This is a genomic window from Spongiactinospora sp. 9N601, from assembly GCF_044326295.1.
Taxonomy (GTDB): Bacteria; Actinomycetota; Actinomycetes; order Streptosporangiales; family Streptosporangiaceae; genus Spongiactinospora; species Spongiactinospora gelatinilytica.
Genome location: NZ_JBIRBB010000024.1, coordinates 113,231 through 158,581, shown reverse-complemented (window position 1 = coordinate 158,581; position 45,351 = coordinate 113,231). Strand labels below are relative to the sequence as shown.

The following is a 45,351-nucleotide window of genomic DNA, read 5'->3' as shown; positions in this document are numbered from 1 at the left end:
CCGAGGCGCTCATCCGCTGGGCCGCCATCGCGGGCATGGCCCGCCGCATCACCCGGGGCGGACCCGCACGACGCCAACCCCGCTACCTCTGCCCCTGACCCAGAAACGATCTTCTCAAACACGCACTTAGGGATGGGGGCTCCTGAGGACGAGTACGACCCTGAAGTGCGTGATCTCACCGCTCTGGTGTGCGGCGAGGAAGAGATCACAGCCGAGGCCGTCGGCGCGGTTCGGATATTTCCCGCAAGATGACGGCCACCAGCTCGATCACCTCCATGGTGCCCGCGGGCGTGCCGACATTGTTGTCGCTTTGGCCGGTTGGCCGATGAGCCATCGTGATGGCTAAGCAGTGCCGAGCATGTGTCCAAACCACGACGGATCACTACTCGATTTATCATCTTCATGCCACTGCATCAGGCCGGACACGATGAAGCTGAACGGCCTGCTACCGAGCACGTACATGTGCGATTCAGGCGGAATGTTGCCAATCAGGTCTAGGATCAGCTTGACATCCTGCGGATCAGGAAAGCGAACGATTAACCCGTCATAGTAGGGCTGGAGCAGCATCGCAGAAACTCCGCCGAAGTGTACATCTATGCGGGTGTTCGGTGGCCGATCGCGAGTACTCCTTAGAAGCAGTCGCCGCTTACTAACGGTGTACTGCCATACTTTGAAGTATCTAGGCGATTCATAGACAACATTCATATGCCTTCTTTCGTAGCTCCACAGAGCGAGGCTCCTGTCAAACGAACAACGTGGCCTGCCCTAAACGACGCCAAAGGCAGGGCCGACGTCATCTGGCACCCCGGATGGATGCTTGGCGGTGGCGACTCGCCAGCCCATTGATCACTGCGACGACTAGTCTACTTCTGTCTTTCCTGCCTTTGGCTGGGCCGTGCTGAAGAGCCTGCTGGGCCGCGGTCAACCCGACCCGGCCCGCCGGCGTCCGCGAACAGACCACCCGTGAGCGCCGGCGGCGGCGATGGCGATCCGGGCCTGGTCGGTGCGGCCGTCCGCCAGCCGTACCCGGGCGCCGGGCGCGAGGTTCTCATGCCCGATGACCGTCGCGTCGGTGACCAGATCGACGCCCGCGCGGTGGCAGGCGCGCAGGAAGATGGCGTGCAGGTCGCTACGGTGGATGACCATGTAGGGCAAGCCGTACCTGCGTTCCAGGTCGGTCAGATCCAGGCGGGTCGGCTCCGCGCCGTCCACGGCGTCGCGCATCACCATGCTCTTCGGCAGCACGCCGAGGCTCCTGGCCTCGTCGAGCAGGCCGTTACTCGCGCAGGATCCGGGTGCAGTTGGGGGCGAGCTGAAGGCCCGCGCCGACCTCGCCGAACTCGCGGGCCTGCTCCAGCACGCGCACCCGTACGCCCTCGTGGGCCAGTGCGAAGGCGGTGCTCAGGCCGCCGATGCCGCCCCCGACGACCAGTACGTCCATCACAGCCAGGCCGGGAGTTGCGGGGCCGGGGAGCCGCCGGCCGTGGTCAGGGTGTGTGGACGGCCGGCGAGGTAGGCCACGATCTCCGCGAGCGGGCCGGTGACCCGGGTGACGGCGCCGTCGCCGGGCAGTTCCCAGCGGTCGCCGGTGCCGGCGGCGTCGAGCACGACCGCGGGCCCGGAAGCGTCGCCGCGCCTGACCACGATGTCGTCGGCCAGGGCCGCCAGGAAGGCGATGGGAAGGTCGGCGAAGGAGACATCGGCGGCGAGGTCCACGGCGTGTACGCAGACCTCGCGCGAACGCAGCCACAGGATCTCGGTCGCCGGGACCGTGCGGCCCTGGGCGGTGACCACCGTGGCATTCCACTGTGCGGGGCCGAGGCCCGCGGTCCCGGCGGCGAGGCGGTCCGCGGACTCGCGCAGCCAGGCGGCCAGTTCTGCGGCGGGCTTCCTGGAACCGGCCGTGATCTCGGCGGCACGCTGTCCGGCCGAGGAGTACATCGGGGTCTCCTCGCCGGTCGCGGCCCAGCGGACCAGGTTGCCCAGCGCGTCGGCGTTCGCCGCCACGTGCGCCACCAGGTGCTTGCGGGTCCAGCCGGGGAGCGAGGACGGGGCGCGGTACTGTTCCTCGCCCCATCCGGCGACGGCCTCGGAGAACAGCCGGGTGCCCGTCGCGCTCCAGACGAGCGCGTCCTCGAACGTGCGGCGCATCAGGCGGCACGCTCCCCCGCGACGGTGTTCTCCACCCGCCCCACGCCCCGGATCTCGGCGACGACGCGCGCGTCGCCGGTCAGGTAGCGCTTGGGGTCGCGCGCGTGGCCGACACTGCCGGGGGTGCCGGTGGCGATGATGTCGCCGGGGTCGAGCCGCACCACGGTCGAGACGTACTCCACCAGCGCGACCGGGTCGAAGAGCAGATCGCCGGTGTTGTCGCGCTGCATGACCTCGCCGTCCACACCGAGCGCGACCTCAAGCCGCGGGCGTACGCCGCCGGGCGGCTCGGCCGGCGTGACGACGTACGGCCCGACCGGTGTGGAGGAGTCCCACATCTTGCCCTGGAGCCACTCGCGGGTGCGGAACCGCCAGTCCCGGCAGGTGATGTCGTTGAGCACGGTGAACCCGGCGATTGCCTTCTCCGCCGCGCGGCCCCTGGCCCGGCGGACCGGCGCGCCGATCACCGCGGCCGGCTCCACCTCCCAGTCGAACTCTCCGGTCTCGGCGGGGCGGGCGATCTCGTCGGTCGCGCCGATGAGGCTGCCGGCGAACTTCGCGAACAAGGTGGGGTACCGCGGAAGATCGCGGCCCATCTCCTGAATGTGGTTCTTGTAGTTGAGTCCCACGCAGACGACCTTCGAGGGGCGCGGGACGACCGGCGCGAAGGCCGCGCCCTCGCCGAGGTCGGCCGCGCCGAGGTCGATCAGCCGGTCACCGTCGAGCCGCACCGCACGGGTCGAGCCGTTGACGCGGAGGGTGGCGAGCTTCATCCGGTGGTCCCTTCGGTACGGATGCGGTCGAGCCGGAGGGCCTCGAAGATCGGGGAGTCGCTGAACCGGAACAGGTCCAGCGCGCCGGAGTCGGAGTCGGTGGAACCGGCCTCGGACCGGGCGGAGAAGGGCTCCCAGGAAGGCACCACGAACAGGTCGCCGCGGATGACCGACCAGGTCCGCTCGCCGACGGTGACCGTGCCGGAGCCGTCGAAGACCTGGTAGATCGACGATCCCGTGGTGCGGACCGGGGCGGTCTCCGCGCCGCGGGCGACGCGGTGCGTCTCGACCCGGATCGTGGGCAGGACATCGCCGCCGGTGGCCGGATCGGTGTAGCGTACGGCGGCGTGGCCGGGCTCGACGGTGCCGCCGAAGCCCTCCGACTCAAGGGCGAGCTGGTCGGCCAGGGCGCGGTCGGTGAACTCCCACTTGTAGGACAGCAGCGGGGTGCCGGGGGCGAGTTCGCCGGCCGACAGCGGACGCAGCCCGGGGTGGGCCCACAGCCGCTCGGAGCGGGAGCGCTCGGGCGTGATCCGCTCGGCGTCGCCGATCTCGTCGCGGCCCGGCTCGAAGAACTGCGCCTCGGAGGTGTACTGGAACGGGATGTCGAGGCCGTCGATCCAGGCCATCGGCCGGTCGGTCGCGTTGTGGTGGGCGTGCCAGTTCCAGCCGGCCTGCGGCAGAAAGTCGCCGCGGCGCATCGGCACAGCGTCGCCGTTCACGACCGTCCACACCCCCTCGCCCTCGACGACGAAGCGGAAGGCGTGCTGGGTGTGCCGGTGCTCGGGGGCGTCCTCGCCGGGCATCAGGTACTGGATGGCGGCCCACAGCGTGGGGGTCGCGAACGGACGGCCCCCCAGACCCGGATTGGCCAGGGCGATGGCCCGCCGTTCCCCGCCACGGCCGACCGGGACGAGGTCTCCGGCCTGCTCGGCGAGCCCACGCAGGCTCTCCCAGCGCCACAGGTGCGGTACGGCGCGCGAACGCGGATGGGCCGGCATCAGGTCGCCGATCTCCGTCCACAGCGGCACCAGCAGCTCCCGCTCGAAACCGCGGTAGAGCTCTTCCAGCGCGGGGGTGACGTCCGGCTGGCCCGGCGCGTCGGTCGCCCGGAGCCGCACCGGGGAATCCGGCCTGGTCGCTTGGGTGGTCATAGCGGTAATGTCACACTGTCACGTTCTGCGGAACAGCTAATTCTGCTGTGCAGAATCGGAGGGCCATGGACAAGCCGCTGAAGAACCCGCCGACCTACGTGATCAACAGTGTTGATCATGCGTTGCGGATCGCCACGATGCTCCAGATGGAGGGCGAGCTGACCGTCTCCGAGGTCGCCGACCGGCTGGGCGTGGCCCGCTCGACCGCGCATCGGCTGCTCACGATGCTGGTGTACCGGGACTTCGCGGTCCAGGACGATCGGCGCCGCTACCGGGCGGGCCCGGTCCTGGAGCTCGCCGCGCACTCGCCCTCGGCCGCGTCCCGGCTGCGGACGACGGCCCTGCCGTACATGCGCCGGCTGGCCGGCGTGCTCGACGAGTCCATCCACCTGGCGGTCCGCACGGCGGACACCGTCCGGTTCATCGCCGGCGCGGAGTGCGCGCAAAGCCTCCGGGTGACCTCCCGTGAGGGCATGGTGTTCCCGGCCCACCGCACCACGGCCGGACTGCTGCTACTGGCCGAACTGACCGATGAGGACCTTGCGGCGGTCTATCCGGCCGAACGGTACGCCGACCGCCCCGCGGACCGCCCTGACCTCGCGCGGCTGCGGACCGAACTGGCCCTGGTGCGGCGCAACGGTTTCGTGCTGAACCAGGACCGCTCAGAGCGCGGTGTGACGGCGCTCGGCGTGCCGCTCCGCGCGCCCGGCGGGGAGGCCCTCGCCGGCCTGTCGGTGTCGATGCCGAGCGGACGCTACGAACCGCACCGGTTGCCTTCGCTGGTGGACGCCCTCTCCCGGGCCGCGCTCGCCATCGCGGCCGATCTCACCCCGGGCACCTTGTGAGGCTCAGCGCCGGGCGATCAGCGCCTCGCCCAGCGTCGCAATGGCGTCGGTCAGCTTCAGCATCGAGTATTGGGAGGCGAAGACGCTGGACAAGCTGAACAGCCGGGGTCATCGGCCCCCTGGAGGTCGTCGCCGAACTGTACGCCGCCGCGCTCGCGTCCCACGATGAGGCCGGCCGATGACCCTCGACGCCACCGGCATCGCGCGCACCGTACAGAACGCGAACTGGAAACTGCGCTACTACGAGGCGGGCGCCGGTCATCCGCTCGTCCTGCTGCACGGCAGCGGGCCGGGCCCCACCGGGTGGAGCAACTTCGCCGGCGACATCGAGGCGCTGGTCGCGCGCTGCCACGTGTACGCCATGGACATGCCCGGTGGGGCGACTCGGGCCCCGCGACCGTCGATCGCCTCGACCACGTGGCGGCGGCGATCGAGTTGCTGGACGCCGTCGGCATCGCGCGGCCCGCGTTCGTCGGCAACTCGATGGGCGGTCAGGCCTCCCTGCGGCCGGCCACCGAGCACCCCGGCCGCATCTCGCACCTGGTCACCGTGGGCCCCCGCCGGTCGGCCGGACGCCGACGCTCTTCGGCCCCGGCGACGGCCCGTCGGAGGGCCTGAAGGTGCTCGTGCAGGCGTACCGCGACCCGAGTCCCGCGAACATGCGCAGGCTCGTCGAGACCATGGTCTATGGCAAGGCCCGCTTCGCCACCCCCGAGCTGTGCCAGGCCCGCTCTGACGCGGCCCTGGCCCGTCCTGAACACCTGCGCGACTACCTGGAGGGACCGCCCAAGGGCGCGCCGCTCCCGAAGTGGGTCAGAACAGACCTGCTGCCCTCGATCCAGGCCCCGACCCTCCTCATCCACGGCCGCGACGACCGCGTCGTCTCGTACGAGACCTCGCTGTACCTGCCGGCGAACATCCCGGACAGCCGCCTGGTCCCGCTCAACCGCTGCAGCCACTGGGCGATGATCGAGCACGCCGACGAGTTCAACCGGCCGGTCACCGACTTCGTCGCCAACAACTGACCCATTCCAGCCGGGCCCGGCCCCCCGGCGGCACGCCTGGTCATGCGGCTACGGCACCTCGCTCACCGAAGCCGACGGCCATCGCGCCGGCACCCTAAGAGTGGGGGATGGAGATATGGACCTCTTCGAGGCCGGTGGGCGGCTCTCCGGGGAAGGTGTCGGTCAACATGGCTGCGACCGTATACAGATTCCACGCCAATGCGGGCTGAGTAACCGACGGGCCATCGAAGAGGCGCTTCAGTTCGTCAGGGCGGACAACGCCGGCGAGAGCGTCCGCTCGGCCGATCACGTATTCGCCGAGGATCTGCGACAGGACGGGCCCTGGACTCGTTCGCCAGTTCCAACCGCTCTGCTTTTTGCTCGGAGTGGCCGTGGAGGCTGCTTTGGCCGCCGGCCGCAGCCGTGACCAGATCGAGGGGGAACGGTCAGCCGCGAATCGCCATGGGGCGCCTTCAAGGGGGATGGCGTGCAGCGCCGGAGCGAATTGACGGACGAGGCCGTGAACGACCTCCTCCGAGTATCGCCATTGCTGGTCCAGGAAGAGCGCCTCGGACACCACTCGATTATCCAGAAACGGCTGGATGGGATTGCCCCGGCGTAGCGACCCCACCCGTGCGCCGGCATGCCATCGTCCCACGCGATAAGTGACGTACATGTGATCGAGCACTTCCCATGGGTTCTCCTGCGCCCGCGCCTCCCAGGGTGCCGCAAGAGTCTCGGCATGGTGGTTGGCCGCTGCGGTGAAGAGGTTTTCGTTCTTGAGGAAGAAGTCTTTGATCCGGCGCAGCATGGCCTTTTCGCCAGGGTTGTTCTGGCTGTAGAGAAATCCACCTCTCAGGATCTCTCCACTCTGCCCGGACATGGTGGGCCTTGCACTATATGGCAGGTATTCAACGATGCTTTCATACGCAGAGGTCATTCCCTCGCACGTTTTGAGAACATCATAGGTGCGTCGTTGAGGGTGGGGTATGACGATGGCGTCCTTCGCCGCCGTTTGGGCCGGGGGGATGACAGTGTGCTGAATGCGCAGCTTCGCGGCGATCTGCCGGGCGATCATCACGTCAGGGTGATCGTCGAGGCCGTTCGTCGTCGCGCGGAAAGGGATCTTCGCGGCATGGAGGAGTGCCGCCATCAGCCGGCTGTCTCGTCCGCCGGTCAAGGCCAGGTTGACCGGCTCCGGCGCGGAACGTAGCGGCGTGACGGCGTCGATGAGCGCGTGACCGAGCTTTGCAATGGCCGCGCGCTTCGCCCGAGATGAACTCGGCACCGGCTGGGCTTGCGGAAGGGGCGTGGCGGTGATGGCTCGGCGCGCGCCGCGGATGACGATCGATGAAGACGGGCCCAGGGCCTGCACCCCGAGATAGGGGGTTTCGTCGGAGAGAAAGTAGCCCTGGCGAATCATCGACTGCAGGGCGGTTTCATCCCAGCGGATCGATCCTCCGGTCGCGACGAGGTGGACGTGCAGTGCCCGGTTGCCCACGATGTGCAACTCCGATGTCTCCGCATAGAAGACAGGGCAGGCACGGGTGCTGACCGTTACGGCCTGAATCTCTCCCTGAGCTATTTTGAAGGCGGCGAAGCATCCCCCCATCGAGGCGGCCGCCTCCCCCAATGAGTCGCTTTTCGCGAGCTTGGCGCTGTCCTCATCCGCCGTCAGGTGGCCGCTGATGCCCACGGCATGGCGATGGCCCCTGGCGATCAGTGGGGGACGCCCGGCCACTGATTCCTCGTTCGACCAGGCCAGAAGAGCAGCTCCCTCGTCATCCCACTCGTCGGCTTTGATCGTTTCAGGTGGCACGGGGAAGACGTCTTTGATCGCTGAGCGTGCGATCGAGGTAGCACCGGCCACGGTGGACCTCGGATTCTTCGGAACCACTGCTAGAAATACTCGCAAGTTCATTCCAATCAGGAGCGGTATCTGCTTTGTCCGGCGAGTGGCGGATGGTTCGCGGCCGGATCGCAGCGTACAGCGCCATATGCGTGAAAGCTCAACTTCGCGCCACAATATGGGCGGGCACACACACCAGGTCCTTGGGGCCGTCCGCTCTTCGGGCGATTCGGTCGTTGCTCAGTCTCGCGACCTCAACGCACTCGCCGCCGGTGGCCGCGTACACCTCCTGGTAGAGCCGGGGGGCAGATCGTCCTGGGCGGGGGCGGCCCACTCGCTCACGTAGAGCAGGATCAGTGAGCAGTCCCGATGGTGGCGGGGCCGGTTCCAGCGGTCGCCGACCCCGTGGTGGTACCGGCCGCCTTGGGGGACGTGTTGCCGAGGCGGGGTGATTCGTTGTTGGTGGCTCACGGCGATGCCGGGCGCTATGTGCCGGCGTTGACCGGCGTGCAGGGGGCGCGGGGTGGTTTTGTGGACGCGGTTGGCCCCGGAGGGCTTGCGGGGGGGTACTGCGCAGCCGGGTGGACGCAGATGGGGTGCTGCCGGCCTGGACGAACTGGTGGCCGGGGGACGATGTCGCCGGACTGTTCCCGGACACCGGTGGAGGCGGAGCAGCGGCAGGTGCAAATCGATCGCCTGACTGCCCGGGTCGGTGGGATCGGGTTCTTGCGGCGTATTTGGCATTCGGTAGTACTTGTGCCGAGGAACTGGCGGATGCACAAGGACGTGGCCGGCCGCGGGGTTCCGGCCTTGATATCCCAAGTTGTCAAGGCGGGCGCGATGAGGGGGCAGGACGACCATGGGTGAACATGCGGAGGGCCGCAGCGATCTTGAGCTGCTCGAAGTCGAGATGGGAGTGCTGTGGCAACGCGATCATCGTGGGCGCCTGCATGGTGCTGAAGAACTGGTGCTCGCCGTGGCAGACGACGGCGTCACCGCGGCAGTGGCCCGTACCGTGCCCGACGACCTGGCCGGGGACCTGCTCGACAGGGTCGCGCGCAGCACCCCGTCGCCCCCTGGACGGCCACCGAACGTGCTGAAGGAATGCCAGGCACTCCTGGATCAGGCCATGCGCGGCAGTTCCACAGTGGTCGGCGGGCCGAGCTATCTGGCGTCCCCGTCTGTGCGGTTCGGTCCGGGCATGCCGGTGCTTCGGTCGGACAGGCCGGGTGATGTCCGGCGTGTTCGTGGCCTGCGGCCTGGGAATTGGCAGCCCGGGGAATGGGAGGAGCTCGTCGGGGGTGGCGCGGGGGCGCCGTGGGCGATGATCGTCGATGGTGGTGAGGTGGTCTCGATCTGCCACACTCCCCGCAGGACGGCCGCCGGTGCGGAGGCGGGGACGTGGACCGCGCCGTCGTACCGGGGGCGTGGGTACGCCGCCGCGACCACGGCGGTCTGGACAGATCTGTTGTCGCCGCATTGCCCGTACCTGTTCTACAGCACCAGCGCTGATAACCGTTCCTCGCAGCGCGTGGCCGAACGGCTCGGGCTTCGTCGCATCGGGTGGCTCTGGAAACTCACCCGAGCCCCGGGGAGCGATTCCAGTCCCGGGCGAGGAGGCCGAGTATGACCTCATCCATGAACTCGCCCATCACCCAGGCGGAGGAGCGCAGCAGGCCCTCGCGGACGAAGCCGTTGCGTTCGGCGGAGCGCAGCATCGCGGCGTTGTCGGACAGCGTCTCGATCTGGAGCCGGTGCAGGCCGCGTACGACGAAACCGTAGTGGCACAGGACCGCGACGACGTCGGTGCCGTAGCCCTTGCCGCGGGCCGATGGCAGCAGGCCCAGGCCGATGTGGGCGGATCGGTTGTGGGTGTCGATGCCCCACAGTGTCGCGGTGCCGACCAGCGTGCCGCCGTCCAGTGCCACGACGGAGAACGGGACGTGCCCTTGCTCGTCGTCGTTCACCACGAGCCGCGGATCCTTCGAGCCCGGCGTGATCGGCCGCCACGGCCGGCCTTCGGCCCGCGCGGAGTTGACCACGTCGTCGTAGAGCTCGGTCCGCAGGATCGGGATGTCGTCCTCGTACCGGGCCCTGAGCCCTACTTTGTCACCTCTCAGCACGCAAGCTTCTTATCCGACCGGGGTGTCCATCGGCAAACCCGGCCGGGCGATACTCGAAGGCGCAGAAGCGGCTCATCGATGAGGTGTCGGACTGGCCAGGCCCGCCGTTCTTCTGGGAAACACCCCCGCCCCGGCCGTGTCACCGGCCGGGGCGGGGGCGTCGAGAGGACAGGGTCAAGAGGTTCTGGGTTTGGGCAGGGCGGGCTTCATGTGGGGGTCGGGTTTGCGGCCTTCACGAGGACCGGCCGGTGGAGCGGCCGGTGGGGGTGCCGTGGTGGTGGTGGGCCGGTTCGGGGTTTGCCGGAGGGTGGCCGCGCCCGGGGCGGGGCCGAGTTTCTTCCAGGCGCCGCCCTTGCCGGGTTCGTCGGTGGCGGTGGTCCACCAGTTGGCCCGCCAGTAGAAGCCGTTCCAGATGACGGTGCTCGCGGTGGTGCCGTCGAGATCACCGGCGACGACCTCGGTGCCCGGCCGGTTGCCGCTGTTCTTGCCCTCGGCGACGTACGCGGGCTCGTAGGAGTCGTCGGCGAACGACACCAACTGGTAACCGGTTCCGGCGGCGGGGGTGCCGGTGGTGATGATGTCGTCCTCACCCGGCCGCATGGTGCGCAGTTGCCACCACTGGTGCGGCTCGTCGTCGCAGTCGTGCACGCTGAGCGACTTGAGGACCCCGTCCGCCTGGAGGCATTTGCCGCGGCTCTTGATGCGGTACCAGCCCGAGCCGCCGTCCTCGTCGACGCTCCACAACTGGTTCTCGTTGCCCGGCTGGTTGTCCACCAGGTGGGGGGTGTCCCAGGATTCGGGGTGGTCCAGGACGTTGCTGCCGACCCAGTCCACGATTCGCCAGTCGTCGCCGTCCTTCTCAAAGGCGAAGGTGCCGCGCGGGTTGTAGGGGTGCGGCTCCCACTCCTCGGCCTGGCAGTCCACCCCGTCGGCCATCTCCGGGGTGACGGTGGTGGCGTCCTTCTGGTCGTTCTGGGTGGAACCGTAGGTGCGGGGGCCGGTCTTGAGGGTGACGTTGGCCGGGCCGGTGAGCGGCAGATAGTGGCGCAGCACGATGTCGTGGCTCGCGCCGGGCGCGATGTCCTCGCAGTAGCCGAGTTTCACGGTCACGCGATGGAAGTCGGCCTTCAATCCGCCGATGTTGCTGCCTTCCCGCCCCTTGTCGATGACGACGTTCTTTCCGAATTCCTGGTAGTTGCCGTCGCGCAGGATCGGCGGCGCCGAGGTGGGGATGTCGAAGGCGATCTCGGTGCCCGACGGCAGCGCGACGTCGGTGTCGTTGGTGATGCGCAGCTTGGGACGCATCGGGTAGAAGGGGTCGTCGTTCGGGAACTCCGGGTCCTTTCCTGTGGGATAGTCCACCAGCTCGGCCTTCACGTCGACGACGTGGTTCGGCAGCGTGGTCTCGCCCGCGCGGGTGGTCTGATAACCGCCGGAGCCGCGCAGTCCCTCGTCGAGGCGGGTGGTCATGTCATAGCCCATGCCGTAGTCGCCGCCGCCGAGTTCGGTGTAGTCGCCGGCGAGTTCCCACATCATCACGCCGCCGAGCTTCTGCTCCTTGACGTAATCGATTTTGGCGTCGAGCGAGGCGTTGTTCTCCGTGGACAGGAACACCTTCTTGTCGGCGTTCCACAGCCAGGGGGCCTTGAGCGTGTCGTCGTACTTCTCCTCGTAGGTTCCCTTCAGCTGGCCCTCCTCCCTGCCCGCGTCGGTGTAGGCGCGTAGGTAGTTCGGCGCCCTGCCCTTCTGGAGGTTCTTGGCGTGCCACATCGGATTGGAACCGGACGCCACCTCCTGCCCGGCCCCGCCCAGGTCGTGCCAGAGGTTGTCGATGCCGACCGCGCCGTTTCCGCAGGCCACGGGGGTGGACGAACCGGAACCTGGCCCTGTGCCGGGCTGGCACTGCCCCTGGTCCGGCAGGGCCGCGGTGCCCCACAGACCGTCGGTGCCGCCGGCGACGTTCCGCCAGCCGCGGGTGTAGTACGGAATGCCGATGTTGATCCGGCCCGGCGGCAGCGCGCCGCGGTAGTAGTGGTAGGCCCAGTCGACGTTGAAGTAGCCGGTCTTGTCGTACTCCTTCGTCGTGTAGAAGTCGGCGTCCTCCAGCTCGTTGTCCTTCCCGTCGTCGTACAACGGGGCCTGCGGGCCGACGAAGTGGTTCCACGAGCCGTGCATGTCGTAGGTCATCAGATTGACGAAGTCCTGGTACCGCAGCGCCTCGCCCGCGTCGAAGCCGCGGACCAGGTAGCCCGAGGCCGAGGCCGCGGAGGTGAGCAGGTAGTAGCGGCCCCGATCGGCGCCGGCCCGGTCCAGTTTTTCGCGCAGCGTCTTCATCAGCGCGTTGTAGCCCTTTTGCAGGCCCTTGCGGCGGGGGTCGGACAGCTCCCAGTCGGCGGGGTTGCCGGCCTTGGGCAGCGCGCTGGGATATTCATAGTCGATGTCCACGCCGTCGAACGCCGCTTTGTAGCGGTCGAGGAATTCGACGACCGAGTCGGCGAACGTGTCGATGCCGGACTGGTTCACGCTGCCGTCGGCGTTGGTGGCCATCGCGTAGAAGTTCCGCGTGTCGGCCCAGCCGCCCACCGAGATCAGCGTCTTGACCTGTGGGTGCCGTTTTCTGAATTTCGCCAGCAGGTTGAAGTGTCCCTTGTACGACAGGCCGGGATCGGGACGGGCGTCCACGGCGTCCGGCCACGTCATGCCGGTGGCCGGGTTGTTCGGGTCGGTGGTGTCGCCGACCGAGATCTTGTTGCCGTCGACCTTCGCGAACGCGTAGTTGATGTGGGTCAGCTTCGACCACGGGATGTTCGGCACCAGATACCGCGGCTGGTTGTTCGCGCCGGTCCGCCAGCCGGTGAAGTAGCCGACCACCCGCTTGTCGCGTCCGCCGCCGCCCAGCCATTCCCGGCCGTCGGCGTCGTAGGCCAGGCAGTACGGGGTGTCCACGCCGCGGGTCGCGGTCAGGCCCTCGGGGCGGCACTGGGAGTGCGGGCCGGGCACCACGGCCTTGTTCTGGCGTCCGTCCTCGCCATTGTCGTAGGGGACGCCCGCGGCGATCTTCAGGTCCTGCCGGTTCGGCCGTACCCCGCCGGTCCAGTCGAAGATGCTGCCGCGCAGGCTCGGCCACATGACCGTGAGGTCCACGACGCTCGTCTCAAGCCTGCTCTGCCGCAGATCGGAGAGCATCACCAGCACCGACACCACCTGGTTGCCGGAGATGAGATCGACCCACATCGCCGTCGGCCGCTGGTGCCGGATCAGCGCCGCGTCCACCCGCTTGGCGAACGGGGTGAACGCCAGCGCCGGGATCGCCTCGGCGATGGGGGTCGGCTCCACGAGCCAACTGTCCTTGTTGGCGTCGATGGTGACCTGCAACACGCCCATCATGTTGTCCCGGAAGACCAGCGCCCGGTTCTCCTGGTCACCGACCGCGGCGTCCACGCCGGACTCGAAGACGGTGCCCCGGAACGGGTGGAAGAAGTCCCTGATGGGCCCGGGGCCCTTGACACGCTTGTCGTTGCCGGTCTCGGGGTCCAGCTCGACCCGCACGTACTGGTCGCCGCGGAACAGCATCAGCTCCTTGTCGTACCGGGTACGCGCCTCGAAGACGGCGTCGATGCCCTCGGAGAAGTCGGTGCCGCGCAGGCTCGGCCAGTTGTCGCCGGTGTCCTTCACCGCACCGAGCCAGCCGTCCGACTTACCGATCGGTACGTCACCGGGATGGATCGTGCCGTCGATGTCGGCGTCCGGGTTGAACCGGGCGTAGACGCCGTCCTGGAACAGGTAGTGGTCGGCGAGCCGGAAGCCCTCGCCGCGCCACGGATCGACGGTCTCCACGGCGTCGTCGATCGGCGACCTGGTCAGCCTCGAATCACCGGGACGGTCGCCCGGCCGCCCGACGCACGGGAAGTACTTCTGCCCCGACTCCCCGATCTTCTGGACGGCGTCCGACAGGCAGGCGCTGAGGGCGACCTGGCCGTGTGCGTTCGGGTGGATGGCCTCCGCCAGCTCGCCCGGCGTGGTGAACCCCTGGATGAACCGGACCCACTCGGACTCGTCCGCCGGCATCGGATCGGACAGCGATTCGCCGGACTTCGCCTGCCGGGCCGAGCTCGCGCACAGCTCGTGCCCGGCGAACGCGTCCTTCAGGTCGAGGAAGGCCACGCCGGCGCCGTTGGCCGCCCTCCGCAGCATGTCGCCGATCCCTTTGATGGCCCCTTCGCGCGTCCACGTCAGGTCTTCGTCGTAGAAGGGGCAGCCGCCCTGGGTGTACCGGTCGTAGTGGTCGCCCGGGTACCGCATGTACTCGGTGGGGGGCAGCGGGGACGGGTATGACTGGAGGACGAGCCGGTAGCTGCCCTCGTCCTGCCCGGCGTCGCTCATGGTGGCGCGGATGGTGGAAAGGACCTTGGAGACGTCCTTGCCCACGTCGCCGAGCCGTTCCTTGAGCATCTCGTCGGCACCGTCGCGGCAGGCCGGGCCGTTGACCATGAACGTCTGCACGCACCCCTTCACGATGTCGGAGAACCCGAGGTCGTTGCCGCCGATGGACACCGCGATCGTGTGCACCTCGAACTCCGCGGCAAGCTCGGCGAGCTGCTCGATCTGCGGCTTTTCTCCCTTGAAGGAGTCCGAGAGCAGGTGCTTGGTCTCGGCGCCCGAGCACGCGATGTTGAACCTGCGTTCGCGCGGGACCCCGGGGATCTCGGCGCCCTTGATCTCCGCGACGTCGGAGCGGTGACAGGCGTCGCTGCCGTCGCCGTTCTTCTCATAGACCTGTCTGCCGTCGGCGGACCGGTCGGTGCCCCAGGAGTCGCCCCCGGAGGAGGTGTTGGCGTTGCCCTGCCAGCGCCCGCCCTCACCGGAGATGTAGCTGTCCCCCATCGAGACGGCCGCGAGCTGGAGGTTCTCGATGGGACAGGCTTCCTCGGCGGCGGCGCGCGGCGCGTTCGCCGGCGTCGGTGACGTGCCGCCCGTGCAGGTGCCGGTACCGGCGGCCCCGAAGAACACCGGCCAGTGGTCGGAACCGTACCTCGACACCGCCCGGCTGGCGTTGTAGCCGTTACCCGCGCCCTTGGCCACCATGAAATCCAGTTCGGCACCGTGATCGTGGGTTCGCGAGCCTTGCGAAATGATGCGCTCACCGGGGTCGAGATCCGTGATGCTGCTCAACGCGGCCTGATTCTCCGCGAAGTTGAGCTTCGCGGCACCGGTGAGCCTGTTCCGCGAAGCCCGCCATGCCTCCGTGTCCTCGGTGGGGAACCTGTTCCAGTCGCCCATCGCGGCCCAGTCGCTGGTGAAACCGGCCACCTGGTGCAGGCTGGAGATGTCCTCGACCAGCGTGTCCGCGTTGTTGTTGGCGCGTTTCGGCGCCGTGGTGGCGTGGATGGAGTAGTACCAGGCGCCGTCCACCTTCACACCGAGAGCGGGAAAAGCGCTGTTCCCATCCCAGTCATCCCGTACATTGACCACGTGCACGTCCGTGGCCACGTTGGCGACGTCCAGGGTGGTGACGATCGCGATACCCCGGTTGTTGGAATTGGTCCGGATCACAAAGGCGGTTCCGCCGTCGCCGGAAAGTGTGTACTCCTCGACACGCCAGCGCAGCGGGGACGAGGTCGTACCGTCCGTGTTGAGGTGGCGCACATCGTGATTCGTGGCGGTGAGGCCCAGGAACGGTCCGTTGACCACTTCCTGGAGGGCGGCGACCTTGACATCGTGGTCACGCATCAGATCGGCCACCTTGCCCGCGGTCTGCCCGCTTCCGTGCAGGTTCCAGGTCATCGCGACCTGCGCGACGGCCGCCTGGGCGGACGGTGGCTGCGGTACGACGACGAGGAGCCCGGCGACCAGCGTCAAGGCCAGCAGGTCGGCCGCCCGGCGCCTCCATCCACGACCTAATAATCGAGACATTTGTCCCTTCCCAGTACGCGTTATGACAGCGTGCTTCTGGACTGGCGACGGCGACGGCGGGGATGACGAAAGGCGGAAGCGGGCACAGAGCAGATAGGCGGTTGGTACGGTGGTGGTCCGCCTCTCGGTGACCTTGAGGCGGACGGCAGGCTCCCGTGCTGCAAATGGTCCGCCCGGGTGCCCCGTCGTGGTGTCGCCGGCGGCCGGAAAGTGCGCGATCACCCTGCCGCTGAGCGCAGCGTAGTTCGGCAGGTGTCCACTCGACAGTCCACTTTTTATCCATTCGGCGCCGAAGTCATGGGCCGTCATGAAAGGTTGTTCGATTCGGCCCGCCCGGCGACCGGAAAAGTGGCTCCCTATTTCGTGCGGTGATCTCCGGATCGCCGTGGCACCTCATATCAATCGGCACCTGTCACGCCGCTATATGGAATCCGCCATAACTCCGATGTTATAGATTTCTGTAGGGTACTCAGGGTAAATACGTGGTGCCAGCTTCGGGTGTAGCGGCCGGGGCTTACAAGCACACGAGCCGCACGGTAAACCCCCCAGAAAACCAAGGAGATCACTGTGGACGCCGAGCACACCGGTGCCCCAAGAGAGCCGGAATCCGGAAGGGGCGGCAAGGTCATTTCGCGGAAGACCCTGCTGAAGGCCGCCGTCATGGCCGCGCCGATCCCCATCCTGGTCCCCCAGATTCCCGCGCTCGCCCGCAGCGTGGCCCCCGGGCAGACCCTGGAGCCCACGCCGTACTGCCAGGAGCCCGAGGACCGCACGCCCGCCCAGACCGAGGGCCCGTACTTCAAGCCGAACTCCCCGCAGCGCGACACCCTGACCGGAGCCGGCACCCGCCTCGTCGTCAGCGGCTACGTCTTCAACCTGGCGTGCCAGCCGATCGCCAACGCCCTGCTGGACTTCTGGCAGGCCGACAACAACGGCAACTACGACAACGTCGGCTACAACTTCCGCGGGCACCAGTTCACCAACGCCCAGGGCCAGTACCGGCTCACCACGATCGTCCCCGGCCTGTACCCGGGCCGCACCCGGCACATCCACGTCAAGGTCCAGGCCCCCGGCCGGCCGGTGCTGACGACGCAGCTCTACTTCCCGGGTGAGCCGCGCAACAACACCGACACGATCTACGACCCCCGCCTGCTGATGACGATCAGCTCATCCGGCGGGCAGCGCCAGGGCGCGTTCGACTTCGTGCTGAACATCGCCGGCGGCCCGACCGGCGGCCCCACCGGCACGGCCCAGCCGACGACCTGGCGGCCGGGCGTTCAGTACCAGGTGGGCCAGACGGTCGTCTACCAGAACGTGACCTACCGCTGCGCGCTCACCCACACCTCGCGCACCGGCTGGGAGCCGCCCAGGGTCCCCACCCTCTGGACCCGTGTGGGCTAGCCCCGCAGTGCTCCGGCGCCGCTCCCGTGCGAGCGGCGCCGGATTCCGGTCAGCGAAACCAGTAGTCGAGGTTCCCGGCCTCGATGTCCGCCTGGTGGCGCCGGATCACCGACCGGTCCACCCACATGGTGGCGGACCAGAGCACCGCCGCCGACAGCGCCAGCCAGCCGTAGGAGTATCCGCCGAGGAAGGACAGGATGGCGCCGAGCCACCCTGCCAGCGCGCCCGACCACCGAGGCATGGCGATCAGGTAGTCCGGGTCGCGCCGCCACCACCACCAGGCGTGCAGGCTCCTGGTCAACGCGACCACCGCCACCCAGGTGAAGATGAACGCGGCGATCACCCATCGCCGGTCGCCCGTGCCGACGGCCATCACCAGCAGCACCGCCCCGGCCGGAGTGCCGCAGCCGCCGAGCCCGAGCCCGGCCAGCCACCGTGACGGGAGCCGGTCCCCGGAGATCACTCTCCCCATGACCTTCACGGTAACGCGTGACCGTCGCGGTAACGCGCCGGAAAACGTGCGGACGTCGCTTCGCCGATGCCATAGCCTGCCTGCGGGGTGACGGGCGCATATGACGGAGCTGATGGGCGTGGTGGGCCCGATGGCGCACGGGCTGGCCATCGACGATGACGATCCGAAGGTCATCGGTGTGTACATCGCCGACCCTGTGGACGTCTGCGGCCTGCACGGGCCCGCCGTGCTGACGCGTACCTACGTGGGTCCCGACCATGGCGCCCTCACGATGCACGAGCTGTACAAGTTCGCCACCCTCGCGCTCCAAGCCGATCCCGCGGCGAGCGAACTTCTCTGGCTCGACTCCCACTCGGTGCGGACCGAGGCGGGAGACGCGCTCGTCGAGAACCGCACGGCGTTCCTGTCGGCACTGAACGTGCGCGAAGCGTACAGGAAGGCCGCACGGCACATCTTCCGCCGGTTCGGGGTCCCGCCGCACGGGATCGTGGACGACCTGTCGGCCGACGAGATCGCCGAGCTCACCAGAGAGCAGGCACGGGACTGCGTACGGCTGCTACGGCAGGCGCGTACGCTGCTGAAGACCGGCCAACTGGTGATCGACATGTCGGCACAGCGCGAGGACGTCTTCGCGGCGGGCGAACTCGCCACCCGCAACCCCAAGGCGTTCTCCGCCTTCGTCACCAGGACACTGGCGGACCTGGAGTCGATCGACTCGGTGCTACCGGACACCCCCGACACCGCCCGGGTGGACGCCCTGCTGGTGGAGTTGAGGATGGCCGCCCTCCGGCCGGGCGGCGCCGCCCGCTGAGAGCGGCGCCGGCGCCTTCACCGCCGGGGATCCGGGAACCCCAGGCGCGCCCGATAGGAGTGCATCCGATCCAGCAGGGCCGCCCGATCGGCCGGCTCGTCGTCGAGCAGCACCAGGGGCGGATCGCCGGTGGCGCATATCCCGTATATCTGGTCGGCCACGCTCTCGGTGAGGATGTGGTCGAAATGAAAAGAGCCCTCGAATGCCAGCCAGGCCACCGAGCCGGAATGCTCGCATGCCGTACGCAGGCATGCTTCCAGCCGCTGCCTGAGGTCCTCGGGCAATACCTCGAAGACGAAGTCGTATTCATAGACCAGCGGCAGCCGGGGAAAGCCGCGATCGTCTTCCAGACGGTAGGTGTTCGTCCGCCTCGGACCGTGTCGTCCCCACGCGCCGGCGAAGTCCGGCGCGGATGAGGCCGGGGAGATCAGGAAGAGGCTGACCACCGGAGTGATCCCGTCCCAGCGGATCGCGTCCAGCACACCGTTCACTGAAGACCCCACTTCACCATGTTCTGCGGGCTGGGCACCAGCGCCGAGATCACATTGCCCTGGTAGTCCCCTTCCTTTGCGACGAACACTACGACAGTGCGGCCGTCGACCTTTCCGGCGAAGGCGCGGGCCTGCGTTCCGCCCATCTTCCAGTTGAAGGACTTGCTCGGATTTCGCAGCACCGGCGACACCTTCTCCTGGAAGATACCGGCCTTATGGGCGACGCTACCTTGATTCGGAATGATTCCTTCATCGACCAGGTGTCGCATCGCGTGGCCTCCGCCACCACGCATGTTCGCGAAAGCGGAGCCGACGGTGTCGTCTGTGAAGCCGATCGCTGGAGGCGGGGCGTTCGGGGCGGTCCCGGGCTTCGCCGCCTGTGCGCCCCCCGGCTTGGCCGCCGTCCCGCCGCCCCCCGATTTGCCGCCCGTCCCGCCGCCGCGGCCGAGGGCGTTCTTGACCTTGCCTGCGGCCTTGCCCGCCGCCGCGGCGACGGTGCGGCCGGTCGCGGTGGTGGCGAGTTTGCCGAGTACCGCGCCCGCGCCCTTGCCGATGACGCCGCCCGCCGCGCCGGTGATGGCTCCGACGGCGGCGGCCTTGACCGCGCCTCCCGCGCTCCATTCGTCGCGGGGGGTGGAGACCAGGTAGCCGGCCATGCTGCCGGCGGCCCCACCGGCGGCGGCGCAGCCCACGCTGCCGGCGCCTCCCGTGGCCGCCAGGCAGCCGCCCGTGACGACGACCGCCACCGTGACGCTGACGATGGTGGCCTTGTGCTCTTTCCAGATGTTCTTGGCCTTGCAGCCGAAGCTCCAGCGTCCGCAGGAGGGCGGGTTGCCCGGCGGGGGCGGCGGCGGGTACGAGACGAAGTGGATGCCACCGCCGCTGCCACCGGGGTTTTTGATGGGGGTCACACGGCAGGACGGGCACGGTTGCGCGCCGCCGTCGTACATCAGGCCGGTGGCGTCGGAGCCGGTGACCGGGTTGTTGTCGGCGTAGGCGTAGCCGTTCCAGCTCTGTGGGTCGCTGACGTCGAGGACGGGGTCGATGGAGATGAAGCGGCCGATCTCGGCGTCGTACTCGCGGGCGCCGAGGTGGGTCAGGGCGGTGGCCTCGTCGATGGTGCCGCCGACGAAGCCCTTCTGGCCCGGCCAGAAGGACGGCGGGAGGCCGCGCTGCCGCCCGAAGGGGGTGAAGCGGCGGCGGTTGGTCGCCTGGGCCGCAGTGTCCTCGACGGAGCTGTCGGCGGTGCCGTGGTGGTCGGCGCCCAGCCAGGTCACGCCCCTGCCGGTACGGGTGGCGATGGTCTGCCCGGCGAAGTCGTAGTAGCGGGTGGTGTTCTTGGCGCCGGTCCTGGTGTCCAGCCGGATCTCCATACCGGCGAGGTAGAGGGTGGTGGAGGTGGGGTCGCGGCGGATGAGCCGGTCGCCGCCCGCGTCGTAGACGTACGTGCTGACGCCGGAGGGGTCGGTGGACTTGGCCAGGTGGCCTTCGACGTCCCATTCCAGGGTGCGGCCCGAGCCGCGTGCGGTGGTGTTGCCGACCTGGTCGTAGGCGTAGGCGTCGGTCTGGCCGTCGCGCGCGCCGCCCTCGTGCCCGACCGAGGTCAGCGTGTGCGGCTGCGGCTTGCCCGCCCCGGCGTACGTGTAGGTCTTGGTGATGTCGCCGGTGGCCCGGTGGTCGATCTCCTTGGTGCGGTTGCCGGCGACGTCGTAGGCGAAGGACTGCCAGTAGGGCGCGGGCCCGCCGACGACGCTCTGCGTGGGGTCGGCGGCGCAGTCGCCGGTCGAGGTGGTCCAGGCGTCGGTCAGGCGTTGCAGGTGGTCCTGGCGGAAGCACTGGACGTCGGGCGTCTGGCCGGACGGCGTGTCCGCGATCTTGGTGATGTTGCCCGAAGGGTCATAGGTGTAGTTGGTGTCGGCGATCGAGATGGGGGCGGTCTCCCGCTCGAACACCGAGCGGGTGAGCCGGCCGGTGCCCTCCTCGTAGAAGTTGGTCTCCTTGACCCGCTTCAGGCCGGTGCTCATCGTCAGGTCGAGGACCTGGCCGAGCTTGGAGTAGGTCGTCGAGGTGACGTAGTTGGTCAGGCCCCGCATCGTGACCGGGTTGCCGAGGTCGTCGTAGTCGTACAGCAGGGTCTCGCCGAGCAGGTCGCCCGCTGCGGGTAGCACGGTCCGGTGGACGGTGCCGTCCGGGTTGTAGTCGGTGGCGGTCTTGTACGTGCCCGCGAGCGCGCCTTCGGCGGCCGGGATGACGGTCTGCGTCCCGGTGGCCCGGTAGGCGTTGTCGAACCCGGTCACGGCGCTGCTGTAGGCGTCCGTCGCGCCGGTGGCGGCGTTCTTGACGTACCGGGTGGCGCCGGTCGGCTGGCCCTTGACCACGGTGCCGTCGGGCAGCTTGTCGAACGTCCACTCGGCGAGCTTGGTCCCCGCGGCGGAGGTGCCCGCGTACTCGGCGATCTTGCGGCCGAGGGCGTCGTAGGCGAAGAACAGGCTGGTGCCGCGCGCGTCGGTGACCGTCGTGAGCAGGTCGTTCTTGTCGTCGTAGGTAAGCTTGGTGGTGCCCTCGCCGGGGTCGTCCACCTGGATCATGCGACCGCGCAGGTCATACCGGTAGGTCCGGGTGTTGCCCGCCGCGTCGGTGATGCTGGCCGGCTGCCCGGCGCGGGTGTAGGTGAACTTGACGGCGTCGTGGTCGCCGGTCGGGGCGTCGCCCTTGTACTGGCGGACCTCGACCGTCTCGCCCTGCCCGTTGGTGATCGTGGTGGTCGGGGTGGCCCCGGGGGGCGGATCGACGCTGACGCGGTCGCCGCCGTAGGTGGTCGTGGTGCGCCACTGCTCGGTGCCGCGCTTGCGGAAGATCTCCGCGGTCGGCCACTCCATGCCGTTGTAGACGGTGACGTTCTGGCCGGGTACGTCGTCGTCGCTGCCCGGCACCCACAGCGTGCCGCCGGGGGCGCCTTCGGCGTAGTAGTCGGCATTGGTCTTGTGGACCAGGCCACGAGTGTCGTACAGGGTGTCGTTGACCAGGCGGCCACCGCCGGGGGCGGGCTGCTGGGTCTGGCGGGCGCGTAACAGCCCGTCGTACAGGGCGTAGCCGGTGGTGTAGGTGGCGTTGTCGGCGCGCAGGGTCGAGGTCGTGACGGTGGTCGGGCCGTTGGCGCGGACGTCGTAGCCGAACTTCATGTTCGGGGTCGATGCGTACCCGGCCTTGGGGTGGCCGGGCAGCCACACGCCGGTCAGCCGCCCGAGCGGGTCGTAGGCCAGGTCGGCGCGCTTGCCGTTGGCGTCGGTCGTCGCGGTGGCCAGGCCCCAGGCGGGCTCGATCTCGGTGGTGGTGACGTGGCCGAGCGCGTTGGTCTCCTGCTGGGCGGTGACCGGGCCGGTGGCCGGGGTGTAGACCGTCTTGGTGGTGGTGCCGTTGGGGTCGGTGACCACGAGGGGGCGGCCGTAGACGTCGAAGGTGGTGGAACCTGCGGTGACGTACCGCGGCCCGCCGTCCCACGAGCCCAGCTTCTCGGTCCTGGTGACGTCCCCCTTGACCGGCGCGACCCCGAACGCCTTGCCGTCGTAGTACTTGCGCACGTCGGAGACCACGTCGCCGGGACGTTCGGGGGTGGCGGTACACGCCTTGGTGACGGTCTCCACGCGGACCGCGTAGGAGACCAGCCAGCGGGCGGTGTCGCGAGCGTAGGTGGTGCTGATGCACTGGTCGTCGTCGGTGGTGGCGTCGTCGCCGAGGTCGTTGACCTCGGTGGGCAGGCCGTCTGCGTTGTAGGCGGTGTCGGTGGTGGCATGCCGCCAGCCGCCCGCGGCCAGCGCGGTACGCTCGCGGGTCCTGCCGGTGCGGACCATGTGCGCGGTGGTCGTCGCCCAGGGACGGACGCGTTTGGCGGTCTGCTTGGTCCAGTAGCCGGTGATGGTGCCGGTCATCGCGGGCCCCGAGGGGCCGTCGTAGCGGATCTCCTCGCGGACCTTGCCCTGCAAGGGCTCGGCGTCGGTGACGGCGGTGCCCGTGGAGTCGGTGACCTTGACGTCCCGCCTGCCGCCGCCGGACAGCTCGTCGCCGTCCATGCCGCGGAAGTAGGTGAACTCGGCCTTGGAGCGCTGCTCGCCGGGCGCGCCGCGCAGCACCCGCACCTTGCCGTACCCGCGCCACTGCGACCAGGTCTTGTACTTCTCCTTGGTCAGCCCGTCGTCGTCATCGCGGTGCCAGGCGCCGCCGCCGAGGTACTCGTAGGTCTCCAGCACGTCGGGCGCGCCGCCGGTCCGGTCGATCTGCTGGACCTGCGTGACGACGTACTTGTGGAACCAGTCCGGCTTGGGCGAGGTGGCGCCCTCCGGGGTCCAGTACTGCGGGTAGCAGCGGCGGGTGTTGGCGTCGGGCTCGGGGGTGTGCCCGGCGACGCAGTCCTCGTCGGAGTAGGTGATCGACAGCGCGCCGCCGGTCTCGTTGTCGATCGCCGAGACGCGCCACTTGGTCAGCGGCGGGCGTCCCTCCAGGGCGTCCACCCGGTTGGGGCGCTGCACCCCGGCGAACCGCACCTGCGGCAGCGAGGCCGTCCCGCCGACCTTCCCGGTGTGCTGGATCCCGGCCAGCCACAGCGCCGCCGCGGTGCCGTCGCCGGGCGCGCGCATCTGCTGGTCGAGGGTCCAGGTGTCGACGTCCTTGTACGCGCCGCCCGACGCGACCTGCGTGGTGACGGCGGCCAGCCGCTTGCGCGTCCAGAACGTCGGCGAGTACCGGTCGATGCACTTGTCGCCCGCGTCGCAGTTCTGGTCGAAGGGGACCTCGGGCCAGTACTTGGCGTTGTCCTTGGTGAACTTGCCCTCGGCGCAGTCGAAGGCGGCGGACGGGATGCACCGCTCCCTGACGTCGAAGACGACCCGGGCCGGCGCCGGGGAGGTGAAGATCGCGTCCGCGCGCTGGCCGTAGTCGATGCGCTTGAGGTGGCCGCCCCGGTCGTAGGAGGTGGGGGTGCCGTTCGGGACGCCGTCGGTCAGGGTGGTGACGTCGCGGCGGTAGTGGTTGGTCTCGCGGCCGTACCAGAAGGTGCTGACCGTGCCGTGCGGGTCCACGACGTAGTCGAGGTTCCACCGCCATGCCTGCCGGCACCAGGACTCGGAGAAGGTGTCCTTGTGGCAGGGTTCGCCTTCGTCGTCCCCGAACACCGGGACGGTCCAGGTGGACTGCGTCTCGGCCTTGCCCTCCGACCAGCGCGGCAGGTGACCGAGGCCGAAGTAGTACTGGGTGCCGTCGGGGGTGGTGACGCGCCAGTGCTCGCCCTCGTTCGCGCCGTTGTCGGCGCCGGACAGTTTCTCGATCTTGGAGCCGTCGTCCTCGCGCGGCTGCCAGGTGCCGGTGTCGTCGTCCCGGATCAGTTCGGTGGCCTGGCCGTTCAGCGAGAGGGTGGCGTTCTGGTTGCCCCAGCACTGGTCGTTGCGCTTGGGGGTGACGCCGTCGTCGGCGCACGCCTTGTACCGGCGCTCGATGAACCCGGGCCAGTAGTCGAAGCCCTCGCCGATCCAGGACGCCTGGTTGTTGGTGGCGACCGTGCGGCCGTCCACGCTCCCTGAGGAGTAGACGAAGTCGATGTTGGGAGTGGGGCCGCCCGGAGTCGGCGGCAGCCGCAGCGGATAGTTCCAGGAGAACGCGCCGCTCTGGTTGCTGACGCTCCAGGTGGCCGACGGCGACAACGACGTCGCCTCGTACGTGCCCGCCGGGCCGGACGGACCGGCCTCGGCGGCCAGCGTCGCCGGGCCGGTGTCGGCGAGGCCGATCTCGGCGGTCAGGCGGCCGGTCTTGATGTCGTTGCGGGTGGGCAGCGGCGTTCTGGCCTGGCATCGCGGCTGGTCGGGGGTGGTGGCCGCGCAGGCGGGCAACCGGACCAGGCGCAGCCGGGAGGCCCAGTCGCCGCCGTAGGCGTACCGGAAGCCCGAGTAGTCCACCTCGACCGTCACGCGGGTCCCGCGCGGGGGGCGGGCCTGCGGGGTGAGCCGGATGCCGAGACCGGTGATGCCGGATCTGCCGGCGGTGGCGGCGTCCATCGTTCGTACCTGGACGCTGTCGAAGCCGTTCTTCACAGCGGCTTTCAGGCTCACCGCCGCCGTCCAGGAGACCGGCGGGGCCCCCTTCAGGGCGTACGCCGCGCCCGGGTCCGTCAAGGGCCCGCGCGCCCGGGCCGCGTGGCCGGGCACCGGGCGTTGCTCCTGGGCCTTCTGCCAGGGCGGATCGCCGCTGGTGGCCCGTGCGTTCGTCGGGGCGGCCAGCGTGGCCGGTACCACGACGGCCAGGATGGCGGCGACCTTGCTCCAGCCTCGCTTGGAACCGAGCACGGCTTCCTCCGGGGGTGGGTGAGCGTGAGCGGACGTCGGAGACCCGGAGGTCTAGGAGTCGATGGGGAGGTTCATCGCGATGTTGAGGACCTGGCGGTCGGTCAGGGTGCCGGTGTAGGCGCGGACGTCGTCGATGTCGCCGCCGAAGTGGTCCACGGCGGCGCCGTTGTATCTGGCCCGGCCGATCTGCATCGCCCCGGCCGGCCAGCCGCCGGTGACCGTCCGCTGGTCGTTGAGCTGGCCGTTGACGTACAGGCGGATCTGCTTGGCCTGCTCGTCGTACACCCCGGCCAGGTGGGTCCAGGTGTTGAGCGCCGAACAGTCGATGGGCTCGGCGGAGGAGGCGTGCGTGAGCGCGCCGACGGCGGGGTCCGGGGTCGTGGAGAACGACCAGCGCGGTACCCGCACGCCGTTCTCGCCGAAGATCCGGTGGCTGAGGTAGAAGGAGCTGTAGGTGGCCCCGTCCTGGGCGAGGACCGTCATGTTCCGGCCCGGTAGCGTGCAGGTGTCGTCGCCGGCCAGGCGCACCCACGCCGTCACCGCGAAGCTGTGGTCGGTGCGCAGCGGCGCCGACGGGGTGGCCGCGTAGCCGGTGGTGCCGTTGAGGGCGAGCACGCCGCCGCCGTCGAAGCCGTCGTCGGACCAGGCCGCGCCGCCGCCGAGCGTCGCGGGCCAGCGGCTGTCGATGGTGTTGGCGGCGGTGGTACCGGTGCCCTCCTCGAAGGCCCACAGGCCGCGCTGGATGGGCGGCTGCTTGGCCATGGCGGCGATCTCGTTGCCGAGCGCGGGGTCGTTGACGGTACGCGGGTCGTCGGAGAGCTCCCGCTTCCAGACCTTCACGTCGTCGATGTCGCCGGCGAAGTTCTCGATGTAGGTGCCGTGCCACTTGACCCGCCCGATCTGGAGCGGGCCGGTCGCGTCGAAGGGCGTGTAGGGGTAGTTCCCCGTGGCCGCCAGGAGGCCGTTGACGTACAGGCGCAGTTGCTTGCGCGGCGCGTCGTACACGCCGGTCAGATGGGTCCAGATGCCGGTCATCGCCTCGGTGTCGCTGATCGCGTAGACGATGGTCTTGTCATCGACGTCGGCGTCGAACTTGTTGAAGACCCAGCGTTTGGAGTAGGAGGCGTAGTAGAGCTGGAAGCCCGAGCCGCGGACGGCGTCCTGGCTGGCCACGGTGTAGTTCTTGCTCTTGTCGTTCAGCAGCACCCAGGCCGAGACGCTCATGCTCCGGTCGGTGTGCACCACCGGGCCGTCCGTGCTGGCGTACCCCGTGCCGCCGTCCAGGCGCAGGCCGCCGGCCACGCGGGCGCCGGCCCAGCTCGCGCCGCCGGTGATCGTCGCCGGGTGCGTCGTGGCCCCCGAGTCGGCCGCCGTGGTGCCCGAGGTCTCGTCCAGCTTCCAGTGGCCTTCCGGGCCGAACCCGGCGTTGACGTAGAAGCTGTAGACGGCGGGGGTCTTGCCGACATTGCCCGCCCGGTCCACCGGGAAGACGTACAGGGCGTTCAGCCAGTCGTGGCGGGGTGCCAGGCGTACGTTGACGGAGGTCTGCCCGGCCGGGATCGCCACCTGGGTGGCGGCGGTGGCCAGCGCCGGGTCGTCCAGCGCCCAGCGGAAGGCCGTCACGTCGGTCTCACCCTCGGCGGGGGCCAGCGTGAACGCGCCTGCCCAGCCCACGCTGCCCTGCCAGGCGTCCGGGGTGTCGGCCGGGTAGTCCGCCGAGGTCACCTTGGGCAGGGTGGCGGGGTCGATCGTGTCCACGGTGAACTCGCACCACTTGCTCCAGGCGCTGGAGTCGGTGCCGTCGTACGCCTTGACCTTGTAGGAGTAGCTGTGCCCGGTGAGCAGCCCGGCCAGTTTGACCGCGTGGTCGGTGGCCGCGGTGGTGTACTTGTAGGCGGTCTTGCCGCCGCCCGGCATGGTCGAGGTGACGTCGTCCCAGACGCCGGTCGCGGCGTTGTAGTGGTGCAGGACGAACTCGGCCCGCACGCCGTCGTTGGCCTTGTCCGGGTCGTAGATCTTGGCCTTGAGCTGGAGCGGGTTCGCGGCGTCGCCCGCGTTGACCATGGGCCTGGCCTCGCCGGTGACACACGGGGTGGCCGGGTACGTGCCGATGCCCGACGGGGCCGCGGGCGGGGTGTTGTAGTCGATGACCAGCTTGGGCGCGGAGCTGAAGCCCTTCCAGCCCCACACGCCGCTGCTGGTGTCGTTGCTGTCCTTCAGCCCGAAGGTGGTGTTCGGCCAGCCGTTCTTGGCGGCCTGGACGATCGCGGGGGTCGCGTTGAACTCGATGCCCTTGTCCGGGCAGGAGGAGCTGTAACCGGCGTCGGAGGCGACGCTGCCCTGATGCTGGCTCCAGGTCGGCTGGTGGCTCCAGTTCGTGGACTTGGAGATGCCGCCGGTGAGCCAGAGCTGTACGGCCTGCGGGTCCGCGGTGCAGCCCCACGACTTGACCTGGGTGATGCGGAACGTCGCCTTCAGGATGTGCTTGCCGTTGACGTTGTCGGAGTCCATCCGGAAGTAGGAGCGTTTGAGGCCGCTGCCGTAGTTGCCCGCTTCCGGCATGTGGCTGGAGTTCCAGTACTCCTGGGCGGGGTACGCCTTGTCCACGTACGTCCAGGCGAGCTTCGACCCGGACCACTGGGGGTCGATGTAGACGGGGTACGTCGTGCCGGGAGAGGTCAGCAGGCTCTCGTCCGGCTTGATCATCAGACGGTCCCGGGTCAGTTCCACGCCCATGACCGCCTGCTTGGCGTCGGCCGCCGCCGCTTTGAGCGTGGAGTTCGCGCCCGAGGAGTCCCACATGCGGGGCGCGGGCGCGTGGAACACCTCGGTCCCCGACTCGGTGACCGCGCTCAGGCCGCCGGCCGCCGTCTCGCGTACGCGCAGCCCGGTCGCGCGCAGGCCGAAGGCGAGTTCGCGCAGCGCCGGGTCGGCGGCGGCCTTCCTGGACTTGACCACCAGCACCTCGGAGAAGCCGAGCACCGACGCGGTCACCTTCAGGTCCACCCCCGGCAGCACCTCGGCGTACGTCGCGGTGTCCCCCGCGAGCACCGGCTTGGGCAGGCTGCGCGGCCAGGTCATCGCGACCGAACGGCCGCCGTCGCCGATGGCGGCCAGCGGGGCCGTCCCGCCGCCGGAGAAGGTGAGGTCCAGCGGGGTGGCCACGGTCCGCACGCTGCCGTCGGCGGCGAAGACCAGGCGCGGATCGACGTCGGCCCAGCCGCCGCCGCGCCGTACCCGCTCGGGCAGCGCCGAGGTCTCGGAGGTGAACGACCCGTCGGGGTTGGCGAACACCTGGCGGGTCTCGGTCCGCTGGGACAGCACCTCGACCGGCCGCTTGCCGCTGCGCGCCTGTGCCAGGGCCTGCCGCTCGGTCTGTGCGGGCGGCTGTACCGTCGCGGCCTGCGCGGGTGGTGCGGCGGGTGGGACACCGACCACCGTCAGGGAACCGGCCAGCAGCGACATGGCCACGATCAGAAGACCGCGGGGGGTGCGGCGCATTACGCCTCCAGACAATCCGCTTGTTGCCTGCGATTTTGAGGAAGGGCACTTCGTTTCGCCGCGCGCAATCCACGCACCGGCCGTTGCCGCTCTGAAAGAGCGAGGTAGAAGACTTACTGCGGGCACTCGGCCGGTTCGGCCGCGGTTCGCGCCGGGCCGTTATGAACGGGCGAAACCGGCGTGGTCGATCGGGCACCCTGCGTTGTGGTGACCGTCGTTCACCGGTACGGAGGTACTCGCTCCTGCGTGATTCGTGGCCTGGTCAGGGCCGGGACGGATATGGAGGCGAGGGTCACGAGGGCGAGTGGGATGCGTGCCGGGCGCATGGTTACCTGCCGTTCGAAATGCGAGCCGAGAGTGGACCGCTCGGCTACGGCGTTCCTTCGCACGGGCCATCACACCCCCCGAAAAGATCCCCTGTCACCGCTGGGCGGCTCGGTCATATTGACACTTCGTGAGTTGACCGGCAATCCCCGCTGCGACTTTTCGACGAGCGGGCTCCGCCTGGCATGAGACGCCGCGCATATGCCGCCGTATCGAGAATCCGCTCGACACGCACGGGCGGTCCCCGGGCGGGGCGCCGGCCGACCGGGGCGGCCGGGCGGCCGGCTCGGGGCGATATGAAGAACGAATTAGCGAGAACCTGGTACCTGAATCCCGCTGCCGTGGGCCATAATGGCCAGAGATCGACACGGAGGTGCGAGGTTGGCCGAGGACAGGCAGGTGGGAGTCAATCTCCGGACCAACGTGCCCCACTCGGCACGCGTCTATGACTACTTCCTGGGCGGCAAGGACAATTTCGAGGCCGACCGCACGGCGGCCGAGGACGTCATCAAGATCGCCCCGTACATGCCGACCTCCGTGCGCGCCAACCGCGACTTCATGATCAGGGTGATCCGGCACCTGGCGGCCGAGCGCGGCGTCGACCAGTTCATCGACATCGGCACCGGCCTGCCCACCTCGCCCAACCTGCACGAGGTGGCCCAGGGGGCCGATCCGGCCGCGCGGGTCATCTACGTGGACAACGACCCGCTCGTCCTCGTCCACGCCCGCGCCCTGCTCACCAGCACCCCGCAGGGCAGGACCCGCTACATCCAGGCCGACCTGAACGACCCGGACGCCATCATCGGCTCGCCCGAGGTCCGCGAGACCTTCGACTTCACCCGTCCCGTCGCGCTGTGCCTGATCGCGGTCGTCCACTTCATTCACGACGATGACACGGTGCGCTCGATCATCGATCGCCTGATGGAGGCGCTGCCCGCGGGCAGCTTCCTGACCCTGTCCACCATCGCGCTCGACAGCGCGCCCGGCAAACTGGTCAGCGAGGCCGTCGCCCAGTACAACCGGCGCGGGATCATGTCCAAGGCCCGCACCAGGGCGCAGATCGAGGGGCTCTTCGACGGGTTCCGGCTGATCGAGCCGGGCGTGGTGCCGGTACACCGCTGGCGGCCGGACGCCACGGCGCTCCCCGTGGACGACAAGATGGTCTCGATGTACGGCGGGCTGGCCATCAAGGACTGACCCTGGCGGAAGCGCGCGCCCGGCGCGGCTGGTGGTCTGCCGGGGGTTCCGGCCGATCGGCTATCTCGTGGCGGTGCCGTACATGCCGGAGGCCGGGTCGGCCGCGGTGGTCGCCGACTGCGTGTCCAGGTTCCAGCCTTCCGCGTACGCCGTGGCGAACTCCGCTTCGCCCAGTGCGGCCTGCCCCCGGCGGGTCAGAAGGCGGACCTGCGGGTCGGTGTGGTCGTGTGCGCCGCGCAGGCGGGCGGCGGCCCCGAGCAGCACGGCCGACTCGTGCCGCCGCCCGCGCGTCTCGGCGAGCGCGGCGGCGTTCACCGCCACCGGCGCCAGGGCCGGCAGTTCCCTCGTCGCCAGCGCCGCCGCGTACGCCGCGCGCAGCGCCTTGTCCGCGCCGGGCAGGTCGCCGCGCGCCACGCAGAGCGCGGCCCGTGTGCCGCCGACCTGCGTCCGGGCGTGGTCGGCCGGAAACGCGGTGTCGCCGCGCAGGCCGCGTTCGGCGGCGTCGAGCAGGGCGGCGGCCCGGTCCAGGTCGCCGAGCCGTACCCGCAGGTCGGCCTCCCGCGCGTCGACCAGGACCAGCATCTCCGCCGAGGACGCGTGCAGCGCCCGCTCCCGCGCCGAATCGATCAACGCCATCGCCCGCCCGGTGTCACCGCGCCGGATGTACACGTCGATCCAGCGCAGGTCGCTGTAGAGCTGGTCGCCCAGGCTGAGCGACCCGAACCCGGCCGCCAGCGCGCGGGCCTCGCGCAGGTCGGCCAGTGCGCCGTCAAGGTCGTCGTACCGGCGCAGCCGGGCGCGCATCGGCAGCGTGGCGGCCTGGGCCCAGCGGTCGACGACCTTCCGGAAGCAGGTCAGGGCCGCCTCCACATGGCCGCGCATCCGGTCGAGCGCGCCCGCGTTCTCGGCGATCTCGGCCAGGAACATGTGGGCCAGCCCCGACACCCACACGTCGTCGTCGCCGGCCAGGCGCTCGAAGATCGCGAGCGCGGACTCCTCCTCCTGTAGGAACATCAGGATCGCGCCGGACACCCGGTGGTGGCTCGGCAGCTCCGGATGCGCGAGCAGCCGGTCGGCCAGCTCACGCATCTCCGCCCGGTCGTCCGCGGCCTCCTCTGCGGTGATGCCCGACAGGATGTCCGACCGGTTGAGCAGGTACGCGGCCCGCAGGCAGTCGCGCTCGGGGGTCGGAACGCCGCCGGGCACCGCCAGGGCCTCGCCCAGCCAGTAGGCGGCGTCGGAGTGGCGGCCGGACATCTGCCAGTACCAGGTCAGCGTCAGGGCGAGGGCGGTCGCGCCGGGGGCGTCGCGGGTGGCGCACAGGTGGCGCAGGGCGGCGAGCGTGTTGTCGTACTCGGCGTCGATGACCTTGACGGACGCCGGCTGGCCGGCCGCGCGAAGTCGCGCGTCGTGGCGGGCCATCAGCTCGGTGAAGTGAGCGGCGGCCAGGTCGCGGGCGGTGCGGAGATCGCCGGTGCCGGTGCTGATGCCGTACTCACGGATGGTTTCGAGCATCCGGTAGCGCCCGGTGCCGGGCGCGAGCTGGAGCAGTGACCGGTCCACGAGGGCGGCGAGCAGTTCGGGGATCTCGGCGGCGGGGACGGCGGTCCCGGCGCAGACGGCGGCGGCCGAGGCCGGGGTGACGCCGCCGGGCAGGATGGAGATCCGTTCGGCGACGGTGCGTTCGTGCTCGCTGAGCAGGTCCCAGCTCCAGGCGATGACCGCGCGCAGGGTGCGGTGCCGGGGAAGCGCGGTACGGCTGCCGGTGGTGAGCAGCCGGAACCGGTCGGAGAGCCCGTCGGCCAGGTCGGGCAGGGACAGCGTACGCAACCGGGCGGCGGCCAGTTCGAGGGCCAGCGGCATGCCGTCCAGGCCGCGTACCACGCGCACGATGTCGGGCAGTGTGATCTCGTCCACGTCGAAACCGGGGCGTACGGCGGCGGCCCGCTCGGTGAACAGGCGCACCGAGGCCGCTTTCCTGGCCTGTTCGACGCCGGCGTCGGGGGCGGGCAGCGCGAGCGGGGCCAGCGGCACGAGCGCCTCGCCGTCGACGGCGAGGGGTTCGCGGCTGGTGGCGAGGACGCGCAGCCCGGGGCAGCGTGGCAGCAGTGCCGCGACCAGGTGGGCGACGGCGTCGATCAGGTGCTCGCAGTTGTCGATCAGCAGCAGGCTCTCCCGGCCGCCGAACTCGCCGACCAGGGTGTCCAGTTCGTCACCCTCGACCCGTTTGCGAGCGTCGAGCATCGCGCCGCCCCGCAGCCCGATCCCGGCGAGCATGGCCGTGGCGATCTTCGCCGGTTCGGTGACGGACGCGAGATCGATGAGCCAGGCCCCGTCACGGTACTCGTGACGGTGACGGCGGGCGGCCTCCAGCGCCAGCCGGGTCTTCCCGGCCCCACCTGGGCCCAGGACGGTGACCAGGCGGCCCTTGGCGAGCAGGGCACGGACGCGAGCGAGGTCATCATCCCGGCCGATGAAGCCGGTCAACGGCACAGGCAGGTTGGTCGCTCGCCTCTGCCCATCCCCGGTACTCGCCTGTTGCCCGGCATCCCAGGCGGGCAGCCCGGTCGGCCCGATCGGACCGGCATCGGGGCTCGCCGGTCGCCCGGCGTTCCGGGCGGGCAGGTCGGGTTCGCCGGCCTGCCGCCCGGTTGGCGCTGCGGTGTTTCCGCCCGCTGAGCTTGTGGCCGGTGTGCCTTCAGGTACCTGGGCGGGGTGGTGGGGACGTAGCAGGCGCAGGTGGCGTTCGCGCAGGGCGGTGCCCGGGTCGGCGCCGAGTACGTCGGCCAGGGTCTGGCGTACGCGCTCGTGGACGGCCAGCGCCTCGGCCTGGCGTCCCTGTGCGGCGAGCGCGTCCATCAGCAGCGCCGCCGCCCGCTCGTGGGCCGTGTGCTCGGCGAGCAGCCCGGTCAGCCGGGCGGCGGCGGTCTCGGCCCGCCCCAGGGCCAGTTCGGCCTCGGCGAGGCCCGCGACCGCCTCGATCGACGCCTGTGCCAGCCGGGTCGCGACCGCGGGCGCGACCGCGGCGATCACCGCGGGTTCGGCCCCAGGTTGGTCGCCCCACAACGCCACGGCCTCAGCCAGCATCGCGCCCGCGACCTCCGGTTCGCCCGCCCGCAGCCTCTCCCGGCCGGTGGCGGCCAGCCGCTCGAAGCGCAGCGCGTCCACGTCGGCGGCGTCCACCGCCAGCCGGTACCCGCCCGCGACCTGCACGACCATGTCAGTGACCGGGCCGCCGGCCGGGGTGAGGGCGCGGCGCAGCCGGGAGACGAGGGTCTGAAGTGCGGCGGCGGGGCCGGACGGCGGCTCCTCGCCCCAGATCGCCTCGGCCAGTACGCCCGGCTCGACCCTGCGGCCTCCGGCCAGCGCCAACCGGACGAGCAGGCCCTGCAACCGCGCGCCCGGCACGGGCAGGACGACGCCCTCACCGCGCGACACCTGAAACGTGCCGAGCAGCGTGATGCGAAGCCGTGCATCCCCGTCCATCCCTCAATCTTCGCGCGCTCTCTCCCCCGCACGACCCCAAAGCAGGGACCGCCGGGTGTAAGCGCCGTGTTCGCACCGTGTCAGTGACCCGCCGCAGTCTTCGCATGCCGTACCACTCCAGCCAAGGAGCGAACCTTGAACACCAGCGAACTCGAATCACCCGACCGGCTCCCGGCCGCGCGTCGCCGCGGCGCGGGGGCGGCGCTCATGGCCAGCGGAGGCATCTTCTTCGCGGCCGAGTTCATCACCGCGGCGGCGTGGACCGACCCGCCCTACAGCTACACGTACCACTTCATCAGCAACCTCGGAGTTCGCGGCCCCTCGACCGCGTTCGGGCAGGTCATGAACTCGCCGCTCGCGTCGGTGATGAACTCGGGCTTCTTCCTCTTCGGGCTCGCCGCACTGGCCGGCGTCGCCATGCTGAGAGGACTGCCCGGCAGACGCCACTGGCCCGCCATCGCGATGGCGGCCCTGCTGGCGGCCGGCGGCATCGTACTCGCGTTCTTCCCGGGCTCCGGTGAAGTGGCGGACAACGGCGCGCCCGATTATCACTTCCTGGGCGCCGTCCTGGGGTTCCTCAGCGGCAACGTGCTCATCATCCTCATCGGCAGGATGTACCGGCTCCTCGGATTCTCCCGCGGAATGGGAAGGGGCCTGGTGGTGGCCGGAATAATCGGCTTCGTCTCACTGGTGGCCTTCGGAGCCGTCCTCGGTTCGGGAGCCGGGCTCCTCATCGGCCTGGTCGAACGCGGAATCATTTACCCATTCCTGATCTGCTTCATCATTGTGGGCGCGGCACTGCGGAAGCGTGGGATGGTCAGCCGGTGCCGGTGAGCGTGACGGTGTCCTTGCCGTTGGTGCAGACCTGGTCGACCGATTCGGTCCGCAGTTCCGAGCAGGTCCAGGTCGATCCCTCGACCTCCATCGTGAAGGTCTTGTCCGGGGTTTCCCGCTGCATCTCGCCGTATGCGTTCGAGACGTTCGCCGCCCTCATACAGGCGATCTCCTTGCTGTCGGCGGACTGCACCCACAGGCCCATGCCGTTGTAGCCGGTCCCGCACTGGGTGTCCTCGCCGGGCGTGGGAGGGTCCTGCGAGGCTCGATGGGCCGTTGCGACGGCCCCTTGCACGGGGGCGGCACCGGCGCCCGCGAGGGCGATTCCGATTCCCGCCGCCGTCATGACAATGGCCGAGCGAATTCGATGCATGTCATCCTCCGAACCTGAGTGTGCCGAGCGCGCGATTACGTGTGCGCCTTGCCTCTCCGGTCGTTCGGCTGTCAGGTCAGGATGCCCCGGACCGCGACGGTGCCGGGCAATCACGCCGGTAAGTCTCGCCCAAGGAAAAGAAACCGGCCCGGCGCGGAATTTTGGCGATTACCGGGCGTACGCCGGGGCGCGGCGAGCAGGAGGGGCGTGGAGAACAAAGGAGACGGTCATGCCGACGTTCAGCAGAACCATCATCCTGTGCTCGATGGCCCTGGCGGCCCTTGCCGTTCCGCAGGGATCGTCCGCCGACGCCCGGGACGCCATCAAGCCCGACCCGTCCCAGGTGGCCCCGGGCGGTTCCGTCGAGGTCACCCTGAGCTGCTCGCCGTCCACCCCGACAGGCATGATCGGCAGCGATCCCGCCCTGAACATCGGAAGCGGCGAGGTGGCACTGACGAACGGCTACACCAGTGTCGTCCTCACGGTGCCGAAGGACGCCCCCAAAGGCCAGTACATGATCTACGGCTACTGCGAGAACGACCCGAAGGCGGAGTCCATCTCCCCATCGGTCGAGTCCACCCTGACGATCGTGTAGCGGTCCGCGCCAGGCGTCACGCGGGTGTGCGCAGGGCCTGGACGGCGGCGGTGATCGATTCCCGGCCGCCGGCCCGTGCGGCCTCGATCAGCCGTGTGCTCGCCCATCCGCTCATCCGCATCTCCTTCCAGCGTGACCGTCACCCGATAAGAGGCCCGCCCCCCGAGAGGATTCATCGTCTCGCCGGAAAATCGGTTGCCCGTGACGGCAGGGCTCGGCCAATGTGGTGTTCATGATGCTCTGACGGACAGCACCCCGCACCCGAAGATGCCACGGCACCGGCTCGTGCCGTGATGCCGCCCGCCCCTCCCCCGCTTCAGCGAAGAGAGCATCCTTGTCTCAGCAGCCCTCCCTGCGATCGGCCACCGTCACCGTGTTCGCCTCGCCCACGAGCTGGATCGAGTCCGACGCCGTCGCGCAGTGCCACCAGGTGGCCGCCCTCGACGGCATGACGCACGTCGCCGCCATGCCGGACCTGCACCCCGGCAAGGGCGCCCCCATCGGCGCGGCCATGACGTCGAGCGTCCTGTACCCGTTGCTGGTGGGCTCCGACATCGGCTGCGGCATCGCCGTGTTCCCCATCGGGCTCAAGCGGGCGGTGCCCGAAAAGCTCGCCGCCCGGTTCCCCGACCTCGATCGCGCGCTCGACCCTGAGGAGGATGCCGACGATCCCGCCTGGGCCGTGGTGCGGGGCGACATTCCCGCCGGTCACGTCGAGGGGCTGGGGACGGTCGGCCGGGGCAACCACTTCGTCGAGCTGGCGCGGATCGGTTCGGTCTTCGAGGCCGGCCACGCCGACCGGCTCGGCCTCGCCGCCGGTGATCTGGTCCTCGTCGTCCACAGCGGCTCCCGGGGGCTGGGCGAGCGCATCCTGCGGGCGCACACCGAGGTCCACGGCGCGGGCCCGGCCCCCGATCCCGGCGCCTACCTGGCGATGCACGACGAGGCCGTACGCTGGGGATCGCTCAACCGGCGGCTGCTGGCCGCCCGCGTCGCCCACGCCCTGGGGGCACGGCCCACCGAGCCGATCGTCGACCAGTGCCACAACCTGGTCGAGGTCCGCGACGGGAGCTACCTGCACCGCAAGGGGGCGGCCCCCGGCGACGGCCGCGACGTGCTCATCGCGGGCACCCGGGGCACCCCTTCCTACCTGGTGGCCGCGCACGCGGGGCCGGACGCCGGCCATTCCGTGGCGCACGGCGCGGGCCGCAAGATGTCGCGCGCCGACGCCCTGCGCCGTGGGCGGGCCAAGCACACGGTCGAGGAGCTGCGCCGCACACCGATGGGGTCGCTGGTGGTCTGCGGCGACCGGCAGTTGCTCTTCGAGGAGGCGCCGGGGGCCTACAAGCGCATCGAGCAGGTGATCGCCGACCTGGTCGAGTACGGCCTGGCCACGCCCGTGGCCACCACGATCCCGCTGGTCACCTACAAGACCCCCGACCTCGGCTCGTCGCCCCGGCGAGACCACCGGGAGCGCCGGCGCAAGGGCGGGCGGCCGTGAGCGTCCACCTGCTGCTGTCGGCCGGGCGCGGCCCGCAGGAATGCGCCTGGGCGGTGGCCCGGCTCGCGCATCGGCTGGAGGCCGACGCCACCCGGCGGCGGCTTGCGACCCATCGGGCCGAGACCGTGCCCGCTGACCGGCCCGGCACCTACCTGTCGGTGCTCATCCGGATCGAGGGCGATGACGCCGAGGCGTTCGCCGCCTCGTGGACCGGCACGCTCTGCTGGCAGGCCCCCAGCCCGTACCGCGCCACCAGCCGCAAGAACTGGTACGTCATCGCCCGGCCGTGCCAGGTGGACGTCCCGCGCACGACGTTCGCGGAGGCGGACGTCGATGTCGTCGCCTGCCGTACCGGCGGCCCCGGCGGTCAGCATCGCAACAAGGCCGAGACGGCGGTGCGGGCGACCCACCGGCCCACCGGGATCGTCGTCGTGGTCGACACCGAGCGCCAGTACACCCTCAACCGCCGCATCGCGATGCGGCTGCTGCGCCGGCGCATCGAGCACGGCGACGAGCTGGCGGAACGCGCCGCCACCTCCGCCCGCAGGCACATCCACGACGAGCTGGTACGCGGCGACCCCACCCGCGTCGAACGCCCGTAGGCGGGTCGTATCGTTCGCACGCCAGATCCGTGCCGGGCCGGGTAGCGGGGCGGCATGAGCGAACGGGCGATCGCGGTGATCGGGATGGGGCCGCGGGGCCTGTCGGTGCTGGAACGCCTGCTGGTGCGGCTGCGCGCCACCTCCCGTCGCGACAGCGGTGGCCGCCGCTCTGCTCTCCCCTTCTTGAGGGTCGTTGATCGGGCCGGGCGGTTTGGCGGGGTGTGACCTGGGCAGGCGACGGCGACGAACGTGGGGACATCTGGAGGGCAAGTGGCGACGTCAGGCGTATGTGGTGGTCGTGGCGCCGCGCAGGGCGTACGGGGCCGGTGATGCGTCTTCCGGCCGCCCGCGGTCCGATCACCGCGGGGCTGTTCGCCCGCCTGGTCCGTCCGCCGGGCGAGCTGGACCCGCCGCCGGTCACGCAGGCGGGGGCCTCGGCGCTCGACGACGGCGATCTCCAGCTCGCCCTCTTCGCCTGCTACGAGCTGCACTACCGCGGGTTCGACGACGTGGACGACCGCTGGGAGTGGGAGCCGTCGCTGCTGGCCGCCCGCCGTGAGCTGGAGGGGGCCGTGCAGTCGGCGCTCGCGGCCGTCGTACCGCGGCCACCGGCCGTGCCGCCGGATCGGGTGCGGCGCGCGCTGACCGAAGTCGTCGCCGCGGACGCGGCGAGCGGCCCGTCGCTGGCGGCCTGCCTCCAGCGCGAGGGCGACCTTGAGCGGTTCCGCGAGTTCGTCGTTCACCGCTCGATCTACCACCTCAAGGAGGCCGACCCGCACACCTGGGCGATTCCGCGCCTGTACGACGGCCCGAAGGCGGCCCTGGTCGAGATCCAGGCCGACGAGTACGGCGGAGGGCGGGCCGAGCGCATGCACGCCACGCTGTTCCGCACCACCATGACCGGCCTCGGCCTGGACGACTCCTACGGCGCCTACCTGCCGCGGGTGCCCGGGATCACGCTGGCCGTCTCGAACGTCATGTCGCTGTTCGGGCTGCACCGGCGGCTGCGCGGCGCCCTGGCCGGGCACCTGGCGGCGCTGGAGATGACCTCCTCGCTGCCCAACCGCCGCTACGCCCTGGCCCTGCGGCGGCTCGGCGGCGACGCGGCCACCGCCCGCTTCTACCACGAGCACGTCCAGGCGGACGCGGTACACGAGCAGGTCGCCGCGCACGACCTGTGCGCCGGTCTCGCCGCCCAGGAGCCGTCGCTGAGCGGTGACATCCTGTACGGCGCCGCCTGCGCCCTGGCCGTCGAGCGCCGCTGGGCCGAGCATGTGCTGGGGTGCTGGCGGCGGGGCGTGACCTCACTCGAAGGCGTCACCTCACTCGAAGGCGGCTCGTCCGAAGGGAGCCGCCATGCCGGGTGAGCTGGACTATGTCCTCCCGCTGCGCTGGGAGGACGACGCCGGCCTCGACGAGCTGACCGGCTACCTGCGCATGCTCACCCGGCACGCCCGGGTGATCGTCGTGGACGGCAGCCCGCCCGCCCTGTTCGCCCGCCACGCCCGCCGCTGGCGCGGCCTGGTGACCCACGTACGCCCCGACCCCGTCCTCGATCATGCCAACGGCAAGGTGGCCGGGGTGACCACCGGGCTGCGGCTGGCCAGGGCGGAGCGGGTGGTGATCGCCGACGACGACGTACGCTACGACCGGGCGGCGCTGGCCGCCGTGTCCGCGCTGCTCGCCCGCGCCGACCTCGTCCGGCCACAGAACCACTTCCACCCGCTGCCCTGGCACGCCCTGTGGGACACCTCCCGCACCCTGCTCAACCGCAGCCTCGGCGCGGACTACCCGGGCACGTTCGGCATCCGCCGCGCCTTCTTCGAGAAGATGGGCGGCTACGACGGCGATGTTCTTTTTGAAAACCTCGAGCTGATCCGCACCGTACGCGCACACGGCGGCACCGAGGCCCGCCCGCTCGGCCTCTACGTGCGCCGCCTGCCGCCGGACACCGCGCGGTTCTGGGGGCAACGCGTGCGGCAGGCGTACGACGACCTCGCGCAGCCCCTCAGGCTGGGGATGTTCCTGGCCGTGCTCCCGGCGGTGGCGGCCACGGCGCTCCGGCGGCGGTACGCGCCCCTGGCCGCGGGCGCGATGGTGACCGTCGTCCTGGCCGAGGCCGGTCGCCGCCGCGCCGGAGGCCGCCGGGTCTTCCCCTGGACGGCGTCGCTGTTCGCACCCGTCTGGGTGCTGGAGCGGGCCGCCTGCGCCTGGGCGGCCGTGGCGGCGGCGCTGCGGGGCGGGGTCCGGTACTCGGGCCGCCGGCTGCGGGTCGCCGCGCATTCCGGCCGGACGCTGCGGCGGCGGGCTCAGCTCGGCGGGTCCGGCTCGCCTGCGGCGCGAAACCCGATCACCTTGTGCGAGCCGTCGCAGAACGGCTTGGTGGCGGAGGCCCCGCAGCGGCACAGCGCCACGGTCGCCCGCCCCGGCTCGACGACCGCCCCGTCCTGAGTCACCACCGAGAACGTCCCCCGGACCAGCAGCGGACCGTCCTCACAAAGGGTCACCGTCGCCCCCGCCTCACTGTCCATCAGCCCCACCTGCCCCCAGGTCAGCGCGGGAAACGACGCCTCAGGCGCCCTGGTGGTCACGCGTCCCAGGTGACCGGGAGGCTCTTGACCCCGTAGATGTCCGCCTGCTCCGGGCGCAGCGGGACCTCTTCGGCCGGTACGGCCAGGCGCAACGTGGGGAACCGGTTGACCAGCGCGGGGAAGGCCACCCGCATCTCCACGCGGGCGAGCTGCTGCCCCAGGCACTGGTGGACGCCGTGGCTGAAGGCCAGGTGGCCGCCGTTCTGCCGCCGGAGGTCGAGCCGGTGCGGGTCGGGGAAGCGCTCGGGGTCGCGGTTGGCGGTGTTGAGGGAGAAGACGACCGTCGTACCGGCCGGGATGGTGTGCCCGCCCAGCTCGATGTCCTCCAGCGCGACCCGCTGGAACTGCTTGGCGACGCTCAGGTACCGCAGCAGCTCCTCCACGGCCTGGTCGGCGATCGCCGGGTCGGCGCGCAGCGCGGCCAGTTGCTCCGGGTGCTGGAGCAGTGCGAACGTGCCCAGCCCGATCATGTTGGCGGTGGTGTCCAGCCCGGCGGCCATCAGGATCAGCGCGATGCCCTTCAGCTCCTCATCGTCCAGGTCGCCGTCGGTGAGTTCGCTGAGCACGTCGTCGGTCGGGTTGGCGCGCTTGGCGACCACGAGTTCCGCGAGGTAGTCCGTGGTGGCGGTGTAGGCCGCCATCAGCTCCTCGTCGCTGGTCTCCCCGCTGTGGAACTTGTCGACCCGCTCCTGGAAGTAGTCGCGGTCCTCCTCCGGCACGCCCAGCAGCTCACAGATCATGATGCCGGGAATGGGCTTGGCGAACGCGGCCACCAGGTCCGTCGGCGGGCCGGCCTTCTCCATGGCGTCCAGCCGCTCGGCGGTGACCTGCTCGACGCGTTCGGTGAGCAGCCGCATCCGCCGTACGGTGAACTTGCCCACCAGCGGCTTGCGGTAGCGGCTGTGCCGGGCCCCGTCCATCATCAGGAACTCACCGGGCGGAGCCGGCGGGACCTCCATGCCGCCGTAGTCGACGGTCGGGTGGTGGATCATCAGCTCCCTGCGCGAGCTGAACCGGGAGTCGGCCAGCACCGCGCGGACCAGGTCATAACCGGTGACCAGAAAGCCCTGGTGGCCGTCGGCGAAGGTGAGGCGGCTGATCGGGCTCTGCTCGCGGGCCTCGATGAAAGCCTTGGGCGGGTCGAAGGGACAGCCGGGCTGACGCTCGGTAGGCATCGCGGCGAGGGTGTGTTCAACGGTCATTTTCAATCCTCCGAGTCAGGAGATCTTGCGACGGTAGGTGTTCATGGCGAAGAAGTACGCGACGACGAGGATGCCGACGCACCAGGCCAGGGCGGTCCAGATGCCCGTGCCGACCGGCTGCTCAGTGAACAGCGCGCGGATGGTGTTGACGATGGAGGTCACCGGCTGGTTCTCGGCGAAGGCGCGCACCGGGCCGGGCATGGTGCCCGTCGGCACGAACGCCGAGCTGAGGAACGGCAGGAAGATGAGCGGATAGGAGAACGCGCTCGCGCCGTCCACGGACTTCGCGGTCAGACCCGGGATGACGGCGATCCAGGTCAGTGCGAGGGTGAACAGGATCAGGATGCCGGCGACCGCGAGCCAGGCCGCCATTCCCGCGCTTGAGCGGAAACCCATGAGCAGGGCGACGAGCACGACGACCACCAGCGAGATCAGGTTGGCGACCAGCGAGGTCAGCACGTGCGCCCACAGGACGGACGACCGCGAGATCGGCATCGACTGGAATCGCTCGAAGATGCCGCTCTGCATGTCCATGAAGAGCCGGAACGCGGTGTAGGCGATGCCCGAGCCGACCGTGATCAGCAGAATGCCGGGCAGCATGTAGTTCACATACGAATCCGAATTCGTTCGGATCGCGCCGCCGAACACGTAGACGAACAGCAGCATCATGGCGACCGGCATGATCGTGGTGGTGATGATGGTGTCCGCGCTGCGCGAGATGTGGCGCAGGGATCGCCCGAGCAGGAGACCGGTGTCACCGAAAAAATGACCCCTCATTTTCGTTCCTTACCTTTCCGCGCCGCTCTGCGCCGGCTCTGAGTTCGCCGTCTTTTCGTGCTTGCCGGTGGGGCCGACGAGCGTGAGGAAGATCTCTTCGAGGGTCGGCTGCTTTTCGACGTATTCGACCTTGGCGGGCGGAAGCAGCTTCCGGAGTTCTTCGAGGGTGCCGTTCACGATGATCCGGCCCTCGTGCAGGATCGCGATCCGGTCGGCGAGTTGTTCGGCCTCGTCCAGGTACTGCGTGGTGAGCAGCACCGTCGTGCCGCGGTCGGCGAGTTCTTTGACGGTCTGCCACACCTCGATGCGCGCCTGGGGGTCGAGCCCGGTCGTCGGCTCGTCGAGGAAGATGATCGGCGGGTCGCCGATCAGGCTCATCGCGATGTCGATGCGGCGGCGCATGCCGCCGGAGTACGTCGAGACCCTGCGTCCGCCCGCGTCGGTCAGCGAGAAACGGGCGAGCAGGTCGTCCGCGATCCTGCCCGGGTCCTTGAGCCGCCGCAGTTTGGCGACCAGCACGAGGTTCTCCCGCCCGGTGAGGATTTCGTCCACCGCCGCGAACTGCCCGGTCAGGCTGATCGACCCGCGCACCTGCGCGGCCTGGGTGGCGACGTCGAAGCCGTTCACGCGGACGGTCCCCGCGTCGGCCTTGAGCAGTGTGGACAGGATCCGCACGGCCGTGGTCTTGCCCGCCCCGTTGGAGCCGAGCAGGGCGAAGATGCCGCCCCGTGCCACGTCGAAGTCCACACCGCGGAGCACCTGGAGCGTCTTGTACGACTTCTTCAGGCCCTTTATCTGGATGGCCGGCCCTTTGGCCTGGTCGCCTCTCATCTGGATATCCGTTCTCTCGTTCAGATCTCGTCGCCCGCGGCGCCATTGATGGCCTTGGTCAGCCGCTCCCGTTCCCGGCTGATCCACTGACCGTCCGGGTAATTGCGCAGGAACTCCTCGGCGAACTCCACGGGGTCGTTCCCGACGACTTCGCGGATGGGGGTTCCGTCCGCCGCGCTCTGCTCGAAGAGATCCGCGAGATCTTCCAGCATCACCAGCAGGCTTTCCGATTCGGCCGGGCCGAAGTGCAACATGTACCGCTGTAGCGCTTCGACCGTGGCACGCTGGCCGTCGGGGAGCTGTTGCACGCGTGCCTTGTACTGCCTGTAGCGCTTTTTTTGTTCGAGCGGCCCGGTGACCATTTCCAGGTAATGCCGGTAGCCCCGCCGGGGCTCGCTCTGCTCTGTGGCCATTCCCAGCTCTCCAGCTACTCGGTATTGCTAGCTACTGGTACATAGTAACACTGAATAGCAGCAGCGCAAGCCCCCCCGTTGCGCTGGAGGAGGAGGGCATCGGGTTCATGGCATCCACCATCACCGACCGCCCTGACACCGGACCGTCGCCGTGCTGACATGGCCACCGGTCGTACGTCGAGCGTGGTGCGGCGGGTGGCCGCCGGGTGCGCCCAATGATGTAGCGCGCCCGTCATCGTCCGGCGGATGTGGGCCGAAACGGGCGGCGCGAGCATGGCCGCATGCGTTCGGAACAAGTGACGGCCGGCTCCATCGGCGGCCCCGCCGTCCGCCGTAAGGCGTGGTACGCGACCCCGCGGGTACGCAGGCCGGTCCTGCTGCTCCACGTCGTCTCGTCGGTCGGCTGGCTCGGGCTGAACCTGGGCGTGCCCGCCCTCGCGATCATCGGCATGACGACCGGCGACCCCGAGGTGCAGCACGCCGTCTACCGCGTGCTCGGCCTGCTCGGTGACCTGTACCTCATCCCGCTGAGCCTGACCGCCTTCACCACCGGCGTCCTGCTGTCCCTGATGACCTCCTGGGGACTGCTGCGGCACTACTGGGTGATCGCGAAGTTCGCGCTGACGCTGATCGCCGTCGTCCTCATCCCGACCTCGCTGCTGCCGGGGCTGCACGCGGCGGCCGAGGCGGTGGCGAGCGCGCCGCCCGGGACGTTCGCCGCCGTCCCCCGGGGCGGCGTGGGCCAGGTCGGCGCCGGTTTCGTGTCCACCGCGATGTACCTCACCTGCGCGGTCCTGTCGATCTACAAACCGTGGGGCCGGACGGCCTTCGGCAGACGCCGGCTCGCGCTGTCCGGCGCGGGCCGCGCCGGGAGCCTGTGATGTCGGTTCCGTGGTGGGTGTGGCCGCAGTCGGTGGCCTGGACCCTGGCGCACGTCTACTTGTGGGCCCGCCTGGTGCGCGCGACCACGGCACCCCGCTCGCGCGGTCGCCGCGCGGGGACGGTGGCCGCGCTGCTGCTCGGCGCGTTGGTCCCGGCGACGCTGATCGCGACGAACGCGCTGGACCCCGCCCTGTCCCGGTGGCTCGCCTGGCCCGGCTACACCTGGTACGGGCTGGCGCTGTACCTGGTCATGGTGCTGCTGGTGAGCGAGCCGATCCGGCTGGCGGCGACCGTACGACGGCGGCGGCGCGCCGCGACCGTACCGGCGAGCGCCGCCGGCCCGACCCGGCGTCTGGTGCTGGAGCGTTCGATCGCGGCCGTCGCGGGCGTGGTCGCCACCGGCACGGTCGGGTACGGCATGGCCACCGCCCTCGGGCCGCCGCGCCTCGACCATGTCACCGTGCCACTGCGCCGGGGCGGCCGGGCGGTGAACGGCTTCCGCATCGCGCTGGTCGGCGACGTCCACCTCGGGCCGATGCTCGGCAGGGCCCACGCACAGCGGATCGTCGACCTGGTCAACGGCACGGGAGCCGACCTCGTCGCGATCGTCGGCGACCTGGCCGAGGGCGGCGTCGAGTACCTCGCGGACGCCGCCGCCCCCTTGCGCGACCTGCGCAGCCGCCACGGCAGCTATTTCGTCACCGGCAACCACGAGTACATCTCCGGTGCCGATGCCTGGGTGGAGGAGCTGCGCGAACTGGGCGTCCGTCCGCTGCGGAACGAGCGCGTCGAACTCCCCGGCTTCGACCTCGCCGGTGTCAACGACCTCACGGGACAGGAGCAGGGCGACGCGCCGGACTACGCCCGCGCCCTGGACGGACGCGACCCCGCCCGCCCGGTCGTCCTGCTCGCGCACCAGCCGG

Annotated in this window: 35 protein-coding genes and 1 pseudogene (1 of these 36 running past the window's edge); 16 read left to right on the top strand and 20 right to left on the bottom strand. The window is 70.1% G+C overall.

Features of this window, described 5'->3' with window-relative positions:
• Positions 1 to 342: 342 nt before the first annotated feature.
• The 6 genes from ACH34R_RS39785 to ACH34R_RS39760 form a co-directional block, all read right to left on the bottom strand.
• The gene (locus ACH34R_RS39785; protein ID WP_397566782.1) at positions 343 to 567 is read right to left on the bottom strand and encodes a hypothetical protein; all 225 of its coding nucleotides are present in this window, start codon (positions 565 to 567) and stop codon (positions 343 to 345) included.
• A 354-nt stretch (positions 568 to 921) separates the two neighbouring features.
• The gene (locus tag ACH34R_RS39780; RefSeq protein ID WP_397566781.1) at positions 922 to 1,245 is read right to left on the bottom strand and encodes a hypothetical protein; all 324 of its coding nucleotides are present in this window, start codon (positions 1,243 to 1,245) and stop codon (positions 922 to 924) included.
• Between the two features lie 31 nt (positions 1,246 to 1,276).
• Positions 1,277 to 1,441: an FAD-dependent oxidoreductase gene (locus ACH34R_RS39775; protein ID WP_397566780.1), complete on the bottom strand. Its 165-nt coding sequence runs from the start codon at positions 1,439 to 1,441 to the stop codon at positions 1,277 to 1,279.
• Positions 1,441 to 2,151 carry a maleylpyruvate isomerase family mycothiol-dependent enzyme gene (locus tag ACH34R_RS39770; RefSeq protein ID WP_397566779.1) on the bottom strand — a complete coding sequence of 237 codons (711 nt, stop codon included), beginning with the start codon at positions 2,149 to 2,151 and terminating at the stop codon, positions 1,441 to 1,443. Before ACH34R_RS39770 ends, ACH34R_RS39775 begins: the two co-directional genes overlap by 1 nt.
• Positions 2,151 to 2,924: a fumarylacetoacetate hydrolase family protein gene (locus ACH34R_RS39765; protein WP_397566778.1), complete on the bottom strand. Its 774-nt coding sequence runs from the start codon at positions 2,922 to 2,924 to the stop codon at positions 2,151 to 2,153. Before ACH34R_RS39765 ends, ACH34R_RS39770 begins: the two co-directional genes overlap by 1 nt.
• Positions 2,921 to 4,078 carry a cupin domain-containing protein gene (locus tag ACH34R_RS39760; protein ID WP_397566777.1) on the bottom strand — a complete coding sequence of 386 codons (1,158 nt, stop codon included), beginning with the start codon at positions 4,076 to 4,078 and terminating at the stop codon, positions 2,921 to 2,923. Before ACH34R_RS39760 ends, ACH34R_RS39765 begins: the two co-directional genes overlap by 4 nt.
• Positions 4,079 to 4,143: 65 nt before the next feature.
• On the opposite strand from ACH34R_RS39760, the gene ACH34R_RS39755 reads away from it, so the two are divergent.
• From ACH34R_RS39755 to ACH34R_RS39745, 3 genes are all read left to right on the top strand, one after another.
• On the top strand, positions 4,144 to 4,923 hold the full coding sequence (locus ACH34R_RS39755) for an IclR family transcriptional regulator (RefSeq protein ID WP_397566776.1): 780 nt from the start codon (positions 4,144 to 4,146) through the stop codon (positions 4,921 to 4,923).
• A 165-nt stretch (positions 4,924 to 5,088) separates the two neighbouring features.
• Complete coding sequence (locus ACH34R_RS39750; protein ID WP_397566775.1) at positions 5,089 to 5,541, top strand: alpha/beta fold hydrolase; 453 nt, start codon at positions 5,089 to 5,091, stop codon at positions 5,539 to 5,541.
• A gap of 2 nt (positions 5,542 to 5,543) precedes the next feature.
• Positions 5,544 to 5,948, top strand: coding sequence for an alpha/beta fold hydrolase (locus ACH34R_RS39745; RefSeq protein WP_397566774.1), 405 nt, complete (start codon positions 5,544 to 5,546; stop codon positions 5,946 to 5,948).
• Positions 5,949 to 6,042: 94 nt separating this feature from the next.
• Here ACH34R_RS39745 and ACH34R_RS39740 read toward each other — a convergent pair whose 3' ends face one another.
• On the bottom strand, positions 6,043 to 7,797 hold the full coding sequence (locus ACH34R_RS39740) for an asparagine synthase-related protein (RefSeq protein ID WP_397566773.1): 1,755 nt from the start codon (positions 7,795 to 7,797) through the stop codon (positions 6,043 to 6,045).
• Positions 7,798 to 8,635: 838 nt separating this feature from the next.
• Here ACH34R_RS39740 and ACH34R_RS39735 point away from each other — a divergent pair.
• Positions 8,636 to 9,406 carry a GNAT family N-acetyltransferase gene (locus ACH34R_RS39735; RefSeq protein WP_397566772.1) on the top strand — a complete coding sequence of 257 codons (771 nt, stop codon included), beginning with the start codon at positions 8,636 to 8,638 and terminating at the stop codon, positions 9,404 to 9,406.
• Here the strand turns inward: ACH34R_RS39735 and ACH34R_RS39730 are convergent.
• Positions 9,354 to 9,899: a GNAT family N-acetyltransferase gene (locus tag ACH34R_RS39730; protein ID WP_397566771.1), complete on the bottom strand. Its 546-nt coding sequence runs from the start codon at positions 9,897 to 9,899 to the stop codon at positions 9,354 to 9,356. The genes ACH34R_RS39735 and ACH34R_RS39730 overlap by 53 nt on opposite strands.
• Before the next feature lie 174 nt (positions 9,900 to 10,073).
• Positions 10,074 to 15,758, bottom strand: coding sequence for a glycosyl hydrolase family 18 protein (locus ACH34R_RS39725; RefSeq protein WP_397566770.1), 5,685 nt, complete (start codon positions 15,756 to 15,758; stop codon positions 10,074 to 10,076).
• A gap of 621 nt (positions 15,759 to 16,379) precedes the next feature.
• On the opposite strand from ACH34R_RS39725, the gene ACH34R_RS39720 reads away from it, so the two are divergent.
• Complete coding sequence (locus ACH34R_RS39720) at positions 16,380 to 17,213, top strand: carbohydrate-binding protein (RefSeq protein WP_397566769.1); 834 nt, start codon at positions 16,380 to 16,382, stop codon at positions 17,211 to 17,213.
• A gap of 49 nt (positions 17,214 to 17,262) precedes the next feature.
• On the opposite strand, the gene ACH34R_RS39715 is transcribed toward ACH34R_RS39720, so the two are convergent.
• On the bottom strand, positions 17,263 to 17,685 hold the full coding sequence (locus tag ACH34R_RS39715; protein WP_397566768.1) for a hypothetical protein: 423 nt from the start codon (positions 17,683 to 17,685) through the stop codon (positions 17,263 to 17,265).
• A gap of 100 nt (positions 17,686 to 17,785) precedes the next feature.
• Here ACH34R_RS39715 and ACH34R_RS39710 point away from each other — a divergent pair, with 100 nt between their 5' ends.
• A complete protein-coding gene (locus ACH34R_RS39710; protein WP_397566767.1) occupies positions 17,786 to 18,496 on the top strand; it encodes a DNA polymerase beta superfamily protein in 711 nt (236 codons plus the stop codon).
• A 17-nt stretch (positions 18,497 to 18,513) separates the two neighbouring features.
• Here the strand turns inward: ACH34R_RS39710 and ACH34R_RS39705 are convergent, their stop codons facing one another.
• From ACH34R_RS39705 to ACH34R_RS39695, 3 genes are read right to left on the bottom strand one after another with little or no spacing between them, the layout of a single operon-like run.
• The gene (locus ACH34R_RS39705) at positions 18,514 to 18,987 is read right to left on the bottom strand and encodes a hypothetical protein (protein WP_397566765.1); all 474 of its coding nucleotides are present in this window, start codon (positions 18,985 to 18,987) and stop codon (positions 18,514 to 18,516) included.
• Positions 18,984 to 25,319 carry an RHS repeat-associated core domain-containing protein gene (locus tag ACH34R_RS39700; RefSeq protein WP_397566764.1) on the bottom strand — a complete coding sequence of 2,112 codons (6,336 nt, stop codon included), beginning with the start codon at positions 25,317 to 25,319 and terminating at the stop codon, positions 18,984 to 18,986. The genes ACH34R_RS39705 and ACH34R_RS39700 overlap by 4 nt, the downstream gene beginning before the upstream one ends.
• Positions 25,320 to 25,370: 51 nt before the next feature.
• Positions 25,371 to 28,820: a LamG-like jellyroll fold domain-containing protein gene (locus ACH34R_RS39695; protein ID WP_397566763.1), complete on the bottom strand. Its 3,450-nt coding sequence runs from the start codon at positions 28,818 to 28,820 to the stop codon at positions 25,371 to 25,373.
• 723 nt (positions 28,821 to 29,543) lie between these two features.
• Between ACH34R_RS39695 and ACH34R_RS39690 the strand changes: the two genes are divergently transcribed.
• Positions 29,544 to 30,341 carry an SAM-dependent methyltransferase gene (locus ACH34R_RS39690; RefSeq protein ID WP_397566761.1) on the top strand — a complete coding sequence of 266 codons (798 nt, stop codon included), beginning with the start codon at positions 29,544 to 29,546 and terminating at the stop codon, positions 30,339 to 30,341.
• 60 nt (positions 30,342 to 30,401) lie between these two features.
• Here ACH34R_RS39690 and ACH34R_RS39685 read toward each other — a convergent pair whose 3' ends face one another.
• Positions 30,402 to 33,827, bottom strand: a complete 3,426-nt coding sequence (locus tag ACH34R_RS39685; protein ID WP_397566760.1) for an AfsR/SARP family transcriptional regulator — start codon at positions 33,825 to 33,827, stop codon at positions 30,402 to 30,404.
• Positions 33,828 to 33,962: 135 nt separating this feature from the next.
• Between ACH34R_RS39685 and ACH34R_RS39680 the strand changes: the two genes are divergently transcribed.
• Positions 33,963 to 34,661 carry a DUF998 domain-containing protein gene (locus tag ACH34R_RS39680; RefSeq protein WP_397566759.1) on the top strand — a complete coding sequence of 233 codons (699 nt, stop codon included), beginning with the start codon at positions 33,963 to 33,965 and terminating at the stop codon, positions 34,659 to 34,661.
• On the opposite strand, the gene ACH34R_RS39675 is transcribed toward ACH34R_RS39680, so the two are convergent.
• Positions 34,645 to 35,034: a hypothetical protein gene (locus tag ACH34R_RS39675; protein ID WP_397566758.1), complete on the bottom strand. Its 390-nt coding sequence runs from the start codon at positions 35,032 to 35,034 to the stop codon at positions 34,645 to 34,647. The two genes, ACH34R_RS39680 and ACH34R_RS39675, sit on opposite strands and share 17 nt — an antisense overlap.
• A gap of 229 nt (positions 35,035 to 35,263) precedes the next feature.
• Between ACH34R_RS39675 and ACH34R_RS39670 the strand changes: the two genes are divergently transcribed.
• The 6 genes from ACH34R_RS39670 (at position 35,264) to ACH34R_RS39645 (ending at position 40,183) form a co-directional block, all read left to right on the top strand.
• A complete protein-coding gene (locus tag ACH34R_RS39670) occupies positions 35,264 to 35,629 on the top strand; it encodes a hypothetical protein (RefSeq protein ID WP_397566757.1) in 366 nt (121 codons plus the stop codon).
• Between the two features lie 334 nt (positions 35,630 to 35,963).
• Positions 35,964 to 37,130, top strand: coding sequence for an RNA ligase RtcB family protein (locus ACH34R_RS39665; protein ID WP_397566756.1), 1,167 nt, complete (start codon positions 35,964 to 35,966; stop codon positions 37,128 to 37,130).
• Positions 37,127 to 37,732 (top strand): peptide chain release factor H, encoded by a 606-nt coding sequence (gene prfH / locus ACH34R_RS39660; protein ID WP_397566754.1) that lies wholly within the window; start codon positions 37,127 to 37,129, stop codon positions 37,730 to 37,732. Before ACH34R_RS39665 ends, prfH begins: the two co-directional genes overlap by 4 nt.
• 54 nt (positions 37,733 to 37,786) lie before the next feature.
• Positions 37,787 to 37,957 carry a hypothetical protein gene (locus tag ACH34R_RS39655; protein WP_397566752.1) on the top strand — a complete coding sequence of 57 codons (171 nt, stop codon included), beginning with the start codon at positions 37,787 to 37,789 and terminating at the stop codon, positions 37,955 to 37,957.
• Positions 37,958 to 38,061: 104 nt separating this feature from the next.
• On the top strand, positions 38,062 to 39,099 hold the full coding sequence (locus ACH34R_RS39650; RefSeq protein WP_397566751.1) for an iron-containing redox enzyme family protein: 1,038 nt from the start codon (positions 38,062 to 38,064) through the stop codon (positions 39,097 to 39,099).
• Positions 39,089 to 40,183, top strand: coding sequence for a glycosyltransferase (locus tag ACH34R_RS39645; RefSeq protein ID WP_397566749.1), 1,095 nt, complete (start codon positions 39,089 to 39,091; stop codon positions 40,181 to 40,183). The genes ACH34R_RS39650 and ACH34R_RS39645 overlap by 11 nt, the downstream gene beginning before the upstream one ends.
• On the opposite strand, the pseudogene ACH34R_RS39640 reads toward ACH34R_RS39645, so the two are convergent.
• The 5 genes and pseudogenes from ACH34R_RS39640 to ACH34R_RS39620 form a co-directional block, all read right to left on the bottom strand.
• Positions 40,147 to 40,263: pseudogene (locus ACH34R_RS39640) on the bottom strand (hypothetical protein); the annotation flags it as partial. The gene ACH34R_RS39645 and the pseudogene ACH34R_RS39640 overlap by 37 nt on opposite strands.
• Before the next feature lie 56 nt (positions 40,264 to 40,319).
• Positions 40,320 to 41,525 (bottom strand): cytochrome P450, encoded by a 1,206-nt coding sequence (locus tag ACH34R_RS39635; RefSeq protein ID WP_397566747.1) that lies wholly within the window; start codon positions 41,523 to 41,525, stop codon positions 40,320 to 40,322.
• A 15-nt stretch (positions 41,526 to 41,540) separates the two neighbouring features.
• Positions 41,541 to 42,302 carry an ABC transporter permease gene (locus ACH34R_RS39630; protein ID WP_397566746.1) on the bottom strand — a complete coding sequence of 254 codons (762 nt, stop codon included), beginning with the start codon at positions 42,300 to 42,302 and terminating at the stop codon, positions 41,541 to 41,543.
• Between the two features lie 9 nt (positions 42,303 to 42,311).
• Positions 42,312 to 43,133 carry an ABC transporter ATP-binding protein gene (locus ACH34R_RS39625; protein WP_397566745.1) on the bottom strand — a complete coding sequence of 274 codons (822 nt, stop codon included), beginning with the start codon at positions 43,131 to 43,133 and terminating at the stop codon, positions 42,312 to 42,314.
• 20 nt (positions 43,134 to 43,153) lie between these two features.
• Positions 43,154 to 43,546 carry a DUF1048 domain-containing protein gene (locus ACH34R_RS39620; protein ID WP_397566744.1) on the bottom strand — a complete coding sequence of 131 codons (393 nt, stop codon included), beginning with the start codon at positions 43,544 to 43,546 and terminating at the stop codon, positions 43,154 to 43,156.
• A gap of 281 nt (positions 43,547 to 43,827) precedes the next feature.
• On the opposite strand from ACH34R_RS39620, the gene ACH34R_RS39615 reads away from it, so the two are divergent.
• Both ACH34R_RS39615 and ACH34R_RS39610 read left to right on the top strand, forming a co-directional pair.
• A complete protein-coding gene (locus ACH34R_RS39615) occupies positions 43,828 to 44,427 on the top strand; it encodes a hypothetical protein (RefSeq protein WP_397566743.1) in 600 nt (199 codons plus the stop codon).
• Positions 44,427 to 45,351, top strand: partial view of a metallophosphoesterase gene (locus tag ACH34R_RS39610; RefSeq protein ID WP_397566742.1) — the 5' portion only. The gene runs 233 nt beyond the window's last position; the window shows 925 of its 1,158 coding nt (coding positions 1-925); its start codon is at positions 44,427 to 44,429; its stop codon lies off the right edge, out of view. The genes ACH34R_RS39615 and ACH34R_RS39610 overlap by 1 nt, the downstream gene beginning before the upstream one ends.

What these genes read in the sequence shown, in the direction of transcription:
- ACH34R_RS39785 (WP_397566782.1), bottom strand. Translation starts at nt 567, where the DNA reads ATGCTGCTCCAGCCCTACTATGACGGGTTAATCGTTCGCTTTCCTGAT.
- ACH34R_RS39775 (WP_397566780.1), bottom strand. Translation starts at nt 1,441, where the DNA reads ATGGACGTACTGGTCGTCGGGGGCGGCATCGGCGGCCTGAGCACCGCC.
- ACH34R_RS39770 (WP_397566779.1), bottom strand. Translation starts at nt 2,151, where the DNA reads ATGCGCCGCACGTTCGAGGACGCGCTCGTCTGGAGCGCGACGGGCACC.
- ACH34R_RS39765 (WP_397566778.1), bottom strand. Translation starts at nt 2,924, where the DNA reads ATGAAGCTCGCCACCCTCCGCGTCAACGGCTCGACCCGTGCGGTGCGG.
- ACH34R_RS39760 (WP_397566777.1), bottom strand. Translation starts at nt 4,078, where the DNA reads ATGACCACCCAAGCGACCAGGCCGGATTCCCCGGTGCGGCTCCGGGCG.
- ACH34R_RS39755 (WP_397566776.1), top strand. Translation starts at nt 4,144, where the DNA reads ATGGACAAGCCGCTGAAGAACCCGCCGACCTACGTGATCAACAGTGTT.
- ACH34R_RS39750 (WP_397566775.1), top strand. Translation starts at nt 5,089, where the DNA reads ATGAGGCCGGCCGATGACCCTCGACGCCACCGGCATCGCGCGCACCGT.
- ACH34R_RS39735 (WP_397566772.1), top strand. Translation starts at nt 8,636, where the DNA reads ATGGGTGAACATGCGGAGGGCCGCAGCGATCTTGAGCTGCTCGAAGTC.
- ACH34R_RS39715 (WP_397566768.1), bottom strand. Translation starts at nt 17,685, where the DNA reads ATGGGGAGAGTGATCTCCGGGGACCGGCTCCCGTCACGGTGGCTGGCC.
- ACH34R_RS39710 (WP_397566767.1), top strand. Translation starts at nt 17,786, where the DNA reads ATGACGGAGCTGATGGGCGTGGTGGGCCCGATGGCGCACGGGCTGGCC.
- ACH34R_RS39695 (WP_397566763.1), bottom strand. Translation starts at nt 28,820, where the DNA reads ATGCGCCGCACCCCCCGCGGTCTTCTGATCGTGGCCATGTCGCTGCTG.
- ACH34R_RS39685 (WP_397566760.1), bottom strand. Translation starts at nt 33,827, where the DNA reads ATGGACGGGGATGCACGGCTTCGCATCACGCTGCTCGGCACGTTTCAG.
- ACH34R_RS39675 (WP_397566758.1), bottom strand. Translation starts at nt 35,034, where the DNA reads ATGCATCGAATTCGCTCGGCCATTGTCATGACGGCGGCGGGAATCGGA.
- ACH34R_RS39670 (WP_397566757.1), top strand. Translation starts at nt 35,264, where the DNA reads ATGCCGACGTTCAGCAGAACCATCATCCTGTGCTCGATGGCCCTGGCG.
- ACH34R_RS39655 (WP_397566752.1), top strand. Translation starts at nt 37,787, where the DNA reads ATGAGCGAACGGGCGATCGCGGTGATCGGGATGGGGCCGCGGGGCCTG.
- ACH34R_RS39650 (WP_397566751.1), top strand. Translation starts at nt 38,062, where the DNA reads ATGCGTCTTCCGGCCGCCCGCGGTCCGATCACCGCGGGGCTGTTCGCC.
- ACH34R_RS39645 (WP_397566749.1), top strand. Translation starts at nt 39,089, where the DNA reads ATGCCGGGTGAGCTGGACTATGTCCTCCCGCTGCGCTGGGAGGACGAC.
- ACH34R_RS39635 (WP_397566747.1), bottom strand. Translation starts at nt 41,525, where the DNA reads ATGACCGTTGAACACACCCTCGCCGCGATGCCTACCGAGCGTCAGCCC.
- ACH34R_RS39630 (WP_397566746.1), bottom strand. Translation starts at nt 42,302, where the DNA reads ATGAGGGGTCATTTTTTCGGTGACACCGGTCTCCTGCTCGGGCGATCC.
- ACH34R_RS39625 (WP_397566745.1), bottom strand. Translation starts at nt 43,133, where the DNA reads ATGAGAGGCGACCAGGCCAAAGGGCCGGCCATCCAGATAAAGGGCCTG.
- ACH34R_RS39620 (WP_397566744.1), bottom strand. Translation starts at nt 43,546, where the DNA reads ATGGCCACAGAGCAGAGCGAGCCCCGGCGGGGCTACCGGCATTACCTG.
- ACH34R_RS39615 (WP_397566743.1), top strand. Translation starts at nt 43,828, where the DNA reads ATGCGTTCGGAACAAGTGACGGCCGGCTCCATCGGCGGCCCCGCCGTC.